We start from the raw sequence: 57,126 nt of genomic DNA on the forward strand, positions 1-57,126 counted from the left end.
CGGGAGGGTGTGGGAGAGTAGGACACCGCCGGACAACCATTAGGCAAGAGCCCCGACCACAGGTCGGGGCTCTTCCCCTTTAACCACCCAAACACACCCCCGAGCGACAACAAGACAGAGCCGCCTCGGGGGTGGCACAGGAGCATCCTTCAGCCCGGAAGATCCCGTGAACTCCAGAAATCGGCCAAGTGAGGCGCTAGCGCTTTGCCCTGCTGAAATCCTGCTCGGGCCGCTGACGGACGCAAGGACAGGTCCATCGCATTGACGCCGAACATATGCTCGGATTCACGGTTGGGAAAGATCGTTTCAACCTTACTGCCGTTGGCTTGCAGCGCGTCCACCTGTCCAGAGAGGTGCATGCCCCACTCCAACGGAGTCCTCGTACGGCCGCCGAAGGGGGCCAACACCAGCACGCGTGAATACCCGGCTGCCAGGCCTGCGTTCTCGGCGTTGGCGCGGTATCCGCCGTCGATGTATTGGTTGCTGCCGATGCTATAGGCGAAGCCGCTGGCGCAGCTGGCGGCAACCGCGTCTACGAGATCCACTCCGCTGTGGCGGTGGAATACCACCGGATCACCTGTCCGGGCATCCACCGCGGTCAAGAGCATTGCCCGTTCCGGCCACTGCGCTTGGGGCAAACGGCTTGCCACCGTGGCACGCCATCGTGCGCTGGAGCCTTCCATGGCTTCTGCCATGTCTATGGCTGCTGCCCCCAACCGCCGGCGCATATCTGCCATGTCCGTGGAAGCATTCATGATGTTGCCGGTTCGTTCCATCTGGTCCACTACCGGCCTGGCGCCAGACCCAGCCACGCCAGACTGCACGTGGTTGGCCGGTTCCGGCAGGGCTGCGCCAACGATGGCATCGAACAGCTCGGTTGGGGTCGCACCGGACAGTTGGGCTGCGGCGGTTGACCCTGCTGAGGTGCCAATGGTCAGGGCTGCGGTGGTCACGTCCAGCCCGGCGTCGAACAGGCCGGCGATGACTCCGATCAGCCACGCATTTCCGGTTGAGCCGCCGCCACCCAGGACCAAGGCTCGTTGGGGTGCCGCCGGTCCCGCTACGGCCCAATCGGCGTCGACGTGCGGCTGGGACTGGACGGGCGCCGGTAACCCGGGAACCGTCGTCGGGCTGGCGTTAGGTGATGAAGAAGTTGTTGTGTTCAAGGAAGTAGCCTTTCGCGAAGTGCGTGAAGGGCGCTCCCACTGGCGACTGGCTCAGTCGCGGGATCGTGGACTGCAGGGAGCGCCCACTATGGATACTGCATTCATGGGTCTCACCTCCTGCCAAAAGTTCACGATCACGCGAAAAGTTATCACTCCTTAGCCACCTGCGCAATTGTCGGGGCCGGCGCCGGTAGAGTCTGGGGATGAATCTCACACGGCAGGTGTCCCCAGGCGCGGGCAGAGCGGGCGGGGAACGGGTGAATCTGCGCCCTCTTGAGCTCTCAGACGCCTCAGACCTGGCTGACGCTTACCTGCGCAATAGAAGACATTTGGAGCCATGGGAGCCAACCCGTGGAGATGACTTTTTTACCGTGGCCGGGCAGGAGGCTTCGATACGAGCCAAGGTCGGCCACTATGCCGCTGGCAGCGAAGTGCCGTGGGTCGTCACCGACAGCCGGGGAATTCAGGGGATGATCACTCTGACCGGCATCGTCCGCGGCCCTTTCCAGAACGCCAACCTGGGCTATTGGATTGATGCGGAATGCACTGGCAGGGGTTTGGCGTCGGGCGCGGTCGCCACCGTCGTGAGTATGGCAACAGAGGAGCTCGGCCTCCATCGGGTCCAAGCCGCGACACTGCTCCACAACACAGCGTCCCAAGCTGTCCTCAACCGGTGCGGCTTCGAACGGATCGGCGTTGCGCCCGCCTACCTTCACATCGCGGGGGAATGGCAGGACCACGTTTTGTTCCAGCGCGTCCTGTTCTGACGGCGGACAGTAGGAGGTCTGATGGGGCAGCGAGGGCGGTCGGCCAACGCCGTAGGGTACGCCAAGGGCGTAAAGCACCCCTAAAAACCCCGAAAATCCGGTGATTTTGGTCAAAAAGGCGCGGAAACACGCGGAATTTGCTGGCCATGTCAGCCCAAGCTGGTAAGTTTTCGAACAGTGGCTTGCTCGCATTCCGCTTGAAAGCTCAAAAACGTATGAGTCCAGGAGGACGTAAATGGCTAAGAACCGTAGTGAACTCGTTGCAGAGGTAGCAGGCAAGGCTGGCACCAGCCAGGCAGCAGTCAACTCTGTGCTCGATGCACTGTTCGAAGTTTTCGAGACTTCTGTCGCCGCCGGCGAAAAGATCACCATCCCGGGCTGGCTCGCAGTTGAGCGCACCGACCGTGCAGCTCGCACCGGCCGCAACCCGCAGACCGGCGAGACCATCCAGATCGCGGCTGGCCACAGCGTCAAGCTGACCGCTGGCTCCAAGCTGAAGGCTGCTGTCGCAAAGAAGAAGTAACTACTCTTCGGCGAACGCCTGGAAGGGACGGCAACCTGATGGTTGCCGTCCCTTCTGCTTTCTACATATCCACATAGCACCCGTGATCCACATAGCACCGTCCCGATTCGCAGCCTTGCGACAGGTAGCGGACAATGGATGAGTGCCATCAGCAAGAAATTCCGCAACTGCCCCTTCGCCTCTTCCCACGCCGGGAGCGCGGGGAGGCACTACAGTCGCGGGGATTTCCGTGCCGTGGCAATTGGCCGGCCTGGCGGCGCTGTTCCTGACGCTTGCCGCGGCCCTCATCTTCTCAGGTGCTTCCGCAGCACGGCAGGTCTCCGACCCCGGCGAGTTGGTCCGGTGGGGCCTTCCGATCGCAAAGGCCATCCACAACGTCTCAGTTGCAACCGTGGTGGGCGGATTGATTTTTGCCGTCGGCATCTTGCCTAAGAACCTCGGTGGTTCGCGGTCCCGCGAGAAGGACGTTGACGCACCCGAACACCCCGCTTTTGCCCGGGCCCTCGCCGTAGCCGCAGCCGCGGGAGCGGCATGGACATTGTCCGCAGTGGCAGTCCTCGTCCTGACCTACGCAGACGTAGCGGGGCAAAGGCTCTCGGGCGACGCCGAGTTCACCCGTTCGCTGGTGTACTTCATGACGGACATCGAGACGGGCAAGGCCTGGCTCGCCGTCACCATCATCGCCGCAGTGGTCACTACCGCGCTGTTCGGGGTGAGATCTTTGACCGGGCTGGCGTTCACTCTCCTGCTGGCCTTGATCGGCCTCATTCCCACCGCCTTGATCGGACACTCGTCGAGTTCCAGCGACCACGAAGGTGCCATCAACTCGCTGGGACTCCACCTCGTAGGGGTCTCCACGTGGGTGGGCGGAATCATCATGCTCGCTGTCCTCTCCGGGATCCTCACGGGTTCCCGGAACAAAGGAACGCCGGACATCACCGAACAAACCCTCCGGCGTTTCTCGGCCCTGGCCGGCTTCGCCTTCGTGCTGGTGTTCGCCTCCGGCGTCATCAATGCCGCCATCCGCGTCACCAACCCCGCGGACCTGTTCGGCTCCCCGTACGGCCAACTCATCGTCGCGAAATCCTTGGCCACGCTGGTGCTGGGTGGCATCGGGTTCATGCACCGGCAGTGGGTCATTCCCCAGCTCGGCAAGAACGGATCCATGTCTGCCCGCCGCGTGCTGTGGCAACTGGTTCTGGTAGAGCTGCTGGTCATGGGCGCGACGTCGGGACTTGCCGTTGCGCTGGGACGCTCGGCTCCGCCTCAGCCCACCACCTACGCGCCTGATGCATCGCCGTCGTTCATCCTCTCCGGCTACGAGCTCCCACCGGAACTTACTCCGGAACGCTGGCTGACCGAATGGCGTTTCGACTGGCTGTGGGTTGGAGTGGCGCTGTTCGGTGCGGTCACCTACATCATGGGCATCATCAAGGTCCGCAAACGCGGAGACCAGTGGTCATGGTTCCGGTCAGTGAACTGGCTGATCGGCCTCGTGGTGCTCACGTACATCACCTCCGGTCCGCCTGCTGTTTATGGCCGAGTACTGTTCTCAGCGCACATGGTGGACCACATGGCGCTGACCATGGTTGCCCCGATCTTCCTGGTTCTGGGCGCACCCGTCACGCTTGCCCTGCGGGCACTGCCTTCCAGGGGAGAGGGAGCCCACGGCTCACGGGGACTTCGCGAATGGTTGCTGCTGTTTGTGCATTCCAGGTTCTCGCAGATCGTCACGCACCCGTTGTTCGCCGCGGCAAACTTTGCGGGCTCCATCGTCCTCTTCTACTACTCGGACCTTTTCGGCCTGGCGATGCGCGAACATGTGGGCCATGAGCTCATGAACCTGCACTTCCTCCTGACGGGCTACATCTTTGTACTGAGCATGATTGGCAGCGATCCTCTGCCACGCCGTGCTCCCTACCCGATGCGCCTGCTCCTCCTGTTGGCCACCATGGGCTTCCATGCGTTCTTCGGGGTGGCCATCATGGGTGGCACCGGGCTGTTGGCCGCCGACTACTTTGGAAACCTGGGCCGGGCCTGGGGTCCTTCAGCCATCGGGGACCAGCAGTTGGGCGGCGCCGTTGCATGGGGCATCGGCGAAGTACCCACGCTGCTGGTGGCGATCGGAGTGGCCGTGATGTGGTCCCGCTCGGATGAACGGGAGACCCGCCGCGTTGATCGTGCCGCGGACAGGAATAACGACGCCGACCTGAGCGCTTACAACGATATGTTTGCCCGGCTCGCTGACCGCGATGCCAAAATGGCAGGCCGCACTGCCCAGCCTTCCAGGACGGTCGAACCATCCCGGACCGCCCAGGCTGAACGCGGCGACGCCGAGAGCAGCAATGACGAGCGCGGCGACGTCGAACGCAACAATGTCGAACGCCCAGACTCTGCAGTGCAGACTGAACCGAACACCAAGCTGGAAGGACGCTGATGAGCGAAACCGTACGCACCCAACTCCGGGTCCGGGCCTCCGAACTGGAGGGCCGCGGCTGGCTCAACACGGGCGGCAAATCTTTGGACCTGGAGTCCTTGCGCGGCAAGATCGTGCTGCTGGACTTCTGGACCTTCTGCTGCATCAACTGCCTGCACGTTCTTGACGAACTGCGCCCCCTCGAGGAGAAGTACTCGGACGTCCTGGTAACGGTGGGCGTACATTCGCCCAAGTTTGAGCACGAAGCAGACCCCGTAGCGCTGGCATCGGCCGTTGAGCGCTACGAGATCCACCACCCGGTCCTGGACGACCCGGAACTCGCCACGTGGAAGGCCTACACGGCCCGTGCCTGGCCCACGCTGGTGGTCGTCGACCCCGAGGGATACATCGTGGCCCACCTCTCCGGTGAGGGCCACGCTGACGGACTGGCTGTCCTGCTGGAAGAACTCGTAGCCGAGCATGAAGCCAAGGGAACCCTTCATCGCGGCAACGGCCCCTACGTGGCTCCCGTGCCGACGTCGGGCACTTTACGTTTCCCGGGCAAAGCCACGCAGTTACCGAACGGCAACTACCTCGTGGTGGACTCAGGCCACCACCGCCTGGTGGAGCTTCGCCCGGACCTGGAAACCGTAGAGCGCGTCATCGGCTCCGGCACCAAAGGGTACCTGGACGGCCAAGCGGAGATCGCACAGTTCAACGAGCCCCAGGGCGTCGCGCTGCTCCCGTCGGAGCTCGCATGGAAACTGGGCTACGACGCCGTGGTGGCCGATACCGTCAACCACCGCCTCCGTGGAGTGACACTCAGCTCCGGTTACGTGCAGACAGTCGCCGGGAACGGTGTACAGCGGTTGCTCGACGCCGGACCCGCCCGAGTGACGGACACGGGCGCCGGTACGTGGTCCGAACATCACGACGCCGGCCCGGCTGATTTCGCGGCCGATGCCATCGATGTAGGGGCGCTGGGTCTGGGTACCGAGGTTTCCCTGTCCTCACCGTGGGACGTGGTGTGGAGCGAGAAGCTGCAGCGCGTTGTCATCGCCATGGCCGGCACACACCAGATCTTCGCCTTCGACCCCCTGGGCAATGAGGTTTCCATCCTGGCCGGCTCCGGTCTGGAGGGCCTGCTGGACGGCAAGGCTGAAGAAGCCTGGTTCGCCCAGTCCTCCGGATTGGCGATCGACGCCGACGGCAACATCTGGGTTGCGGACTCGGAAACGTCGTCCCTTCGCCGGCTGGTGCTGAACGACTCCGGCGTCACCGTGGAAACTGCGGTAGGCAAGGGGTTGTTCGATTTCGGCTTCCGTGATGGCGACGCCGCTGAAGCCCGGTTGCAGCACCCCTTGGGTGTCACCGTCTTGCCGGACGGTTCTGTAGCCATCGCAGATACTTACAACGGTGCCGTCCGCCGGTACGACCCCGCTACCAAGTCGGTGTCCACGTTGGCGAGAGGCCTCGCTGAGCCGAGTGACGTCGTGGTGGTTCAGGTGGAAGGCAGTGAGCCGCTCCTTGTGGTGGTGGAGTCCAACAAGCACCAACTGGTCCTGGTCCCGATCCCCAAGGAAGCCCAGCAAGTGGACGAGGGCGCCTCACAGACGCATCGTCCCAAGAGCCCGGTGACCCCCGGCCCGTTGGAACTGGCCGTCCGCTTCACGGCGCCGACCGGCCAGAAGCTGGACGACCGATGGGGCGACCCCACGCAGATGAAGATCTCCTCCACCCCGCCGGAACTGCTGGTCTCCGGGGGCGGAACATCGGTGGGCTTGCTGCGCACCCTGGAATTGTCCGCCGACGTTCCCGAAGGCATCCTTCACATCACCGCCCGCGCGGCTGCTTGTGATGGACCTGAAACCGAGGACGGCGAAATCCCGGACCACGCCGCCTGCCACCTCTACCAGCAGGACTGGGGCATTCCGGTAGTCCTGCAGGCCGACGGTGAGTCCGAGCTGGTGCTGGATCTGCGTGGCATGGACTGAGCGCAACTGACCGAAACGGCCCGGGCCCACTCCTCAAGGGGTTGGCCCGGGCCTTTTTCATGCCCTGAAACTGGTCAAAGGCCGGCGAGTGCGGCAGGTGAGTGCGGCGGACTTGGCTAACGGCAGGCCAGTGCGGCGAGCCAGGGAAACTCAGAAAGTCAGCATCGGGGTGACTGTCACAGTGTCGGCGTCGACATCCAGTTGGGTGGTGAAGCTGAAATCGTGCTCAACGCTGAGGTCGTTGACGTACCCGGTGAACAGGTTGATTTCCCGGGCGGTCAGGGTGGCCTTGCCGTTCAGGGGAGCCACCACCCATTTGCCGCCGAAAGGTTCGATGGTGATCTTGGGGTAATCCGTGATGGCCCACTTGATGGTTCCGTCCACCACACGGGCGTTGCTGGCGTGGTAGAACGGGCAATCGGGCTGGAGTCGCTGCTGTTCGGTGGCCTGCGCCGCGCAGCTGTCCAGGAATTCGCGGACCTTCCCGGCGACGGCCTCGTTCATGGACTTGGTGGAGCGCGTCTGCAGGTTCAGGGGAGCCTGGCCGCCGTCGCGCGTTGATACGAGGGCCGAGGTGGGCGGCGCCTCGAAGAAGGTCCCGTTGAGGCTGGCCTCGTACTTGCCGGGGAAGAAGACAGCAAAGGTGTTGCGGCCATTGGGCATATTCACGGGCACACCGTTGAGGGTGGCTTCGCTGGCATTGACCACCGTGACCTCAATGGTGGGCAACGTGGTGGGCACGAACGCCCACTTGGCGAAGAACAGCCACTGAGTCCCTGTGCGTTCCATCAGGAACTCTGTGTGGAGTTTGCTGCCGTCCAGGGTGTAGTCGACGGGGACTGCCACGCGGTTGCTGCCCCGCGATTCAGGGTTCCCCACTGTGACGTCGGACATCTTGGAAGCGGCCGTTTGCAGGGCCGTGCCGTCCAGCATGGCGGCGTTCGAGCTGGGCACTTTGGCCCGCAGGAGGCCCAGCGCTTCTTCGCCTTCGCCCTTTTGCAGCGCCGCCAAGTACTCCTTGACGGGCTGTTGTGGGCTGGCCACCGACGAGCTCACCAAATTGATGCAGACGATGGCCCCGGCGGCAGCAAGCATCAGACCGAGCAGCCATCCGGCTGCGGTCTTGACGAACGCTTGACTCAACTGCACGCCCTTTACGTTACCTGCCGCGGCAGCGATCACTGTGCAGGAAGGCCCCGATATGACGTATGTCCACCGATTGGAGAAGGCGCGGCGGCGGGCGGCAGCAGGCATTGCTGCCATCCGGCGTCGTACTTGTGGCAGTCAGGCTGGACTAGCGACGCCGCCGTGAGGAGGTGCCGAAGACGCCGCGCATGAGGTCACGGCCCAACTGCGTGCCCATGGACCGGACCATGCTTTTTAGCCCACCACCGAGCGCCCCACCGAGGGCTCCGGCGATGTCTCCGAACATGCCATCCTGCGGAACTGGAGCTGGAGCAGGAGCGGGGAATGACTGAGTCGACGAGGGCCTCGAACTGGGACGGCCGAGGATCTCTTCTTCGATGCGGCGCGCTTCGGCGTCGATGTCGGTCTGTGAGACACCGGAACTCCCAGGCGCCCCGGAACCCCCGGAAGATGAAGCAGGCACCGGCGGCAGCCCGGGGGCAGCATCGCCGGTGGATACGGCGGCTTGGCTATTCAACTTCTCGTACGCGGAGAGGTTGTCCACGGCGGTGCCGTATTTCACCAGCAAAGACGATGCGGCCACGGTGCTCTTGATGAGGTCGTCCGCGCTGGGACCCATGACGGACTCCGGTGCGCGGAGCCGGGTCAAAGCAACCGGTGTGGGCGCACCCTTCTCATTCATGACAGTGATGACGGCCTCGCCGATGCCCGCGGAGGTGAGCGTCTCTTCGAGGTCGTAGTCACTGACGGGGAACGTGGACACGGTGGCCTTCAACGCCTTGGCATCCTCGGGGGTGAAGGCGCGCAAGGCGTGCTGGACACGGTTGGCAAGCTGGCCCAGGACGTCAGCAGGAACATCCTTGGGTGTTTGGGTGACGAAGAAGATGCCCACGCCTTTGGAACGGATAAGCCGGACGGTGGTGGTGATGGCCTCAAGAAATGCCTTGGAGGCGCCGTTGAACAGCAGATGGGCCTCGTCCAGGAAGAAGACGAGTTTGGGCTTGTCCAGGTCGCCGGCTTCGGGGAGGTCTTCGAAAAGGTCGGCCAGGAGCCACATCAGGAACGTGGAGAACAGTAAGGGCTTGGTTTGCAGCGTAGGCAATTCAAGGCAGCTGATCACGCCCCGGCCATCGGGCGCTGTGCGGAGGAGCTCTGCGGTATCGAACTCGGGCTCGCCGAAGAACTTCTCCATGCCTTGGGCTTCCAAGCCCACAAGTTCGCGCAGGATCACGCCGGCTGTTGCTTTGGAGAGCCCGCCAAGGTTTGCGAGTTCGGCCTTGCCTTCGTCCGAGGTCAGGAACTGGATAACCGCTCGGAGGTCCTTGAGGTCGATCAACTCCAGGTTGTTCTTGTCCGCGAAGTGGAAAATCAGTTGGAGACTGGATTCCTGCGTGTCGTTCAAATCCATGATGCGCGAGAGCAGGATAGGCCCGAACGAGGTAATGGTGGCGCGGACGGGGATGCCGTTGCCATCCCCACCGAGGGAGAGGAATTCAACCGGAAAATTCTTGGCTTGCCAATCCTGCCCCAGCGCCGACGTGCGTGCGGTCAGCTTCTCACTGCCGGTGGCGGGCGTGGCCAGTCCTGACAGATCACCCTTGATGTCCGCGAGAAAAACCGGAACACCCGCCGTCGATAACTGCTCGGCAATCATGTGCAGCGTGACCGTCTTGCCGGTGCCCGTGGCGCCGGCCACCAGCCCGTGCCGGTTCATCATGGCGAGCGGGAGCCGGACCTGGGCCTCTTTGTGGATTTCACCGTCCACGATCGCGGCGCCCAGCTCGATGGTGGCACCTTCCAAGGTGTACCCCTGCTGGATAGTGGCGAGTTTTTCGGCAGTTGTTGCAGTGGATTTGTTGGCCATGCGCATAGCTTAGCTGTGCACGGCAAGATCCTTGCTGAACGCCAAATGCTTGATTTCCTCGGGGTCCGCGGCGAGGTCGAACAGTGCCTTATAGCCCGTGGCGAGGTAGAGGTTTTTCGCCTCCGGCTGGCGCGGGCCAGTGGTGAGATAGAGCTTCCGGTAGCCGCGTCGTCGAGCCTCATTTTCCAGTTCCGTCAGGACCAGCCGTGCCAAGCCGCGACGTCGGTGGGCCGAGTGGGTCCAGATCCGCTTGAGCTCGGCAGTGTGGTCGTCATAGCGGCGGAACGCGCCACCGGCCACTGACTCGCCGTTCTCCTGGATGATGATCAGTGCGCCGTGCGGAGCTTCGAATTCCTCTGCGGGGTACCGGTTCAGTTCCTCCGCGGCACCGCCGGTGCCGAACAGGTTCCCGTACCGGGTTTCGTATTCCACGGCGAGCTCGTCCAGGAGCGGACGGACACGGGGATCGCGCATGGGCAGGGTCAGGACGGTCAGGCCCGACGTCGGCAGGGTTGGCGTTGTGGTCATGTCAGGCCTTTCGTAGGGCGCCGGTAAGTTCACGGGTGGTGGTCAGGGTCTCCAGGATCCTCCGTGCCAGGGCGTCGTTCTCCCGGAAGGGTGCTGCGTTGGTGTTGGGCCGTGCAAATGCCCCAGCGCCCCAGCCGGACGTCCACGGACCCACCGCGAACAAACCCCTCTGAGGTGTACCAACAGGGGACAGGACCTGGTGATTCCCGCAGACCAGCAGCTTTCCGGTCGAGTGTGCACCCTCGGAGGTCAGGAGCCGTTGTTCGGTGCCCCATCCGGCGTCGTGGAGGTCCGCCAACGCGGGGTTAGCGGACCGTTCCACCGAAGCGGCAGGCAGCCGCGCCTCAATATACGCAGCGGCGTCCACCACCACGGGCGATTGGAACGAACCGGCCACGAACCTGCCCATGGCATCATCGGCGCGGACCCACATCCCGGGACCCAGGAACTTCAGGAATCCGGCCCGGTGCAATGCCAGCATCTCGCGGAGGCGGTGGGAGGGCGGCCCGGAGTCGACAAAGCTGAAGAAGCCGTGCCACCACCCGTGGATGGCCTGCTGGGAGCGGGCGTTGAGCCGTTCCTGAGGGACGAGACGCCCGAGGTCCATGTATACGAACAGCAAGGCGGTGAACAGGGCGAGCGTCTCGGAGTGGTCGGGACTGGTGCGCAGGTCAAGGTCGCGCTGGATATACGAGACTACCGAACGCTGCACGGTGTCATGATCGGCGAACGCGCAGCCGCTCAGGGGATGGTCGAGCTTTTCGAGATCAAGGCGCAGGGCGGGGTCCGGCACGGAGAATCCCACCAGCTCTTCCCGGGCAGCGCTGTACCAATCAAGGGCGTCGAAACGCGACTCAAAACTGGTCCAGGTCCCCAGCACCCGTGACGGGTAGCCGGTGAAGAGCTCTCGGTAGTACGCGTAGCCAGCGTCCTTGGCGATCAAGGGCCACAGGTGTTTGCGGAAATCCAGTTCTTGGTGCTCGGCCAAGAGCACATCGATGGCCTCGGCGGTGAAGTATCTGGGCCGGGCGATCGGCTTGCCGCGAAGGGCGGAGGAGATCTTGGAGTGGAACGGTACACCGCGCCGGGACCCCGCCCAGACCCGCGGTTCGGCGCCGGAGGCTACGTAGTCCAGGTGGCCGTCCGACGTTTCTTCGAAGCGGCCACCACGGCCCTCGAACAACAACACCAGCAGGTCCACGAACGCCAGGCCCATCCCGGAAACGATCACGTCTTGGCCGGGTTCAATCGCGGAGTAGTCCACGTCCGTGGTGTACGACGGCGGCGCATGGAACCCGCCGTGCCGGGCGGCGAACTCGCTGAGGCGGGCAGACTCGGGGTCGGGAACTGAATCGGTGTGGCCCAGTGCGTAGACCACGACGTCGGCAAGCACCTCGGCGCCGGAAGCCAGCCGCACGCGGTGAGGGGCGTCGTCGGACCCAGCCGAAATGCCGTCCGGGACGGCGGAAGCGGCGTCCGTAACATAACGCTCGACGGCGGTGGCCGTGTCGCGGTGCACGGTCACCGTCACCTCGGGGCCGAGGGAGCTGACGGCCCGGCCGAAGAACCATTCAAGGTACTTGCTCTGGAGTTGCCGGGTGGGAAAGGAAGCCGGCGTCAGGGAGCGGAGCTGAGCCAGCAGGTGCGGCTCCAGCGGAGGAACATCCCGGATGCTGCCGTCCAGCACGCCCGCCGCCCACGTGGACAGCCCGGGTCCGTCAATCGATGGCCCATCGCAGGCCACGGAGGCGTCCGTAAACATGGTGACGTCCGCAGCCGTGGAGTTCAGCAGCAGCCCGGGATCCTGGTCATAGCGCCAGATCCTCCCGGAACCGGGTTGGTGGGGTTCGATGACGTGGATGTGCAGAGGGCCGGGAAACAGCGCAGGACGGTTGGCGGCAAGCCGTTCCAGGACGCCGGCGGTACGCGGGCCGCCGCCAATGAAGGCGATGGCTGGAACTCGTGACGGCATGGGATCTCCTGAAAAGCAGTGGTGTGGTGATGCCCAATCTAGGGACGAAGCAGGCCGCTGGTCGAGGCGGTGGTCACGGCCGTTCACCACGCGTCACGTCACGTTAAGGCGCGCAAAGAAGGGACGCATATGGCGCCTGATGACGGCGATTGTGACGTTGTACGAACCCCTGCGAAGCCGCACGAAGTCCAGTGAAGAAGTGCAAAATCCCGCCTTGCTGCCGGGTTTCGCGCGGCCCTAGATTGGCAGCCATCCGATAGACAACAACCGATCTGAAATGAGGTGGCGCATGAGTGCAATCGCACCGCCTGCCACGGCGGAAACTGCACCGCCCACCCCGGACTACTCCGAGTACAAGGTGGTTCCGGCCCGGCACCCCTGGCGTTGGGTAGGCACCGTACTGGTGGCAGCCGGTGTCGCAGCCATTGCCTGGTCACTGGTCACCAACCCCCGGTGGGAGTGGGGAGTGGTGGCCGAATGGTTCACCGCGCAGTCGGTGGTCAACGGACTCATCGAGACCCTCAAGCTCACGGCTATCTCCGGGGTCCTCGGCTTCGTCCTCGGTTTCATTTTGGCCCTCATGCGCCTGTCCGCCTCACCGCTGCTGGTCTCGGTGTCCTGGACGTTCTCCTGGATCTTCCGCTCCACGCCGCTGCTGGTCCAGCTTCTGCTTTGGTACAACCTGGGCTACCTCTACGAGAAGATCAGTCTGGGCATTCCGTTCACGGACGTCCGCTTCTTCGAAGCCCAGACCACCACGCTCATCAGCCAGTTCGCTGCAGCCGTCCTGGGCCTCACCCTGAACCAGGCGGCCTACTCCGCCGAGATCATCCGCGGCGGCATCCTTTCCGTAGACCAGGGGCAGCTGGAGGCGGCCTCGGCCCTGGGCATCCCGGCATGGAAGCGTTCCACCAGGATCGTGCTTCCCCAGGCAATGCGGGCCATCCTGCCCAACGCGTTCAACGAGATCATCGGCCTGGTCAAGGGCACCTCGATTGTTTACGTCCTGGCCTACTCCGAACTGTTCTACACGGTCCAGGTCATCTACAACCGGACCCAGCAAGTGCTTCCCCTGCTGCTGGTGGCCACTCTCTGGTACGTGGTGATCACCTCGGTGCTGAGCGTTTTCCAGTACTACATTGAGCGCCACTTCTCCAAGGGCGCCCTGCGGACCCTGCCGCTCACCCCGCTGCAGAGGGCCAGGAAGTTCTTCACCACCCACGTTGCTGCCACTCCCACGAAGGACGCCCGATGAGCATCATTGCTGCACGCAAGGAACCCACCCGGGAAGAAGGCACGACGGCGGCACAGCCTGCCGCTGAAGCCCCGGCTCGCGATTCGGCCGGCACAGTTCCAGCCGGCACAGCCCCGGCTGCCACCCGTGGCCAGGTGGACATCACCAACGTCCGCAAGTCCTTCGGCGCCACGGAAGTCCTCAAGGGTGTTTCCTTGTCCGTCCCGCCGGGCGGCGTTGCCGTGATCGTCGGTCCTTCCGGTTCGGGCAAGTCCACCCTGTTGCGCACCATCAACCACCTGGAAAAGGTGGACGGCGGCTACATCACCATCGATGGCGAACTGGTGGGCTACGAAGTCCGCGGCAACAAGCTCCATGAGCTGCGCGAGAAGGACATCCTCAAGCAGCGCACCCACATTGGCATGGTGTTCCAGAGCTTCAACCTGTTCCCGCATCTCACTGCCCTGGAGAACGTCATCGAGGCGCCCATCGTGGCCCAGAAGCGCTCCAAAGCCGAAGCCCGGAAGCGGGGGTTGGAACTCCTGGACCGGGTGGGCTTGAAGGATCGTGCCGACGCCTACCCGCGCCAGCTTTCCGGCGGCCAACAGCAGCGTGTGGCGATTGCCCGGGCGCTGGCACTGGATCCGAAGATCCTGCTCTTCGACGAGCCCACGTCAGCTTTGGACCCGGAACTCGTCAACGAGGTCCTGGACGTCATCCGTGAACTGGCCAAGTCCGGCACCACGCTGATTGTGGTCACCCACGAGATGGGCTTTGCCCGGGACGTCGCGGACACCGTGGTTTTCATGGACCAAGGCCAGATCGTCGAGTCCGGCACCCCGCAGGACATCTTCGCGAACCCCCGCGAGGAACGTACACGCAGCTTCTTCTCCAAAGTCATCGAACCAGCTTTCAACATCTAGGACACGCCATGCTTCGCAAGACCCACGGCTTCGCCGTTAATGAAACAAGACTGCGCCCCATCAAAAGCAGGCTCCTGGCACTCGCTGTACTTCCCGCCGTCGTGCTTCCCGCACTGGCCGGGTGCTCCGATCCTGGAGCGTCGGCTGCCAAGCCGGAGTCCGCAGCTGCCAAGAACGGCGTTGTCTACAACACCTCTGTGGACCAGAACCGGATCCGCGCTGAGAAGGACACCGCCGCCGCCGGCGCGGTCCCCGCACCGATCGCCAAGGACGGCAAGCTGACAGTGGCCACCACTGCCGGCTCCATCCCGTTGTCCTTCCACGCCACCGATGACAAAACGCCGATCGGGGTGGAGGTGGACATCGCCCAGCTGGTGGCCGACAAGCTCGGGTTGGAGCTGGACCTTCAGGTGACGTCGTGGGAGAACTGGCCGCTCAAGACCCAGTCCGGTGACTTCGAAGCCGTATTCTCCAACGTGGGCATCAACGCAGCCCGCGTGAAGCTGTTCGACTTCTCCACCTACCGCGCCGCGTACATGGGATTTGAAGCGAAGAAGAGCTCCAGTTACAACATCAAGGGTTCGGACGACATTTCCGGGCTGAAGATCTCCGTGGGTTCCGGCACCAACCAGGAGAAGATCCTGCTTGCCTGGAACAAGGAACTCGAGGACAAGGGCAAGGCGCCGGCCACCCTGCAGTACTACTCTTCGGATGCCGACACCATCCTGGCGCTCTCTTCGGGCCGCACGGACTTGAACCTGGCACCGTTCCCGTCCGTCACGTACCGCGAAAACACCCGCGACGACCTCAAGGTAGTGGGCAAGGTCAACGCCGGATGGCCCGCGGAGACCCTGGTGGCCGCCACCACTCTCAAGGGCAATGGTTTGGCCCCGGCCATCACCGACGCCCTGAACTCCACCATCAAGGACGGCTCCTACGGCAAGGTCCTGGAACGCTGGGGCCTCTCCGAGGAAGCCCTGCCGGAATCCAAGACCGTCACCGAAGCGACGTTTGGGACCCCGGCCGGAACCACCAAATGAAGTTCCAGGTCCTTGACATCATTCCCCACCTGAAAAACCCCGTGACGGGGGAGATCGTCTCCACCGCCGACCGGCTGAACCAGGTAGTGGAGACGGCCCGCCATGCCGAGGAACTCGGTTTCGACAGCTTCTCCGTGGGGGAACGTCACGCCGGCGAGTTCGTCTCGTCTTCCCCGACGACGGTCCTCGCCGCGATTGCCGCCGTCACCAGCCGCATCCGCCTGCAGACCGGCGTCACCGTGCTCTCCGTGCTGGACCCGGTACGGGTGGCCGAGGACTACGCCACCATCGACCAGCTGAGCCGTGGCCGCCTGGAATTGGTGATCGGCAAAGGCAACGAAGTCCTGCAGTATCCGCTGTTTGGCCTCTCCCTGGACGACCAATGGGACCTGCTCGCCGAGAAATACGCGCTGCTGCGCACGCTTTGGCGGAAGGAAAGCGTCACGTGGTCGGGCAGCTTCAGGCCCGCGCTCACCGAACCAACCACGACGACGCCCCGCCCCTTTGCGGGGTCGCCCCGGATTTGGCACGGCTCAGCTACAACCCTGACGTCCGCTGCGCTCGCCGCAAAGTGGGGGGATCCGCTGTTCACGGCCAACGCCATCCAACCGCGGGAGAACTACAAGGTCCTGATCGACCACTACCGCGAAGAGTACGAGCGCCACGGCCACGATCCACGGCACCAGTACTTGGGCTCGGGCAGCGGTGCAGGGGGTGTGTTCATTGCGGACACCACGCAGGAAGCCATTCGCCAGTACGGGCCGGTGTACGAGGGGCTGACCGCCGGGCGCAACGTCCCTGGCAACAACTCACCGTTCCGGGACATCCAGCACGCCGTCGCCGAGGGGCCGGCACTGGTGGGCAGCCCAGAGCAGGTCATCGACAAGATCCTCAGCTACCACTCGCTCTACCACCACGACCTCCAGTCAATCTCCTTGCCCACCACACTGCCTTTCGAACAGCAGTTGGAGATCCTGGAACGTTTCGCGGTGGACGTCATTCCGGCCGTCCGTGCTGCCGCTCCCACCACCTTGTGGGAAGCCGAAGACCCTTTCGGTGGGCGACCCGAATTTGCCGGAGCCACCGAACCGGACGCCGCAGCAGCAGTCACCGCAGACCACGCCTTGAACAGGACGGATAACGCCCATGTCTTTGCACACTAATAGCGCCACGCAAACAGCCCTGGAATCCTTCGACGAGGAATGGCAGGAATGGCATGACGCCCATGAGCGCCACCGCGCCAACCCGCACGGCTTCCTTGCCGTGACCCACCTGCACTGGCTCACCAATGAAGCGACCCGGCTGGAAGGTGCGCCGGGCACATGGAGCGCGGATTCCGACGTCGTGCGTGTTGTCCTGGAGCCCGGCGAAAGCCTGCAGCAGGACGGCGTGGAACTTAGCAGCGGGGAGCCGCTGGAGTTCGGGCCCATCGAGGAACGCGGAGGCATCAACCTGGTCTCGGGCGACACCGTGATCGAGGTGGCCAAGCGCGGCGGCGAGTACATTGTTCGGCCGCGGAATCCGCAGAACCAACTGTTGCAGGAGTACCAGGGAACACCCGCCTACACCCCGAACGCTGCGTTCGCGGTGGCAGGTACCTTTGTTCCTTTCGAGACTCCCCGCCCCACCACGGTGGGTGCCGCCGTCGAGGGTATCCAGCATGTTTATGAAGCACCGGGTGAGATCCGCTTCAAGCTGGCCGGTGAAGAACTTGCTCTGACCGCGTTCAACGGCCACGCCCCGGGCTCGTTGTCTGTACTGTTCACCGACCAGACTTCCGGCAAGACCACGTACGCGGCCAACCGTTCGCTGTCCGTGGTTCCCGCGGCTGACGGCTCAGTGCAGCTCGACTTCAACCGCGCAGTGAACCTCCCGTGTGCCTACACCGACCTCGCCACCTGCCCGCTGCCGCCTGCCGAGAACCGGCTTCCGGTGGCCATAGAAGCCGGCGAAAAGATTCCCTACGAACGTCAGGACCAGAAGTGAGTTCCTCCGAAGAAACGAAGGCCGGATTCCTGGCCATTGAACTCGACGGCGCAGGGTATGAGAACCTTGCAACCGCCGTCCTCGCCGCCGAGTCCGCTGGCTTCCATGTAGCCACGTTCAAGGATGCGCCGGAAGCCGGCCGCACCAACGCCCTGCAGCGCGCAGCCTTCGCCGGTCCCATCACCCGGACCATTGCCGTGGTCCCCGAGGTGGACACCGTCTACACGGAGCCCTTCCACATTTCCACGCAGCTCGCGAGCCTGGACTACGTGTCCGGAGGCCGTGCCGGGTGGATCGTCACAGCAGCTGAGTCGCCCGAGGCCGCTGCCGCCGTCGGACGATCTTCGGTGGAAGGTGCCGCGCTGGCACAGGAGGCTGCAGCGTCCATCGAGGTGGGGCGTCGGTTGTGGGATTCGTGGGAAGACGACGTCGTGATCCGGGACGTCGCCACCGGCCGCTACATCGATGTGGACAAGCTGCACTATGTGGACTTTGAAACGCCCTCCGATTTCGCCGGTCCCGGCTATTCCGTGAAGGGCCCTTCCATCATTCCGAGGCCGCTGCAGGGCCAGCTGCCGGTGCTGGCCGCGGCGTCGCTGGTGGGCGAGGGCTTGGTGCCCGCTGATGCCGTTGATGCTGTGCTCGTGTCCGCGCCAACACCCGAACTGCTCGCCGCGGAGGTTCGCGACGTGCGGGCCCGGCTGGGTGCGTCCGTGGCGGTTCTTGCCGAGCTCGACGTCGTCCTGGACTCGCGTGGCGAAGCTGCGGTTTCGCGGGCCGGTACCCCGGCCGCAAACGGCCGGGCGGGCTTTGTTGGCTCGCCGGGAGATCTCACCGAGCTGCTCGACGCGCTGCTGAAGGAAGCCGACGGCGTTCGACTTCACCCGGCTGCCGTGGACGTGGAGCTGGACGAACTCTCACGGCTTGTCCTGCCGGAACTGCGCCGCCGCGGCTCGCTGCAGGCGCCGATCCAGGACGGTACGTTCCGTGAGCTGCTGGGCCTCGCCCCAGCGGAGAACCGCTATGCAACCACCGCTTCCGGCGCAGGAAAGTAGAGGAACACCATGACCCGCGATATTTTCCAGCCGAGCGGCCAGATCCAGTTCGGCATCTTCTTCCAGGGCGTCAACTCCGGCACCATCTGGAAGGCCCCGGAATCCGGCTCGCAGACTGACTTCGAGTCGTTCCGCCGGCTCGTCCAGACCGCAGAGCGCGGCAAGTTCGCTGCTTTCTTCCTGGGTGAGGGCCTGCGTCTCCGCGAGCACCTCGGACGTCCGCACGCCCTGGACGTGGTGGGCCGTCCGGACGCGCAGACCATGCTGGCCGCGCTCGCTGCCGTGACCACGAACATCGGCCTGGTGGCAACCCAGAACACCACGTACAACGATCCCGCGGACCTTGCGCACCGGTTGTCATCGCTGGACCTGATCTCCGGTGGCCGCGCTGCCTGGAACATCGTCACCACGGACAACGCCTGGACCGGAGCGAACTTCCGACGTGGCGGCTACCTGGACCATGCTGACCGTTACAAGCACGCAGAAGCCTTTGTCGAGACGGCCAAGCGCATCTGGGACTCGTGGGAAACCTCCACCGGCCCGGCGCGGAGAATCCTCCACGAAGGCCAGCACTACACAATTGACGTCACCCCGCGCCTGCCCCGCAGCGCCCAGTACCGTCCAGTTCTGTTCCAGGCCGGTGACTCACCTGAAGGCCGTGACTTCGCTGCCCGCCAAGCCGATGTGATCTTCTCCGCACATCCGAAGTTCGACAACGCCGTGGAATTCCGCCGCGACATTGTTGCCCGCTCGGTTGCAGCCGGGCGTGGGGCCAACGCCGTCCAGATCATGCCGGCCAGCGAATTCATCCTTGCCGCCACGGACCGGGAGGCCCAGGACAAGAAGGACTGGGTCCGCAGCCTGCAGATCGGACCGCAGCAGGCCATTGCCTACCTGGAGCAGTTCTGGGGCCGTGAGCTCTCTTCCTACGATCCCGATGGACCCCTTCCGGAGATCGATCCCGTTGTGGAGGAAACCTCCGAGACGCGCGGCAGTGGCTTCCATGGTGCCAAGGCCCGGCAGCTCGCCGATCAGTGGAGGGCCGAGGCCAAGGACAAGGGCCTGTCCATCCGCCAGTTCGTCACGTCCAAGACGGCACGCATCGACGCGACCTTCACCGGCTCCTACACGGCGGTAGCGGACCACCTGGCGGAATACGCCCGGGTTGGTGCCGTGGACGGCTTCAACATCTCTCCGTGGCTGGTCCCCACCGGCCTGGATGACATCGTGAACCACCTGGTGCCCGAACTCCAGGAACGCGGCGTCTACCCCACGGAATACCGCGGCACCACGCTGCGGGAAAATCTGGGGCTGGAGACGCCGGTGCGGTCCGAAGAGTCGGTCAAGGTCTGATGGGCACGCACCGCCTGCTGCAGCTCTGCCGGCGCTGGTTTGGTTTCACGCCGGGCCAGTGCGGCAGTGCGCCCGACCGCGACGGGTCGGGTGCCGCCGTCGTCGACGGTTCGCGCAACACCGTCAGCCTGCAGCTGACGGTGTTGGGGCAGCCGCTTTAGAGCAGTTCCTTGAAGACGTTCCAACCCCGGCCGATGGGCCCATACGGGCCATGCAGCCCTGTGCTTGATGCGCCGGTGATGTAACTGAGAAGGTTGCCGTTGGCGTCAACGGCAGAGAGCTCGTTGTATTTCGAGTGGCCGGAACTGCCGAGTCCGGCCACTTGGGAGAACGACTCCCACCCGACCCCGACCTGCGCAGGCTCCTCCCAGCCGCCTTCACCGTCGGAGCGGTACTGGTGCAGCTGGCCATACTGGTCGCGTCCGAAAATATCCACGGCACCATCGGCGTTCATATCGCCACCGGTGATGATCTTGTTCATGACCTGCCAGCCCCACCCCACCTGCTCGGGGTTGAGCCAGCCGCCGTCTCCATCGCCGGGGTAAAGGAAAAGGCCACCTGCTGCATCGCGTGCCAGCACATCGTTGGTGCCGTCGCCATTGAAGTCGCCCGGGCCCACTATGGCATTGAAGACGTTCCATCCTTGGCCTACCTGCTCGCGATCGAGCCAACCACCCTCACCATCGCCGGGGTAGAGGAAGAGTTTTCCTGCGGCATCCCGGCCGAGGAGATCGTTGAAGCCGTCGCCGTCGAAATCGCCGGGGGAGAAGACAATGTCAAAGACATTCCACCCTTGTCCCACCTGCTCGGGTTCGTCCCATGTACCCCAATAGGCAGGGCAGGGACCCTCGCACATGCCTTTGTAGTACGTGTAGGTCCGTGGATAGAGGATGAGCCTGCCGTCGTGCGTCCGGGCGAGGGGCTCAAAGTTGCCCCGGCCGGTCCACCCCATGGCCCGGCTGGAGGCCTTCACCGGCAAGGTTTCCGAACTCAGCTGCGTGCCGGTTGGGCAGCCCTGGTTTCCCGGGGTGAGGGGATGGACCCGCATGGATATCCGGCTGCCCTGGTCCTCGGGCAGGATCCGAAGGGTTTCCCCTTGCCGATCCTCCGGAAGCGGATCGCCGTCGCGCAACCACTCCAAGGTGATGCCGTCACCCGAGCCGTCCGGATTCCGGCAGCCCCAGTAGCTGTAGTCGTACTGGCGGCGCAGCTCGGCACCCACGTAGGCGGCGCCGTCGATGATTGGCGTCGGTTGGTTGTCCGCAGTGGCGGGCGGTGTCCCCGTGACCAAAAGTCCGGCTGCCAAAGCTATCGCTGAAAGCATTGAAAACCGTGTGGTGCGTGCTCGAACGTTCCCCATGATGTTCCCCCGGAAGCCTGCATTGACGTTTGTGCTGAGGCTACCGCATGGGCGGCCGGCGGTCAGGAGGCGTTGGGGTTTGGGGCCACCATGAAGACGTCGATCGGGTCCTCGGATTCCAGCATGAAACCATGCCGCTCATATAAGTGGCGGGCGGCGCTGCCCTGAAGCACGTTCAAACGGAAAGGGCGTTCGTCAACGGAGGCAGCCATGACATGCCGCAGCACGGCACCGCCCAAACCCCTGCCCTGATGGGTGGGAGCAACGTAGAAGTGCTCGATCCACCGCGCGTCGGGCTCGGGACGAACGGCAATGACGCCGGCATCCACGCCGTCGGTATGGATGATGTAGGTGTACTCCGGCTGGAAACCGTTCAGGAAGCGCTCGCGGACGCGGACGGGATCGAAACGCTCCAAGCGTTCAAGGTCCGGGCGCATCACCACAGCCCGGAGTTCCGCTATCCAGGCAGCGTCCGAGGCAACGGCCGGGCGGAGGGCGAAATCGGCAGACATGGATCAAGCCTATGCGGACCGGCGCTGAAGCTACCCACGCAAACCATAGGATGAAGCGGACGGAAAGGTGCAGCCACGATGGTCACACGCGAAGAAGTAGAAGCAGCGTACTCACGGACGGCGGGCTGGGTCCGCCATACGCCCCTTGCCGAGAGCGGCGACCAGGAGCCGTACCACCTGTGGTTCAAATGTGAATACATGCAGCACACAGGCTCCTTCAAAGCCCGCGGCGCGTTCAACCGCCTGCTCACAGCACAGGAAAACGGCGAACTGGACCCGGAAGCCGGCGTCGTGGTGGCCTCCGGCGGCAACGCAGGCCTGGCCAACGCTTACGCGGCAGCCAGACTCGGAGTCCCGGCAACGGTGTTTGTCCCGGAGTCCGCGCCGGCGAACAAAGTCCACAAGCTCTATGCCATTGGTGCCACCGTGGTCCAGGGCGGGGCTGAGTACGCCGAAGCCTATGCGGCTGCCGTGCGCTTCGCCGAGGAGAAGGGCGCGGTCTACTGCCATGCCTACGACCAGCCGGAGATCGTGGCCGGCGCCGGTGGGGTGGGTCTTGAACTGCTGGATGAACTGCCCGACGTCGACACCATCCTGGTCGCTGTTGGCGGCGGCGGGTTGATGGGCGGCATTGCGGCCGCGGCAGAAGGCAGGGCTCGCGTTGTGGGCGTCGAACCGGAAACAGTTCCCACGCTGCATACCGCGCTGGCCAAGGGCGAACCCGTAGATGTGGCGGTCTCCGGCATCGCCGCTGATTCCCTGGGCGCCCGCCGTATCGGGGAGATCGGCTTCGGAGTTGCCCGCCGCGCGGGTGTCCAGAGCGTCCTGGTCACGGACGAGGACATCATCTTGGCGCGTCGTACCCTCTGGGAGAAGCACAGAATAGTGGTGGAACACGGCGCTGCCGCAGCCTACGCGGCGTTGCTGTCCGGTGCCTACACTCCCCAGACGGGCGAAACCGTGGCAGTGATCCTCTGCGGGGCCAATACGGACCCCGCCCACTTCTAACCCAGGAAACGCAAAGAATCCCCGCCGGTGGCGTCCGGCGGGGATTCGGCGTCGGCAGGTCTGCCCTGCCACAGCGGTTCCTACTTCTTGGGCAGGCCTGCCGGGTTCAGTTCGGACGCGGGAATAGCCTCGGAGGACAGCCCCCAGCGGTCCAGGATCTTGCCGTAGTTACCGTCCTTGATAAGGGTGTTGAGTGCAGCCTGGGCTGCCACGGCCAAGCCGTTGCCCTTCTGGGTGGTGAACGCGATTTCGGCCTTCAGCGGCCAGCCACCCTCGAGTGTTCCCACTTCCTTGGTCTTGCCATCCTTGGCTGCCTTGTAGGCGGCGGAAGCGTTGGGTCCAAACGTAAGGTCCGCGCGGCCTGACTGGAGGGCGAGCTGGGAGGCGGAGTCGTCGTCGTAATACTGGAACTCAACCGGCTTTAAGCCGTTCTTCTTGTTCTCCTCATCCCAGCGGACCAGGATGGCTTCCTGGTTGGTGCCCGAGCCGACGATGATGCGCTTTCCCGCTACGTCCTTGGCTTCCTTGATGGAGCCGATGTCCGAGTCGGACTTGGCGTAGAAGCCCAGGAGGTCGTTGCGGTAGGTGGCGAAGTCGAACTTCTCCTTGCGGGCCTCGGTGACGGTTACGTTGGACAGCACAGCCTCGTACTTGCCTGACTCGACGCCCAGCGGCCAGTCAGCCCAAGCCACGGGAAGAACCTCAACCTGCAGCCCTAAGCTCTCGCCCACGGCATAAGCGATGTCCACTTCGCTGCCGATCAGGGTCTTGTTGTCAGTGGCGAAGGTGCTCAACGGGGGAGTGCCGCCGGTGGTCACCACGGTCAGCTTGCCGTCGGCTTTGATGGCGTCCGGAACCAGGGCAGCCGCGGCGGAGTCCACGGACACCTTGACGCGGTCCTGCTGCGGGGTCAGGTTGAACTCTTTGGTGGAAGAGTTCGACGCCGGGGCGGACGCCCCTGTCGCCGCCGTCGCACCCGGGTCCGAGCAGGCCGCGAGCCCGAGCAAAGCGGTGGCGGCCAGCGCCGCGGTGACGCCGGTCTTGGCTGCAAAACGTGCCATTGGTTCTCCTTGGGTTCGTCCTGGTCATCGCGACAGGGCGGTCTGATGCGTACTTGTGGCTGCAACTATCCGGCAGCCCACTGATACAGGTCAAAGTGCTCTGAAACGCTGGGATACAGGGGTTCATGGCGGTTAATCGGGCGTCGAACGGGGTCACAAAAGCCTCCCGACAGCGGGTGGAAACCACCGCGCGACGCAACTCACAGAAATAAGCCGGAGGCCGCCGTCGTTGTCGCTTAAGTGCCCGGCAACCAAAATGCCGGCACCGCGCAACGTACCGAAAGGCATCCCCGTGACTGTTCCTCTTTCCATCCTCGACCTGGCGACCATCGGGAAGGGCCAGACGGCGGCGGAAAGCCTCGCGGGCAGCGTGGCCATGGCGCAGAAGGCCGAAGAGCTGGGCTACCGGCGGGTCTGGTACGCCGAGCACCACAACATGTCCGCCATCGCTTCCTCGGCCACGAGCGTGCTGATCGCCCATGTCGCCGCCCACACCAAGACCATCCGCCTCGGTGCCGGTGGCGTCATGCTGCCCAACCACTCGCCGCTGACCATCGCTGAGCAGTTCGGCACCTTGGAGACGCTGCACCCCGGGCGGATCGACCTCGGACTGGGACGCGCGCCGGGCAGCGACCAGAACACCATGCGGGCACTGCGCCGCGACCACACATCCTCGGACAGGTTCCCGCAGGACGTCCTGGAACTTCAGGGCTACCTCACCGGACCCACCCGCATCCAAGGTGTCGAAGCGACGCCGGGCAAGGGCACCAACGTGCCGCTCTACATCCTGGGATCCTCGCTGTTCGGCGCCCAGTTGGCCGCTCAGTTGGGCCTTCCCTACGCGTTTGCTTCACACTTCGCGCCGGCTGCCCTGCAGGACGCAGTTGCCGTCTACCGACGCGAGTTCAAGCCTTCAGCGCAGTTGTCGGAGCCTTATGTCATCGCGGGCGTAAACGCTACTGCCGCGGATTCCAACGCCGAGGCCCAGGCCATCCACCTTGCTGTGAAGCGTGCCCGCGTTTCGTTGTTCTTTGGTGGGGGCCGCGAGTTCACGGACGACGAAGCGGACATGGTGCTCGACTCTCCGCAGGGCCAGCACATCGCCCAGATGATGAAGTTCTCTGCTGTGGGAACCAAGGACGTGGTGCGCGACTACCTTGATGAGTTTGCGGCGTTCGCTGACGCCGACGAGCTGATCGTGGCCCACCAGAGCATCGGCACCGAAGAGCGCCTGCGGTCCGTGGAACTGGTGGCCGAGGTCGCGGGCCTGGTTCCCGCATAAATCCAAGGAAAGACTTTACTCGTTGGTAATCAACGAGGTATGCAAGCGAAACCGTCCGGGCGGAGACTGTAGCTATCCGCCCCGGAAGGATCCGCCATGCCTACGCACTTGAATCAATCAGTTGCCGATTCCGCGCTGCTGATGAAATCGCTCCCGCTTGGCCTGCTCCGGACTGTGGTCCAATCCGACGCGGAGAACGGCATCAGCCCGCAGTTGTTCGCGGAGCTGAGGGTCCTTGCCCGGGTTCCTGGTTTGCTGGTGGCCTGCAACTACGGCGGCACCCTCTGCTCGGCGGAGGGCGTATCCACGGAGACCTTGCCCCTGGACAGCGCAGCCGTGGCGCTCCGTGCGCTGGCTGCGCTGCCGAACACCCACACGGCCATCATTTCCGGCCGGTCCCTCCGGGATCTGGCCGCGGTGTCCCGGCTGCCGGCGGAGGTCCACCTGGTGGGATCCCACGGGGTGGAGTTCGACATGGGCTATGCCTACACGCTCTCCCTCGCCACGGAACAGTTGCTTCAACAGGTAGCCACCGCGCTGACGGAAGCCGTCGGTTTCGAAAAGGGCATCAGCGTTGTACGCAAGCCGGTGGGGGTCGCGGTGCACACCCGTCCGGCAACACCCGAAGTGGTGGACAGGGTGGTCTTCGCTTCGCAGAAGATCGCCATCGAGTTCGGGCTCTACTTCATCGTTGACGGAACGGTGCTGGACCTGACCGTCGAAGAACCGGCCAAGGGCCAAGCCCTGGAACAGCTCCGCGCGAGGCTTGGGGTCAGCGCCGCGCTGTACGCAGGCGACGCAGAGAGCGATGAAAAGGCGCTGGCCACCCTGCGTGGACCGGACCTTGGCCTGCACGTCGGACCGGGAGATACGACGGCGGGACACACCATTCCGGACCCGGAAGCCTTTGCGCACGTGCTGGCTTTGTTGTTCGAACTGCGCCGGGCGTGGCTCTTTGGCGAAGACGCGGTAGGCCTGGAACGGCATTCGATGATCGGCAACGGAAGCTCCACAGCGCTGCTCACCCCGGATGCAAAGGTCTGCTGGATGAGCCACCCCCTGCCGGATTCCGGCTCGCTTTTTGCTCACATCCTGGGCGGTGATCCCGCCGGCCACTTCAGCATTGAGCCCGTGAAGCCATCGCCGGTACTGGCGCAACGTTACGTGGACAACACCATGATCGTGGAAACCCGCTGGGCCGATGTCACGGTGACTGACTACCTGGAGCCCGCACCCGAGGGCATCACCAGCCTGGTTCGTGTCCTGTCCGGGACGGGTAACGCGCGAGTGGTGTTCGCGCCAAGGCCTGACTACGCCAATGCGCCGTTCAACATGGAGATCCGCGGCGATGAGGTCCATATCATCGGGACATCGGATCCCATCATCCTCTCGGCGCCGGGCGTTGTTTTCACCATCACCAACGACGCCAAGTACGCCACGGCAACGGCAGAGGTCGCATTGGGTGATGGTCCCGTAGTGCTGAATATGCGCTGCGGTGACACTGAGCCGCCACCCGCAGACCCGGCGGGCGAACCTCACCGGCGTGCCGCCGTCGGGCTGGTGGCGCGTGAGTGGGTCAAGGCACTGCAGCTGCCCACCATCAAGACCACGCTGGTGCGGCGGTCCGCGCTGGTGCTGAAATCGCTGGTCCACGAGCCCACCGGTGCCGTCCTCGCTGCGCCCACCACGTCCCTGCCGGAAGGCATTGGCGGCACGCGTAACTGGGATTACCGGTATTGCTGGCTGCGGGACGGATCCATGACGGTGAACTCGTTGGTGTCGTTGGGATCCACGGAAGAAGCCGACGGTTTCCTGGGATGGCTGGGCCGAATTCTGGAGAACGCGCCGGGACCGGAATGGCTGCACCCCCTCTATTCGGTGACGGGCGCGCCGCTGTCCACGGAAGCCATTGTGGAGAGCCTTCCCGGTTATGCGGGATCGCGGCCGGTGCGGATCGGCAACGCCGCGGACCACCAGGTGCAACTGGATGTGTTCGGGCCCATCGCTGAGCTGATCCACGATCTTGCCGAGCGGCGCGGATTCCTTCCGGACCAGCACTGGTTCCTCATGGAGCAGATGGCGCATGCCGTGCTGGCCCGCTGGCACGAGCCGGACCATGGGATTTGGGAAGCCCGCCGGCCGCCGCGGCACCATGTGTACACCAAAGTCATGTGCTGGATGACGCTGGATCGGGCGCTCCGGGCTGCCGCTTTGCATGGCCGGGTTCCCCATGCGGACTGGTCGCCTACCGCGGACACCATTCGCGAGGAAGTCCTGCACGAAGGGTGGGATGAGTCCGCGGCTTCCTACACCGTGGCCTATGACAGCCCGGACCTCGATGCAGCCGTCCTGCACATCGGCTTGTCCGGCCTTCTTGACGCCCAGGACCAGCGTTTCCTGGATACGGTGACTGCCGTTGAACGCGAGCTTCGCGTGGGGCCCACCGTTTTCCGATACAGGTACGACGACGGCCTGCCGGGTTTGGAGGGTGGCTTCCATATCTGTACTACCTGGCTGATCGAGGCGTATCTGGCGGTGGGACGCCTGGACGATGCGCTGGAGTTGTTCAACCAATTGGTGGCGCTGTTTGGCCCCACGGGCCTGCTGCCGGAAGAGTACGATCCCGGCACCGAAACACACTTGGGCAACCATCCCCAGGCGTACTCGCATCTGGGTTTCATTCGCTGCGCGCAACTCCTGGACCACTATCTGGCCAGCGCGGACGTGGAGTAACCCACCTGTCCGAACCAGCCATTGGGGTGAGGCATCTCAGCTCCCTTGATTACCCGTGGCTCCTTCCGGGGAGCTCAGTCCGCCTCACGGCTACTTGAGCTTGACGAGGAACTGGTTGTAATCGGCGGCGTTGAAACTTGCGACGATCATGCTCGAGGTGTTCGCGTGCTCCACCGGCATCTGCAGGATCACCTTATCCGTAATGGAGAAGCCTTTCTCCGCAGGAGGTGCCTTCGACTCCCCCTTGGGCAGTGTTGACACGTTGTTAAATGTAGTCCCGTACTCGTCGTCAGTGCCGAAGGTCCCGTCCCAGTTCTTGTTTACGACGGAGAACCGGGTTCCACCTTTTGCAGGCTCTGCCCCGTTGTACTTCCACGTTGCCGTGAACGTTACCCAGGTTTTGCCGGCATCCGGCGCCACTTTTGAGATGATGCTGTCCATCGCCTTGATTTCTGCGTTCGCATCGAGATTTACGCTGTCGATGACCAAGGACCAGTCACCGTCGATCATCTCTTCACCGAGACTGTAGGGGTTGGCCAGCGTCCCCTCTTTTTCGCCCTTCGGCCATACCGGTTCCGGCGAGGGTGCTGACGCAGGTGCCGTAGCCGCGTCGGCTGCCGGCGCTTCCTTGGCGGGTGCTGCGCACGCAGAGAACGTGAGCAGTGCCGACAGGGCGAGGACGGCACCTGCAAATGTCCGGCCAACGGCAGTTGTGCGTGGTGCTTTTCTAAGTTCCATATTCTTACTCTATTCGATCTACAAACCTCGTTTGGGCAGTACAACTAGCTGGCAGTGTTGATGCCAGTCAGCGAGAACCTCGGCCGGATGAACCGCGTCGCCGATGCCGTCATATTTGGCGGTTAGGCGAGCAGCAACGCCACCGCGATCATGGCGGGAACGGCCACGATGGTGGTGATCAGCACGGTGTCCTTGGCTACAGCGATCCCTGCTTGGTATCGGTTGGCGGCGACGAATACGTTTTGGGCAGTGGGCAGCGCCGAAGTCACCACCACCGCGAACAGTGCGTGCCCGTCCATCCCCAGGGCGAAGCGGGCGAACAGGTATGCGATCAACGGGTGCACAATAAGTTTGAAGCCACTGGCCAGCAAGGTGTCCAGCCTCCGCCCGGCGTCCTTCTGTAGGGGTTTGGAGCCATTGAGGCTCATGCCGAACGCCATCAGCATGGCCGGTATCGCGGCTCCGCCGATCAGGTGGATGGGCTCCAGGATCAGCGTCGGTACTTGGAATCCGGTCCCCGCCACCAGCAGGCCGATCGCCGAGCCCACGATCATGGGGTTCTTGACGATCATCAGCAGGAAGCGCAGGGGAGTGGTGCGATGCGAACTGGTGCTGGCGTCCAGGGCCATCAGATACATCGGGGTGAAGAACGCGAGTTGGAAGATCAATAATGGCGCCACGTAGCTCGCATCGCCCAGGACAAACACCGCGATGGGGATGCCGAGGTTGGCGGAGTTGGCCAGAGAGGCGCTCATGGAGGACATCAGTGCTTCCGGCATGGCCCGTTTGAGCCAGAACTTCACGATCAGGAAGAACAGCAAACCGGTGAGGACGGCACCCACGGCGGTGACCAGGAGCGGCGCGGCGAAGACGTCATGCAGCTTGGCCTTGCTCAAGGTCTCGAAAAGGAGCGCCGGGCTTGCGACGAAGAACGTCAGTGAACTCAGGACCGACCGGGCGTTTTCCCCGAGGATGTTGCGCCGTCCAACGAACATGCCCACCAGGATGATGGCCCACACAACGAAGAACCCCTGCAGTACGCCAATCATGAGGCTGCGCTGGAGGGGAATCGTTGGATCACGAACACCAGCCTAGCCATAGACTGGTGTCGAGTAAGCGTTTTCTCGCGGATGTTCCGATATGCGGACGCCCGAACGCGCTCGACGCCGGCGCTGGGCCGGGTGCCCGGCGTCGGGCCCTAGTTTGTGGCTGGCTTTTTCGTCGTTCCAGTCGCCGCCTCCAGTGCGGATATCAAGCGCCCTACCTGAACGACGGCGGACCGGATCCGGACGGGGTCGCTGATGGTGAGGAATTGAAGCATGAGGCCGTCGAGGGCGGCGAAGATGGCAAGTGAGGCTTCGTTGCTTGTGTCCAGCCCACGGCGCGTCAGGGCGTCCTCCACTGTGCTGACGTAGTTGGCGTAAAGGCGCTCAACCATCGCGCGGATCTGCGGGTTGCGCCTGGATTCGAGGATCATTTCGAACTGAAACAGCTGAAGTTCCGGTTCGGCGGAAACGGTGGCGATAAGAGTATCGGCGAAGTTTCCGTCGAAGTCCGCGATCCCCGACAGTCCGGTCTCCTCAATGGACCGCTGGACGGACCATTCCATGGTGGCGGCCAGAAGGCCTTCCATGGAACCGAAGTGGTGCGTGACCAGTGCGTGATTGACGCCGGCACGGGCGGCAACTGATCTGTAGGTCGCTCCACGCAACCCCTTCTCTGCCACCACATCCAGCACGGCAGCCAGAAGGGCATCCCGACCGTCTCCGTAGGGCAACTTGCGTGCTTCCTGGCTCATATAGCGAGTTTAGCGGCGTTGAAATCCCGGGTAGGAACCCATTGACACCCCAAACTATACAAACGTATAGTTTGGGTGTGGCCCGCATCACCCGCCACCAAGAGCAGCTTCAGTCCAGCCCCGTGTCCCGCGGCCGCAGGACTCCCTATCCTCCGCAGTGGCGATGGCGCCAGTGCATTCCGGAAAGAACAGCCTCATGAACGAATTCAGTCAAACCTCGGCCCCGGCCGGTTCCCAAGTTGCCGGTTCCCCGGCCGGCACCGTGCGGCTCAGGGCGAACAAGCTCGGCGTCCTTGCCATAGCATTCTTCGCTATTGCCGCCGCCGCCCCTATGGCCGCCGTTGTTGGAGCGAGTCCCGTCATCTTCTCCGCGAGCGGGCCCGGCACTCCGGTGATCTATGTCATCGCGGCCCTGCTGGTAGCCCTGTTTTCGGTGGGATACCTCAGGATGAGCCAACACATCACCAACGCTGACGGGTTCGTTGCGTACATATCCAAAGGCTTAGGCAACAAGTGGGCCACGGGAGGCGCCGGAATAGCCATCCTTACCTATCTCAGCCTGCAGATAGGCCTGTGGTCCCAGTTCGGTGTCTTCGCCCAGCAGCTCATGGAGAGTCTTACGGGGGTTGGGTTGCCGGTCTATTTTTGGATCGTCGCAGTGCTGGCGCTGACCACATTCCTGACCATGAAGGGCGTGGACGCCAGCTTGAAAGTGTTGGGCGTGCTCATTCTCGGCGAAACGCTGGTGGTTGCAGCACTGGTGACCTCCCTCATCGTCCAGAAGGGGCTGGGGATATTCACGTTCGCAGGGTTTACGGGCGAGAACATTTTTGGGCCTGGCTTGGGAATCTCGTTGTTGTTCGCCTTTGCCTGCTTTACCAGCTTTGAAGCCACTGTTGTCTTCGCGGAAGAAGCCAAAAATCCGCGGCGCACCATCCCGCGGGCCGCCTACCTTGTCATCGCCTTCATCGGCCTCTTCTACATGGTGTCCACATGGGCCATCAGCGGCGCTGTGGGCATCGATGGGATTCAGGCCGTTGCCACGGAGAATCCCTCCGGGATGATCTTCGAGCTCGCCGAAGCCAGCGCGGGAGCCTGGCTGAGCGTCGCCATGCAGGTATTGGTGGTCACGAGTTTCGTCGCGATGCTCCTGGGCCTGTCCAACATGTTTTCCCGGTACTTGTTCGCTTTGGGACGGGCAGGCGCGCTCCCAGCCAAGTTGTCATCCGTGTCCGCCACCGGGGCGCCGTCGTTTGCAGGATTGGTCAATTCGCTGGTGGTCCTGGGCATCATCAGCGTCTTTCTCCTGGCCGGTGCTGACCCGATCGCTACGGTCTTTGCCTGGTTCGTGGCGTTGGGAACGGCAGGCTTCATTTCCATCCTGCTGCTGACGTCCGCCGCAATCCTGGTGTACTTCGCCAGATCCGGAACGAAGGACAACCCATGGGTCACGGTGATTGCTCCGGCACTTTCCTTCCTGGCATTCGCCGTGGTGGGTTACCTGACCTTGGACAACTACGACGTCCTGCTCGGAGGCGAAGGAGGGGTAGCCCGCTGGCTCCTCCTCGGCATCCCGCTCATCTTTGTGGCCGGCCTGGTGCGAGGAACGCATAAGCCCACCATCAACTACGCCGCCGAAATTCTCTGAATCCAAACTCCCTCACAACAAAAGGACCAAACTCATGACCTCAACTGAACTTCAGGACTACGTTCCCGAGGAAGAATGGCCCCCAGTCTCCACCATGCTCGATGGCTTTGGAGACCAGACCTTGCCTGCATCTCCTGCGCTTGTGGCCATGACTATTTTCCTTCAGGCAGCTGACGGTACCCCTATCGAGTACTACTTCCTCTCCCCGTCATCGCTGACGTGGAACGAGGGCACTGCCAGCGGGACCGCTATTTACAAGGCGATAGAAGCCCGTCCTGGGATCTTCATCATTGATTTCGTCCGTGGCCACGACTGCGGCAAAGATGCCGACGCCGAAAACGTCACCATCATCTTCGACCAGACCACAGGTGCCGTCACTACTGCCGTCTCCAGGTTTGTAACCTCGGACGGCAAGGTCCGGGGAACTACCGACTTCACGCATGCGAACGCCAGCGGCCGGCCGACGGTTCACCAACGGTCCTCCGACCTCGTGGGCAAGCGCGTCTTCTACCGCTACAGCGACGTCGAATCCTACGAGCACATCTACCTGAACCAAGGGACCTTCACGTGGCACTGTGTCCGGGGAGGAGAGGCGGGGCTCGCTGATACCGACCGTTGCATGACTTGGGCCGTCGCGGAGGACCTGTACATCTTCTTCTGGACCGAACAAGTGATGACCGTTGAAGCCGTGCTCCTGATCGACCTGCGCGAGCAGCGCTCCATCGGGCGGATGTTTGGCTGGGACAATCCCGCCGCGGAACCTGTCACCTTGCCGTTCAATTCCAGGCTCACTGTCCTGAACACCACGAGCTACCCCCAGGACACCCACAAGCACTGAGGTCCGCCTCCACTAATCCACCACCACAGAGGAGTTACACCATGTCCCAGGTCTTTCATGCCCACCTTGACCATGCAGCGTTTGAACCCTTTGCCCTCGGCACTGTCCAATGGCTTCGGCGCCCCGGTGACAACGGAAACGAGTTGTTGAGCGGCGGCATCTGGAAAGTCACACCGGAAGAAGCGCCTGAACCGTTCGACCTCCCCATTGACCAGGACGAAACCATTTGCATCGTCTCCGGCCACCTCCGCATCGAGGTCAAGGGCGGCGACACCCTTGAGTTGAAGGCCGGTTCCATGGCTTCCCTCTCCAAAGGGGCGATGACCCGCTGGAGTGTCCTGGAACCGACCATCGAGTTTTTCGTCTACAGCTAAGGCGTGGGCAAAGTGGAAACCGCCGACGTCATCATTATCGGGGCCGGCTTTGCCGGGCTCACGGCCGCAAGGGAATTGTCCCGCAGTGGCCACAACACCATGCTGCTGGAGGCGAGGGACCGGATCGCCGGACGAACCCATCTGGCAGAACGCCTTGGCCGGAACCTGGAACTCGGCGGCACATGGGTGCACTGGACCCAGCCCTATGTGTGGGCGGAAATGGGGCGGTATGGGATCAAGGCACTCCCTGGTCCGGAGTTCACCAAAGCGTCCTGGATTGTGGGCGGCACACGGCATGAGGGCACCGCGGAAAGCTTGATGGAACTGCTGGATGGGCCGAACCGGCTGCTGCTGGCTGACTCGCGGCGCTATTTCCCGATGCCGTGGTCACCCTTGGATAACCCCGCCGTGGCGGATATTGACGGTCTCACTCTTTCGGAAGCCATCGAACGCCTGGAGCTTCCCGATCATCAGCGACAGCTCCTGAGATCCTTCTGGGCGCTGAACTTCAACGGCAGGCTGGACCAAGCTGCCTACACCCAGGCATTGCGCTGGTGCGCCGTGGCCAGCGGTGATTGGCAGCTCATGTTTGAGGCGTGCGCCAGCTTCAAGATCGACGGCGGCACCCACCGGCTTGCCCAGGCGATCCTTGCGGACTCAACTGCAGAGCTGCGGCTGAACCAGAGGGTCGCGTCCATCCACCAGGATGACCAACGGGTCCTCGTGACCACTGAAGCGGGCAAGCAGTACGCGGCCCGCCAGCTCATCCTCGCGCTGCCGCTCAGCGTGCTCAACGACCTTGAGATCCAACCAGCGCTGTCGCTCGCTAAACGGGAGGCGGCAGTAAAAGGACAGGCGGGGCGCGGTGCAAAATTGTGGGTTCAGGTGGAAGGGCGGCAGGAAAGATTTGTCGCGTTTGGACCCGAGTCAGCAGCACTCAACTTCGTCCAAGCCGAGTACATCGATCGTGACACCACCACCCTGGTCTGCTTCGGTCCCGACGCCGGGGCCGTGGACGTCGACGACGTTGCCGCAGCTCAACGACACCTGGAGGCAATAGTCCCGGGGTTGAAAGTACTTGATGTTGCAGGGCATGACTGGGTTGCCGATGAGCACGCACGGTCCACCTGGCCCATGCATTACACCGGCTACCTGACCCGGTATCTGGCAGAACTCCAGCGGCCGGAGGGAAGAATCCGCCTTGCGGGATCCGACTTCGCCAACGGGTGGGGAGGGTTCATCGACGGTGCCATCGAGAGCGGCCTCGACGCCGCACGGCACGCAGCATCCGCACTGGGCAATGGTGCAACGTCACCCCTCCAGGCTCCTGCTGCCGTCGGCTAAGCAGCCCAAACGCGCTCGACGCCGGCACCCACTTGAGTGCCGGCGTCGAGCGTTGTTGTGGAACTCTAGCTGAGTTGCGCCGCGTTGTTCAGGGCGTGCGGCGGGCGCATCAGGCCGGGGGTGTGCCCCTCTGCGGGGTCATTGCCGAGCTGCAGGATCGTGTTGTCCTTGCCCACGTGGACTACCCGGGGCTCGTAAGCCCTGGCTTCCTCCGTGGTCATTTCGGCGTAGGTGATCAGGATGACGGTGTCCCCAACGTGGACCATGTGGGCCGCCGCGCCGTTGATGCCGATCACGCCGGAACCGCGCTCGCCGGCAATCGTGTACGTCTCCAGCCGGGCGCCGTTGGTGACGTCCACAATGGAGACGAGCTCGCCGGGGAGGATGTCGGCCGCGTCCAGGAGGTCCAGGTCGACAGTGACCGAACCGACGTAGTGGAGGTCGGCGTGGGTCACCGTTGCGCGGTGGATCTTGGACTTGAACATTGTGCGGATCATAATGCGATCAGTTTAGCGCGGCACCCTCATCCGGCGCTGTGACGTACCAGACTCGGAGGCCTGCGGAACTTGTGGCTTCCTGACCTTGTTTGACGGAATGATGGCCGCAAAGCAACCGGTGCAGGTTGTTTCGCGGCCACTCTCGCATCAAAGCGGGTCAGGACGAGACGCCACTGACAACGCGTGCACCGCTAAACTCGTAGCGTTCCAGGCTCGTTCCTGCCACCACCAGCGCACGCAGCTCGGCCAGCCCACCGGCTACCACCCCTGCCGCGCGTGCCTGCATCAGGACATTGCCCTGGGCAGTCGCCTCAACGGGTCCTGCGATCACAAGCTTGCCCGTGGCATCGGCAGTGAGCTGGCACAGGAGCCGGTTTTGCGAACCGCCGCCCACAATGTGCACCACGCTGGTGCTGCGGCCCGTAAGGCGCTCGGCGTCGGCCAACGTGCGCGCGTAACCGGCCGCGAGGCTGTCCATAATGCACCGCACGACGGCGGCAGGCCGGTCCGGGAGCACCGCACCGTTGTTGCCCACGGCTGCGCGGATACGGTCCGGCATGTTGTCCGGGGCCGTGAACGCAGGATCATCGGCATTGATCTGCGGACCGCCGGCCGGAAGTGCGGCTGCCGAGTCCAGCAGCGCCGGGAGTGCTTGGGTGTAGCCTTCCGCGGCCCAGGCACGCTGGCATTCGCTAAGGAGCCAAAGACCACCCACGTTGCGGAGGTACCGGATGGTGCCGTCCACGCCGCGTTCGTTGGTGAAGTTGGCTTGGCGGCTGGCTTCTGTGAGGACGGGTTTGTCCAGCTCCACGCCCACCAAGGACCAGGTACCGGAGGAAATGTAGGCAAAGTCTTTGAGCCCAGCTGGGACCGCTGCCACGGCCGAGGCGGTGTCATGCGAACCCACGGCAACCACTGTGGTGTCCGTGGGGAGACCCGTCTGCTCAAGGACCCAGGGCAACAGTGTGCCCACGGTTTCCCCCGGCTGGATGAGCTCAGGGAAGATGGTCCGGGGCAGTCCCAGAGCGTCCAGGAATTCGGTGGCCCACTCGCCGCCCACGGCATCGAACAGGCCGGTAGTGGAAGCATTCGTGGCTTCAGTCCGGCGCTCACCTGTCAGCAGGAAAGCGATCAGGTCCGGAATCAGCAGGGCCTGCACGCCGTCCAGATTTGGCTCCGCTGCGAGCTGGTACAAGGTGTTGAACTGCAGGAACTGCAGGCCCGTGGTGGCGTAGAGCGTTTCAGGAGAAATTGCTGAGTGCACCCGCTGGACGGTGGCCCGGCTGCGCTCGTCCCGGTAGCTGAACGGCACCGAGGTGAGGTCACCGGCGTCGTTCACCAAGCCATAGTCCACCGCCCACGTGTCGATGCCGATGCTCACGATGCGCTCGCCATTCCCGCGCGCCACCGCAGCGGCAGCTACCAGGCCCTTGAGAACCTGCGCGAACAGGGCATCGAAATCCCAGCGGAGGCCGCCGTCGAGCTCCATAACTCCGTTGGGAAAGCGATGAATCGTCTCGAGGGCCACGCCGGATGCTGCGGAAACGCGGCCCAGCATGACACGGCCGGAGGACGCTCCGATGTCGATGGCGGCGAACACTGCGTTGGGGCCGGACACCGTCCCGGCGAGTGCCGGGACGGTGCCTGCGGTGGTTCCGTTGCTCACTGCCAGTCCTAGCGGAGGAATGCCGCCGCGACGCCGGCGTCCACGGGGATGTGGAGGCCGGTAGTGTGCGACAGCTCGTTGCTGGTGAGCACGGAGGCGGCGTTGGCCACGTGTTCCGGGAGGACTTCACGCTTGAGCAGCGTGCGCTGGGCGTAGTACTTGCCCAGTTCCTGCTCGTCCACGCCGTACACCGCGGCACGCTTGGCGCCCCAGCCGCCGGCGAAGATGCCGGAGCCGCGGACCACGCCATCGGGGTTGATGCCGTTGACGCGGACACCGTATTCGCCCAATTCCGCGGCGAGGAGGCGGACCTGGTGGGCCTGGTCCGCCTTGGTGGCAGAGTAGGCGATGTTGTTCGGACCGGCAAAGACCGAGTTCTTGGAGGAGATGTAGATGATGTCTCCGCCCAGGCCCTGATCGATCATGACCTTGGCCGCGGCCTTGGACACCAGGAACGAGCCCTTGGCCATGACGTTGTGCTGGAGGTCCCAGTCCTTTTCCGTGGTCTCCAGCAGCGGCTTGGAGATGGACAGGCCGGCGTTGTTGACCACCAGGTCCAGGCCGCCGAACGCGAGCACGGCTTCCTGCATGGCGGCAGCAATCTGGGCTTCGTCGGTGACATCGGCCTGGACGCCGATGGCGACGTCGGAACCGCCCAGTTCCTCGGCGACCTTTTGCGCGTTCTCAAGGTTCAGGTCGGCAATCACTACGCACGCGCCGTCGGACGCCAGGCGGGTGGCGATCGCCTTGCCAATGCCCGACGCCGCTCCGGTCACCAGCGCGATGCGGGTGGCGTGGGACTTGGGCTTGGGCATGCGGGCGAGCTTGGCTTCTTCCAAGGCCCAGTACTCGATGCGGAATTTCTCGGATTCCTCGATGGGGGCGTAGGTGGAGATGGCCTCGGCGCCGCGCATCACGTTGATGGCGTTGATGTAGAACTCGCCGGCCACGCGGGCGGTCTGCTTGTCCTTCCCGAAGGAGAACATACCCACGCCCGGAATCAGCACGATTGCCGGGTCAGCGCCACGTAGCGCGGGCGAATCAGCGTCTGCATGGCGGTCGTAGTATGCCTGGTAATCCTCGCGGTAGGCCGCGTGCAGTTCCTTCAAACGGTTGATTGCCTGTTCCAGCGGGGCGTCGGCCGGCAGATCAAGGACCAGCGGCTTGACCTTGGTGCGCAGGAAGTGGTCCGGGCAGGAGGTGCCCAGCGCACCGAGGCGCGGGTGCTCTTCCGAAGCAAGGAATTCAAGAACGACGGCGTCATCACTGAAGTGTCCCAGCTGCGGCTTGTCCGTGGAGGCCAGGCCGCGGATCACGGGAGCGAGGGCGGCTGCCTTGGCTTTTCTTTCAGTTTCCGGGAGGGCGCCGTAGCCGGGGAGCTTGGCACCAAAGGGCTCGGCCTTGCCGTTGTCCTTGATGTAGTTCTCGGCCTGGTCAATGATCCAGAGCGAGTTGGCCTCTGCTTCTTCGCTGGTGGCGCCCCAGGCGGTGATGCCGTGGCCGCCCAGGATGGTGCCGATGGCCTGCGGGTTGGCTTCCTTTATCGCCGCGATGTCCAGGCCGAGCTGGAATCCGGGGCGGCGCCAGGGAACCCAGACAACTTTGCTGCCGAACACCTTGGAGGTCAGCGCTTCGCCGTCCACCGCGGTGGCGATGGCGATGCCGGAGTCCGGGTGCAGGTGGTCAACGTGCGCAGCATCAACGAGCCCGTGCATGGCGGTATCGATGGACGGCGCTGCGCCGCCCTTGCCGTGCAGGCAGTAATCGAACGCTGCCACCATTTCGTCTTCACGCTCGACGCCGGGGTAAACATCCTTGAGTGCCTGCAGCCGGTCCAGCCGGAGTACAGCCAGGTTCTCAGCCTTCAGGGTGCCGAGGTCGCCACCCGAGCCCTTGACCCATAGAAGCTCTACGTCCTGGCCCGTCACCGGGTCCTTCTCGGTGCCCTTGGCGGAGGTGTTGCCGCCCGCGAAGTTGGTGTTCCGCTTGTCCGCGCCCAGGCGGTTGGAACGGGAAATCAGGTCTTCAACAGTCTTAGCTGTGTTCTGCATGTTCATGCCTTACGCGCCCCATCCGGCTTGCTGGCCGCCTGCGCGGTCCTCATTGATCTTCTTCTGGTATCCGCTGGCCTTGTATGCGGCCATCGGGTCGGCGGGCAGGCCGCGGGATTCGCGCCACTCGGCCAGGACCGGGCGGACGTCGGTGTAGAAGGCATCGTTGAAGATGCCGTTGGCGGCCAGGACATCCCCGGCACGCTGAGCTTCGGAGAGTGCTGCGGTATCCACGAGCAACGCGCGGGCCGTCATTTCCTGGACGTTGAGCACCGAGCGGATCTGGCCCGGGATCTTCTCTTCAAGGTTGTGGCACTGGTCCAGCATCAGGGCTACGCCGGATTCTTTTCCGAAACCGCCGCCACGGATAACCTCGTGCATGATGCGGAACAGTTGGAACGGATCGGCGGCGCCAACAATCAGGTCGTCGTCCGCGTAGAAGCGGGAGTTGAAGTCGAAGGAACCCAGTTTGCCCAGGCGCAGCAGCTGCATCACGATGAACTCGATGTTGGTGCCCGGAGCGTGGTGGCCGGTGTCCAGGCAGACGAAGGCTTTCTCGCCAAGGGCCAGGGTCTGCGCGTAGGAGGTGCCCCAGTCCGGAACATCGGTGTGATAGAAAGCCGGCTCGAAGAATTTGTATTCCAGGACCAGGCGCTGCTCATCCCCGAGGCCCGCGTAGATTTCCTGGAGGCTCTCCGCGAGGCGGTCCTGGCGGCCGCGGATATCGTCCTGGCCCGGGTAGTTGGTGCCGTCAGCCAGCCAGATCTTCAGGTCCTTGGACCCGGTGGCGTGCATAATCTCAACGCACTCCAAGTGGTGATCGATGGCACGGCGGCGCACTGACTCGTTGCACGAGGTCAGGGAGCCGAACTTGTACTCGTCATCCTGGAAGGTGTTGGAGTTGATGGTGCCCAGCCCAACGCCCAGCCCCGCAGCGTACTCACGCAGTGCTGCGTAGTCATCCACTTTGTCCCACGGAATGTGCAGGGCCACAGTGGGGGCCAGCCCGGTGAGCTCGTGGACCTTGGCGGCGTCGGCGATCTTTTCCTGGACGGTGCGTGGAGTACCCGCGGTGCCGAAGACCTTGAATCGGGTCCCGGAATTACCGTAGGCCCAGGACGGCACTTCAATGGCCAGTTCCCCTAGACGGCCCAGGGCCGATTCTGTGGTGTTCATGCTTGTTCCTTTTGCTTGGCTGGGTCTTTGTCTATGTGTGTGGCACCGGGCGCATCTGTGACGACGTCCGCGGCGGCAAGCTGGTCCTCAAGGTTGAAAACTTCTTCGACGATTTCAAAGCCCTGGTCCGGCGGGACATCGCTGTTCGCAAAGAGGGTGGCCATCTCTGCCTGCCAGCGCGCATTGACCTCTGTCACGGCCATGCGGGCCTGGGCTGCCTCGTAGTCCTCACACTCCAAGTAGCCGATCAATTGGCCGTCGGGAGCCAGAAACAACGAGTAGTTGTTCCAGCCGGCGTCCTTCAGTGCTGCCAGCATGTCCGGCCAGACGGCGGCGTGGCGTTGCTTGTACTCGGCCATCAGTTCCGGTTGGACTGAGGAACGGAAACAAACCCTCATTTGCGTTTCTCCAGGGCTACTCGTCTTTGAATCGTTTCATTTGTTACGATTCAAATTACCCTCGGAAACGGGAGGGTGTCAAGGCGTTTCCAGCACATTGACGTCAGCCAACGGAGATCGGAAAGCATGTCCCAGACAGCCAGCATCAAAGACGTTGCAACCCATGCCCAAGTAGCAGTGGGAACTGTTTCCAATGTGCTCAACTATCCGGATCGTGTGTCGCAGCGGACCAAGGAACGCGTCCTCAAGTCCATCGCGGAACTGGGCTTCGTCCGCAATGACGCCGCCCGCCAGCTCCGCGCCGGGCAGAGCAGGACCATCGGCCTGATTGTGCTGGACGTGGGAAACCCCTTCTTCTCCTCGGTTGCCCGTGCAGCGGAAGATGCAGCTGCGGCGCTGGGGAGTGTGGTGCTGGTGGGCGACAGTGGGCAGGACTCCTCCCGCGAAGCGCACTACATGGACCTTTTCCAGGAGCAACGCGTCCAGGGGCTTCTCATCTCACCCGTGGGTGACGTCGGGGAGCGCATCGATACCCTGCGCGAACGCGGCGTGCCCACTGTGTTGGTTGATGAACTTGCAGACACCGATCGCTGCAGCTCAGTGTCCGTGGACGACCAGGAAGGCGGGTATCTGGCCGCCAAGCACCTGCTGGACCTGGGTCGCCGTCGTCTGGCTTTTGTTGGTACGCCCTCCATCCGCCAGGTAGCCAGCCGCCTCAAGGGCGCGCAGCGTGCTGTGGCCGAGGTGCCGGGCGCCAGCGTCGAGGTGCTGGACTCCGCCGGGCAGACCGTCCTTGCGGGCCGACAAGTTGGCAACAGTCTGGTGGAACGCGCCCCGGACCTTCGGCCTGAGGCGGTCTTCTGCTCCAACGACCTCTTGGCGCTCGGCGTCATGCAGTCCCTGACCATGCTGCGGACTGTCCGGATCCCGGAGGACATCGCGCTCATTGGCTATGACGACATCGACTTCGCCGTCTCCGCAGTGGTGCCGTTGTCCTCCATCCGGCAGCCCACCGAGGCCCTGGGCCGTACGGCGATCGAGCTTCTGGCGGAGGAGCAGGAGAGCGGCGGGACCAAGCACCGGTCCGTGGTTTTCACGCCCGAACTTGTGGTCCGCCAAAGCACGGCCGGTTCACCCAACTGAGGCGCAGTTAAGCGCGTTCTGACCGCTCAAAACGCGCTTACTGCGGCTTAGTTGGGTTGCTGCAGGGCGTAGATGGTCCAGGACGCGGTGTGCTCTGCGCCTGGTTCCAGCCGGATCAGGTCCGTCCCGCTGTTGAAGGCGTCCGGTGGGCACGTCATGGGTTCTACGGCAAGGCCGATCCGGTTAGGGATCGGCGCCGGCTTGTCAGCCGTGTGGATCTGCAGCCAGGGGCAGCTTTCGTCCCAGGACATTCCGACGCCGGTGCCCGCCGGGTCGCGCAGCGACAACCGCGCCAGCCCGCCGTCGAACGTTATGCCTGTGAAGGCGTGGTCGATCTCAGTGCTGCCGATAGCGCGCGGGGAACGGAAGTCGAAAGCGTGGCCTTCAAGTTCCGCCAAGCCAACAGGCAGGAGCCTGTCCGGGGTAACCTCAAGGAACGAATCGGCCGCAAATTCCAGGACCCACTCATCCAGCGGTGAAGAACCGGCCACCAGATAAGGGTGCGGGCACACGCCGTAGGGGGCGGCCACGTCTGCTGCGTTCCTGGCCGTCACCTGCGTGTTAAGTCCGGACCCGTCCAGCGTGAAGCGGGCCGAAAGTTCCAGCACAAACGGGTAGCCCGCCGTTGGTCCCACCGTGCACGTCAAGGTGAGCGAACCGGCGTCGGACTCTTTCAACGTCCAGTCGAGCGGGAAGGCGAGGCCGTGCAGCGCTGTTCCCCGTTCCGGTTCGTTGACTGGAAGTTGGAGCTTGTTGCCGTCGAAAACGTATACGCCGTCAGCAATCCTGTTGGGCCACGGTGCGGCGATGACGCCGCGGTAGTCCGGGATGGGACCACCCTCCGGAAACGGGACAACCATGTCCCTGCCCTCAAACTGCAGGACACGAAGGGCGGCCGCGCGGGCGGTGACAACTGCTGTGTAACCGCCCGCACTCAGCGTAAATTCAGTGCTCACAGGCCGCCGGCCAGTTTGTAGTAAGCGGCATTCCAGTTGAGTTCCTTCTTGAACTGTTTGATGGTGGTGCTTTCGTCGATGGTGAGGAGTTCGGTCTTTGCGATTTCGGCGAAGTCCTCGAATACCTCAAGGCCCACCTGCGTGGACAATACCGTGTGGTGGGCGGCACCGGCGGTGAGCCACGCGGCGGCTGAGGTGGCGAAATTGGGCTTCGGCTCCCAGAGCGCGCGGGCCACCGGCAGGTTGGGCAGCGGCTGGTCAAGGTCGACGACGTCCACCACGTTCGCGACCAGGCGGAACCGATCGCGCATATCCGACAAGGCGACGACGATGCCCGGGCCGGCATCGGTGTCGAACACCATGCGGACGGGGTCTTCCTTGCCGCCGATGCCCAGCGGGTGGATCTCAACGCGCGGCTTTGTGGCGGTCAATGAAGGGCAGACCTCCAGCATGTGCGCGCCCAGGATCTTCTCTGAGCCCGGCTCAAGGTGGTACGTGTAGTCCTCCATGAGCGACGCGCCGCCGGGCAGGTCGCCACCCATCACTTTGGCGGCACGGACCAGGATGGCGGTCTTCCAGTCGCCCTCGGCGCCGAAGCCGTAACCGTCCGCCATGAGGCGCTGTACAGCCATGCCGGGGAGTTGGCGCAGCTCACCCAGGTCTTCGAAGGACGTGGTGAACGCTGCGGATCCGTTGGCTTCCAGGAAGCTGCGGAGGCCCAGCTCGATCTTGGCGCTGTACCGCAGCGATTCGTGGCGGGCACCGCTGGCCTTCAACTCGTCAGCCACCTCATAAAGGCGCTCGTACTCGGCAACCAAGGCGTCGACGTCGGACTCTGCGGCCGCGTGGACAGCCTCGGCGAGCTCGTTGACGGACCAGGTGTTCACCGAGACGCCGAAGCGCAGCTCGGCTTCGGTCTTGTCGCCCTCGGTGACGGCGACGTTGCGCATGTTGTCGCCGAATCGGGTCAGCTTCAGCGTGCGGACGGCGGCCCAGCCGGCCGAGGCGCGCTGCCACGCACCCACTTGGCGGGCAACCTCAGGGTTGGAAACATGCCCGACGACGGTCTTCCGCGGCACGCCGAGCCGCGACTGGATGTACCCGAACTCCCGGTCGCCGTGGGCTGCCTGGTTCAGGTTCATGAAGTCGAAATCAATGTCAGCCCAGGGAAGGTCCCGGTTGGCCTGAGTGTGCAGGTGCAACAACGGCTTGCGGAGCGCGTCCAGGCCTTGGATCCACATCTTGGCCGGGCTGAACGTGTGCATCCAGGCGGTCACGCCGATCACGGAGTCGTTCGAGTTGGCTTCCAAGGCGGTGCGGCGGATGGCATCGGAATCGGTGAGGACCGGCTTCCACACGAGCTTGACCGGGACGTCGCTGCTGGCATTCAGGGCGTTGGCAATCTCCTGCGACTGCGCTGCGACCTGCTTGAGGACATCCTCGCCGTAAAGGTGCTGGCTGCCGGTGAGGAACCAGACCTCGTACTGACCCAGGGACGTGGTGTTGGCGGATGTGGTGTTGGCGCTGGGCATTGTGGTGGCTCCTGGATGCTCTTGGGTTTTCGAGGTGGTGTCTGGCTGACCGCGTTAGCGGCCGTAAACGTTCTGGTATCGGTCGTAGAGGGACTCGATCTTTGCTTGGTCGATGGGCAAGGGCTCACCGAGTTGCCGGGAGATATGGACTGTCCGGGCAACTTCCTCACACATCACCGCTGCCTTGACGGCCTCGCGGGCGGTCTTGCCGATGGTGAACGGCCCGTGGTTCTGCATCAGGACCGCGGGGGAGTTGGAGTTCTTGAGGGTTTCCACGATGCCTTGGCCGATGGAGTCGTCTCCGATCAACGCGAACGGTCCGATGGGGATGGGGCCGCCGAACTCGTCGCCCATCATGGTCAGCACGCAGGGGATTTCCTCGCCCCGCGCAGCCCAGGCCGTGGCGTAGGTGGAATGCGTGTGGACCACTCCGCCTACCTCGGGCATGTGCCTGTAGACGTAGGCGTGGGCGGCGGTGTCGGAAGACGGCGAGAGGTCCGGGTTGCCCCAGTCCACGGTTCCGGCGCTTCCGGTGTTCATGCCCCTGACCGGGGTTCCATAGAGGTCGGTGACCACCATGAGCTCCGGTGTGAGGTCGTCGTAGGAAACACCCGATGGCTTGATGACCATGAGGTCGTGCCCGGGAATCCGGCCCGAGACATTGCCGGCCGTCCAGACCACCAGTTCGTAGCGGGTCAGTTCTGCATGCAGCTCGCAGACCTCCGTGCGGACTCGCGCAATGGTTTCCAGGAGGGTGCTCATGCGGAAGCTCCTTCGAGGGCGCTGGACTGGGTGGCCGGGCCCTGTTGCCCCGATTGTTGCCCCGAGCCTTGGATCGCGGCACGTTGGATGGCTTTGAGGCGGTGCATGACGTTGTTGGTGCCGCGGCCGAAGTAGTCGTGCAGGGCTTTGTATTCCTGAAAGAGGACCTCGTAGGCCGCCACGTTTTCAGGGATGGGAGTGTAGACCGCGCCGGGAGCTGCTGCCATGGAGGCTGCAGCTTCGCGGATGTCCTTGTACTTCCCGGCAGCGACAGCTGCGTGGATGGCCGAGCCCAGCGCAGGCCCTTGCTCGGAACCGATGGTGGAGAGCTGCAGGCCAGTGATGTCGGCGTAGACCTGCATCAGGAATTTGTTCTTCAGGAGCCCGCCGGCCACGATGAATTCCCTGACCGGAACACCGGAATCGCGGAAGGCGTCCACAATGGTGCGGGTGCCGAAAGCCGTGGCTTCCAGCAACGCCCGGTACGTGTCCTCAGGCTTGGTGGCCAAGGTCTGGCCCACCACCACGCCGGAGAGCTCGTGGTCCACCAGCACTGAGCGGTTGCCCGAATGCCAGTCCAACGCGATCAGGCCGTGCTCGCCGATCGCCTGCTTCTCCGCGAGTTCGGTCAGGTACTCGTGGATACCCAGCCCCTTGTCTGTGGCGGCCTGGTGGTACTCCGGCGGGACGCCGTTCTTGGTGAACCAGCCGAAGATGTCGCCAACTCCGGACTGGCCTGCTTCGTAACCCCAGAGGCCGTCCACGATGCCGCCATCCACGACTCCGCACATGCCGGGGACTTCGCGCAACACGTCGCCGTTCATGACGTGGCACGTGGACGTTCCCATGATGGCTACGAGCTGTCCTGGTTCCACGGCGTTCGCGGCCGGGGCGCTGACGTGGGCGTCAACATTTCCCACGGCCACTGCGATCCCGGCCGGAAGCCCGGTCCAGCCAGCCGCTTCCTCGGTCAGATAACCTGCAGCGTCGCCCAAACGGCCGATGGTGTGTTCCAGCTTTTCGGACACGAACCCCTTGAACCCGGGGTTCAATGCTGCCAGGAAGTCCTCGGACGGGTACTTTCCATCCTGGTAGATGCCCTTGTAGCCGGCGGTGCAGGCGTTGCGGACATAGCTGCCGCAGAGCTGCCAGACGATCCAGTCCGCTGCCTCAACCCAGTGGTCCATGGCGCCGTAGACTTCGGGATCCTCTTCAAGGAGCTGCAGCCCCTTGGCAAACTCCCACTCCGAGGAGATCAGGCCGCCGTAGCGGGGAAGCCAGGACTCACCGCGTTCTTCGGCGAGCTTGTTGATGCGGTCAGCCTGCGGCTGGGCTGCGTGGTGGCGCCACAGCTTCACGAAAGCGTGCGGCCGGTCAGCGAAGCGGTCCAGTTCGTTCAGCGGCGTGCCGTCCGCCGTCGTCGGAACCATGGTGCAGGCGGTGAAGTCGGTGGCGATGCCCACCACCTTGGCCGGATTGATTCCGGCATCGGCGACGGCGGCCGGAACAGCATTGCGCAGGACGTCGCGGTAGTCGTTGGGGACCTGGAGCGCCCAGTCGGCGGGGAGTCGTTGGCTGCTGCCGGGGAGGGTTTCCGTCACGACGGCGTGCGGATATTCGAACACGCCACTGCCAAGTTCTGCCCCGTCCGATACGCGGACGACGACGGCGCGCCCGGACAAAGTGCCATAGTCCACGCCAATGACGAACTGCTCGTCCAGCGGGAGGAATTCAGAGGTATTCATGGGGTCTCCATCCGGCTGGCCAAGGCCTCATTGCCGGGGGTCGGGGTGGAAAAGTGAAGAAGGTCTGATGCAATTGTTAGCGCTCACAACTTTGATGTCAAGAGCGGGCATACGAAAGGACCGGATGGGTTCCTTGGTGTTATGAAAACACGGCAAGGAAGCCATCCGGTCAGCTCCGGTGTTGATGGATCTTCGAGGCAAGCCTTAGATCAAGGCAGTCATCACATTCCAGCCTTGGCCGACTTGAACGCGGGCCTTCCATCCGCCTTGGCCGTTGCCGGGGTAGAGCCAGAGGTAGCCAGCAGCGTCTCGACCCAGAACGTCGACGTTACCGTCGCCGTTGAAGTCTCCTGGGCTGGTGATTGAGTTCATGATGTTCCAGCCTGAGCCGACCTGCACGCGCGCCTTCCACCCACCGTTGTCATTGCCAGGGTAAAGCCACAGGACTCCGCTGCCATCCCGGGCAAGCACGTCCGCGTGGCTGTCACCGTTGAAGTCGCCTGTGCCGGTAATCGACGTCATGACGTTCCAGCCTTGACCGACCTGGGAGCGCGCCTTCCAAAAATGGTTGTTATCGCCGGGATAAAGCCACAGTCTTCCGTCTCCGTCACGAGCCAAAACATCGACCGAGCCGTCGCCGTCAAAATCTCCCGGGGTTACCAGTGCGGTCATGATGTTCCAGCCCGTGCCTGCAGGCCAAGGAGTGGCCAACCCACTACCCGTTCCTCCGTATTGCCAGAGGTTACCCATTGCATCGCGGGCCATAAGGTCAGGCCAGCCGTTTCCATTGAAGTCGCCCGGGCTGATGATGGCGTTCATCGAATTCCAGCCCTGACCGACCTGGCTCCTTTGTTCCCAGCCACCCGTGCCATTTCCGGCGTACAGCCAGAGCTGACCATCCGTATCCCGCGCCAAGACGTCAGACTTATCGTCTCCGTTGAAGTCTCTTGCTGGCGGCGTTGCCGCCACGGTAATCACGAACGGCGCTGATACGGCGTCGGGCCCTACCCCGTTGCTGGCGGTGACCCTGAAGGAATAAACGCCTTTTATGCTAAGAGTTCCCGAGAGTAAACCCGTGGATGCATCGAGGCTTAGGCCTGGCGGCAGCGAACCACTGGCGACCGCGAAGCGTGGAGCGGGTGAGCCGGTAGCCGCAAGCACATGTGAGTAGATTTCGTCAACCGAGCCGCTTGGTACAACCGCAGGCTGGGTGAATTTGGGGGCAACCGGTAAGCCTGCCTCACGGATGACCGAGACGCTGCCGCTCTGCACATTTGCGACGTAGGCGGTTCCGTTGCTGGAATCGATCGCTATACCCCGCGGCTCGGCACCGACTGCTAACTTCGATGTCACTTGGCTTCCATTGATGACGTAAACGCCGTTGATTGTCCCATTCGTGACGTAGACGGAATGCGTGTTGGTATCTACGTCAATGTCTCCCGGTGAAGTGCCAAGAGGAATCACATGGGAAACAGCTGTGCCGGATATGACGGAGACGTTGTTGCTTGACGGCCCAGCAACATACACGGAGTGTGTGGTTGGATCTACAGCGACCGAGTTGGGATTTCCGGGAACGGGGATGGTGGCCGTGACGGAGGAGCCATTGATCACAGAAACTGTTTCTTTGTTGAAACTCGTTACGTAGGCTGTGCCAACTGTTGGGTCGACAGCAACGCTTCCCGGATCGCCATCAATAGGGATGGTGTCCGTTACGGCCAATCCGGAAATTATGGAAACTGATCGGCCGATGTAGTTCGCCACATACACTGATTGCGTTTTTGCATTCACGGCTACAGACGTGGGTCTCGCGCCGACAGGGATCGTAGCAATGACCTTGTTGCCTCTGATGACAGTCAAGTCGTTGCTATCCATATTGGCCACGTAGGCGGTGTGCGTTGTTGAATCCACGGCCACGTCCCACGGCCGGTCTCCCACTGGGATGGTCGCTACCTCTGAGGTTCCGTCAATCACGGACACGGTGTTGGTCCAGCTGTTGGTGACGAAAAGCTGGTGGGTGGTCTGATCCACCGCAATAGCGTTCAAGCCTTGGTGGAGAAGGATGTTCTCACTCACTGCAGGCGCGGCAGCCGCGGAATTTGCCGGCATAGGAGAGGCCGCGAGAACTGCGGCAAGAGCGGCGGCAGCCGCGGCACGACTTAAGGTGAGGGTGCGCATAAGACCATACCCTACTGCCCGGCGTGTGATCTTCCTTACATTCCGCGACCGTTTCGACAGCAAGGGCGCGCCCAGCGCTTAGTCGGAGACGGGCGCCGTGGTGGAGCGGACCACCAGGCGTGGCAGGACCGTGGCAGCCTCGACGGTCCTGCCGCCGTCCAGCCGATCCAGGAGCAACCCGATGCAGCGCTGGCCAAGTTCCTCAAAGTCCTGCGCCACGGTAGTCAAGGGCGGAATGAAATAGGCGGCCTCCGGTTGGTCGTCAAAGCCCACGACGCTGATGTCCTCCGGAACCCGGACGCCAAGTTCATTGAAGGCGCGCAGGACGCCGAGGGCCATTTGGTCGTTGGCCACGAACAGTGCCGTCAGGGAGCGGTCGGCGGCGATTTTCAGGCCTTCGCGGTAACCGCACTCAGCGCTCCAATCGCCTTCGATCAGGGTTCCCGGTTCAAGCCCGGCCTCATCCAGCGCCTCGTGCCAGCCTTCAATACGGGCAGCGGCGTCAATCCAGTCAGCCGGGCCGGAAAGATGACCGATCCTCTGGTGGCCTAGTTCAAGGAGGTGCTCGACGGCGAGCTTGGCGCCCTGCCGTTGGTCGACGGTGGCGCCGCTCAAGTGTTCGTCGCCGACTGAGCCCACGGCGACCAAGGGCACTGGAACGGTGATGTCCCTCAGGACGTCGAATGTGCCGGGGTGGGGCACGGTCACCACAATGCCGTCAACGCCCTGATCCATGAAATGGGCGACTGCGTCCTTGATGGTCTCGGGCGTCACTTCGCGCAGGGCTGCGACGCTGACGAAGTAGCCCGCATCCCGTGCTGCCTGCTGGACGCCGAGGAGCGTGTGGGATGGACCGTATTGGGCCATCTCGCTGCCGAGGACTCCAATGGTTTGGGAGCGTCGGGTCACCAGGCTGCGTGCCGCCGTGTTCCGGCGATATCCCAGTTCCGTAATGGCCTCTTCAACGCGCTCGCGGGTCTTGGCACTCACGTTGGGGTGGTTGTTCAGCACCCGGGAAACGGTCTGGTGGGAAACCCCCGCCACGCGGGCCACATCCTCCATGACAGGAGGTCGCTGATGTGCAGATTGTTCAATGCTCACCCTGTCACGATAGAGCACCGGTGTGGGATCAGCCTTTCGCGACCCCCGCGGCGTAAAGCCGGTAGCGGGCCAGGAACCCGGGAACCCCGGAAGCACTCTGCGGTGTGAGCTCCCGCCCTTCAAGCTTCCAGCCCGGGAGCTGACCGGTGAGAACGCCTGCGGCCTGCCTGGCAGCGCCGTCGGCCACGTACTCGCCGGGCCTTGGAACGAAGACGGGCAAGCCGAATGTTGAGGCTGCAATCTGTTGGACGGCGTCTGATTGCGCTCCGCCGCCAACCAGAATGATGCGCTGGGCAGAGACACTCTGCGCCTGCAGAGCAGCCAGCCCGTCAGCCAAGGAGCACAGCACGCCCTCGATGGCTGCCCGGGCCATGTTGGCGGGAGTGTAGTTGGAGACCGTGATGCCGTGGAGCGACCCCGTGGCATCGGGCAGATTGGGTGTCCGCTCCCCTTCGAAGTACGGGACGAGGGTCAGCCCCTCCGCGCCTTCGGGGGCGGACAGGGCCAGATCGCCCAGTTCTACGAGGGTTACACCGAGCAGTGCAGCTGTCGCGTCGAAGATCCGGGTCGCATTGAGCGTGCAGGCCAGCGGAAGGTAGTTGCCGGTCGCGTCCGCGAAGCCTGCCACGAGTCCGCTGGCATCCTGAGCGGGAACGTCCGACACCGCGAACACGGTCCCGGAAGTTCCAATGGAGATAACAACGTCCCCGACGGCGGCGCTGACGCCCAGGCCTGCTGCGGCGTTGTCACCGGCTCCGGGTCCGATCAAAGCGCCGCCAGGCGTCTTGCCCGCAACGTCCAAAGGTCCGACCACTACAGGCAGGATGGGGACATGGCCGAGCGTGCTTTCAAGTACGTCGGGAAGATACTCGCCGTTGCTGGCCGAGAAGTAGCCCGTACCTGAAGCGTCGGACCTGTCGGTGCGCAGGAGTTCCAGCGATGCGGGTCCGTCTCCGGGACCGTGGCCGGCCAGCCGCCAGGACAGCCAATCGTGCGGCAGGCACACCGCGGCAGTACGCCGGGCGTTCTCTGGTTCGTTCCTGGCCAGCCAGCGGAGCTTGGTGGCAGTCAACGATGCCACCGGCACGGTTCCGGTGCTGGATGCCCAGTATTCTGCACCGGCAGTGGCATCGCCATGGCCGGCTTCGAGGACCAACTCCTCGGCGTCGGGCGCGGACCGGGTGTCGTTCCATAGGAGAGCTGGACGTACAACGTTTCCGGAGTCGTCGAGGCACACCATCCCGTGCTGCTGGCCGCCCACGGAAACGGCGTCCACGTCGTCCAGTCCGCCTGCCTCCCTGATGGCTTCCTGGAGGGCTGTCCACCAATGATCGGGGTGGACTTCCGTGCCCTCTGGATGGGGCGCCCGGCCTTGGCGAACCAAGGCGCCGGTGGCAGAGTCCCGGATCACCACTTTGCACGACTGGGTGGAGCTGTCGATCCCGGCTACGAGAGGCATGCGTTTGTTCCTTCGGCGACCCGGCGCCGGGCCCTGCAAGGAGACCTTGAGGAGCCCGGCGACGGGACTGTGGTGGGTGAGGGTGATTTAGCGCGCGCCGAGCAAGTGCTCGATGGCCAGCTGGTTGAGGCGGACGAAGGCGAACGAGCGCTCGGCGGCGTGATCGGCGTCGAACGTTTCGAACGCGCTGGCGTCAGCCAGCAGGTCAGCGGTGGTCTCGCCCGCGTTCAAGGTGGGCTCACCCAACTCGAACACACCCGAGGTGGCGAGGGCCTCCTGGACCGCCGGATCTGCCCGAAAGGCAAGGGCGCGTTCCTTCAGCAGGAGGTACATGGACATGTTGGACTTGGCCGACTCCCAGACGCCGTCATAACCGTCCGTGCGGGATGGCTTGTAGTCGAAGTGGCGGGGACCGTCGTACTTGGGCCCGCCGTTGGGGAAGCCGTTCTCCAGCAGGTCTACCGTGAAGAAGGCGCTGGTGAGGTCGCCGTGGCCGAAGACCAGGTCTTGGTCGTACTTGATGCCGCGCTGGCCGTTGAGGTCGATGTGGAAGAGCTTGCCTGCCCACAGTGCCTGGGCAATGCCGTGGGTGAAGTTGAGCCCGGCCATCTGCTCGTGGCCCGTCTCCGGGTTGAGGCCCACAATGTCGCCGTGTTCCAGCTGGGCAATGAATGCCAGGCCGTGTCCAACGGTTGGGAGGAAGATGTCACCGCGAGGTTCGTTCGGCTTCGGTTCCAGCGCAATCCGGAGGTCGTAGCCCTTTTCCTTGATATAGCCGGCGGCGGTGTCCACGCCTTCCTTCATGCGGTCCAGCGCTGCGGACAGGTCCTTGGAACCGTCATATTCGCTGCCTTCGCGGCCGCCCCACATCACGAACGTTTCGGCGCCAAGCTCGGCGGCGAGGTCGATGTTGCGCAGGATCTTGCTCAGGGCGAAGCGGCGGATCGAACGATCGTTGGAAGTAAAGCCGCCATCCTTGAAAACAGGGTGGCTGAACAGATTGGTGGTGACCATCGGCGTCTTCAGGCCGGTCTCGGCCAAAGCGGCCTTGAAGTTCTTGAGGATGAGGTCGCGCTCGGATGCGGTGGCATCAAAAGGAATCAGGTCATTGTCGTGGAAAGTGATGCCGTAAGCACCAAGTTCGCTGAGCTTGTGCACTGCTTCCACCGGGTCCAGGGCTGGGCGCGTGGCAACACCGAAGGGATCGGCACCGGTCCAGCCGACAGTCCAGAGGCCAAAGGTGAAGCGGTCCTGCGGGGTGGGCTGCGGGGTCATTTTGCTCCTTTGCAAAGCACTGGGGGAGGAGGCGAAGAAAAGCACTCCATTTAGTTTTCAATCTGAACTATATGGGGGATGATGGATCATGGTCAATGGAAGCCAGCAACAATTTTTCAAATCCGCAGGGAGTCCCACGCCAGTGAACGAGTCAGCAGCGCCCGGCCGCGTCGGCGATGTCCGCCGTCGAAATCTTTCGCTGGTCCTGAACTCCATTGCGCGCACGGGCGATGCGAAGCCCAGCCGCGCGCAGCTCGCGGCCGGCACGGGGCTCACCAAGGCGGCGGTTTCCAGCCTGGTGGCGGACTTGGTGGAATCGGGATTGGTCTCTGAGGTGGGCCTCTACCGCGACGGCGAGCGGGGAAGGCCCGGCCAAGGGCTGGAACTCAGCTCACGCCGTGGCGTGGTGGGGATGGAAATCAACGTCGACTACCTGGCCGTGGGACTGGTGGACCTGGGTGGCAATCTCCGCTTCCACTCCACCGTTGAGTCACGGAACCGGGGGATGGCCCCCGGGCAAGTCATGGAACGCCTGCGGGATCTGGTGTCCGAGGCAGTTGACGCAGCGGGGGCCGAAGGGGTCGCCATCCTGGGTGGCGGACTGGCCGTCCCGGGCCTGGTGGATGAGCAGCGGAACATTGTCCTTTCCGCCCCGAACCTGCACTGGGAGAACGAGCAACTGGACCCGGGCTCGTTACTCGAGGGTGCGCCGCTTGGCGTCCGGCTTTCCAATGAGGCCAACAGTGCCGCTCTCGGCGAGCTTTGGTACGGCAACGGCCCTGCTGACTTCCTCTTTGTCTCCGGTGAAGTGGGTGTTGGCGGCGGCGTCATCATCGGCTCTGACCTCTACCTGGGGCCTGGAGGATCGGCGGGCGAACTGGGCCACATTGTGGTCCACCCGGAGGGGCCTGCGTGTTCCTGCGGTGGCGCGGGGTGCCTTGAAACCTTCGCCGGCCAGGAGGCCATCTTCGAGGCGGCCAACATTCCCGAAGGCTCCCTGGCTGAACGTACGGAACAGCTTCTCGCCGCTTTGGCCGCCCAGGATCCGAACGCATTGAAGGCAGTTCACGACGCCGGGCGGTACTTGGGTGTCGCGCTCGCGTCCTCAGCCCGTTTGATGGATATTGACGCCGTAGTCCTCGGCGGACACTTTGCTTTGCTGGCGGAGTGGCTGAGGCCGGCATTGCTGGCCAGCTTGGAGCGTTATGCGCCTGGGCTGCTGGATCCGAAAAACCTGAGCGTGTCCGGCCTTGAACATTCCGGGACGCTCCTGGGTGCTGCGGGCCAAGTGATCCGGTCCGTGATTGAGTCCCCGTTCGAGTTCCTTTTGGCGAGCAAGCTGGCGTAGGGATGTTCGGCCGCCGGCGGTAATTCGGCGTGGGTTCTTCCGCTTGATTCATCAGCATGCTTACTATTGATGGGTCAGTTGTTCGCGAAAACCCAACCCCACGGACGAGTGCCCCATGACTACACAAGACTCAGCCCACACCAGCACCGCCAAGGCTCAGACCGCCCCTTCCCCGGAAGATTCGCGCAAGCCTGACAGTCCCAACGACCTCGCCAAACCCACGTGGATGTACATCGCCAAGCGGACGCTCCGGGAGTTCAGCAAAGACCAGTGTCCGGACGCTGCTGCGGGCTTGACGTATTACGCCGTGCTCTCACTCTTCCCCGCACTCCTGGCGCTGGTCTCGCTGCTGGGGATCTTCGGCGACGCCGGCAAGACGACGTCGTCATTGTTGGATATTGTCCAGCAGTTCGCGCCGGGGCCGGGCGTCGACGCCATGCGCCAGCCGATTGAGGAACTGACCAGCTCCAACGCCGCAGGCTTTGCGTTAATCCTGGGCATTGTGGTGGCGCTCTGGTCCGCTTCCGGCTACACCACAGCCTTCAGCCGGGCCATGAACCGGGTTTACGAAGTGGACGAAGGCCGTGGTTTCATCAAGCTCCGGGGGACCATGCTCGCCGTGACCATCGTTGCGGTGGTCGGTGCGGCACTCGCCGCCGCCATGCTGGTCTTGAGCGGCCCTGTTGCAGAAGCCATAGGCGGCGCCATCGGCTTGTCGGAGACTTTCCTGACCGTCTGGAACATTGCCAAATGGCCGGTCCTCATCATCGTCGTGGTGGCCATCATCGCGGTCCTCTACTACTTCACTCCCAACGTCAAGCAGCCCAAGTTCCGTTGGATGAGCATGGGCTCCCTGATCGCCTTGGTGATCTTCGCCCTCGCGTCACTGGGCTTCGGCTTCTACGTTGCCAACTTCAGCAACTACAACAAGACCTACGGCGCCCTGGCCGGCGTGATCATCATGTTGCTCTGGCTCTGGATCCTGAACATGTCCTTGCTGTTCGGAGCGGAGTTCGATGCCGAGATGGAACGCGGACGCCAGTTGCAAGGAGGCATTGAAGCCGAAGAAAGCATCCAGTTGCCGCCGCGCGATACCAAGAAGAGCGACAAGATGCAGGAAAAGGAAGACCAAGTCATCCGGGATGGCGAAGAAATCCGCGAAACCCATGGCGACGAACCGCAGAAGAAGTAGCGTATTGGAGAATCAACCGTGAATGCTGACGGCAGGAACAAGAAGCTCAAAGCCATCCGGCATGGAGACAGCGTCCGGATCAGCGGTGAGGTTTTCCGGGTGGGCTCCGTGCAACCCCTCGAAGGATCGCGGAACATCAGCCTTGAACTGCAAGGGCCCGACGGCGGTTCGGTCACCTTCATCGGCCTGCCGGGGGCCAGGGTTCAGCTTGCTGCGCGAGCTTCCTGAACCGGCCTTCTGAAACGGGTCAGGCTTCAGCGGGGAAGCCCTGATCGGCGTCATCCCACCAGCCCTCCCAAGCGCTGGAGGTCAGGCGCGCTGTAACAGCGGGGGAGTGCTGGGGGCTGGCCTCGCCGGACGGGCCGCTCTGGCTGCTGCTGGCATCGAGGAAAAAGCTGAGTGTCTTCAAGAGCATCATGGTGGTGTCCTTTCAGTGGTTTCGTGGACTTCTTTGTCCAGGTAAAACCAGCGTAGGTGGCCATTGTTTCCGCCCATCGACGCAATGTTTCAGCTGTGTACCTTTTATCTCACCTGCCCCTTCCAGGACTCACAGGGGACACAAAACGGAGGGCGCGGTAGCAGCAAAAAGCGGGCCCCTGCCGTGACCGTGGCAGGGACCCGCTGGTTTGTGGAGCGATCCTCCCGCGGCGCTTAGGGCATCCGCGGGAGGATCACGTCGTTACGCGAACGGGAGAACGAGCTCCGCGTAGCGCTGCTTCATGGTCTCCAGGACGGTGTCGCCGTCGGCGTCCCAGATCTCCTGGTTGAAGATTTCAACCTCGATATCGCCCGTGTACCCGGCGTCCCTGACCCAAGTGCCGATGGTGGCGAAGTCGATGACGCCGTCGCCCATCATGCCGCGGGACAGCAGCGCGTCGGCGGCGATCGGCAGGTTGAAGTCGCACACCTGGTAGGAGGCGATGCGGTTTTCGCGCCCGGCGCGGTCAATCTGCGCCTTCAGCTCGGGGTCCCACCACACGTGGAAAGTGTCGACGGCGACGCCAACAGCCTTTGCGTCGTACGGCGCGGCAAGATCGAGTGCCTGGCCAAGGGTGGAGATGAGTGCGCGGTCAGCGGCGTACATCGGGTGCAGTGGTTCCAGCACCAGGCGGACGCCGTTCTCGGAAGCGAAGGGCACAAGTTCCTCGAGTCGGTCGGCGACGCGCTGGCGGGCAGCCACCACGTCCTTCTCGCCGGGAGCGAGCCCGCCGACCACCAGGAAAAGTTCCTGGGTGTCCAGCGCAACGGCTTCACGGACAGCCTCGAAGTTGTCGGCCAGTGCTGCGGCCTGTCCCTCGGGATCTGCCGCGGTGAGGAATCCGCCGCGGCACAGCGAGGAAACCCGGAGCCCGGCGTCCTTGATGAGCTTGGCTGCTTTGTCCAAGCCAGCCTCGGCCACGCGGTCACGCCACGGGCCGATCGCGGGGATGCCCGCACGGGCACAGCCGTCAACGGCTTCGGCGAGCGTCCACTTTTTGGTGGTGGCGCTGTTCAGTGACAGCCGGGAAAGGTCGCTCATGCACCCACCCCGTTGATCCGCAGGAAGTCAGACATCCGGAACGCAGCCAGCGACGGATCCTTCAGCAGGCCGGCCTGGTCGGCCAGTTCGAAGGTCTTGGCCAGGTGCAGGACCGATCGGCCCGAGTGCAGGCCGCCCACCATCTGGAAACCGGGCTGCTTGCCGTTGAGCCAGGACATGAAGGCGATGCCGGTCTTGTAGTAGAACGTGGGTGCGCTGAAGATGTGCTTTCCCAGCTCACGGGTCGAGTCCAGGATGGCGCGCCCCTCGGCGCCTTGGCCGGCGTCGTACTTCTGCAACGCGGCCGAAGCGGCCGGGTAGATGGCAGCGAAGATGCCCAACAGGGCGTCCGAGTGGTGCGTCTCGTCGCCGTCGATCAGTTCCGGGTAGTTGAAGTCGTCACCGGTGTAGAGGCGGACGCCTTCCGGAAGGTCGGCGCGGAGGGCGACCTCATGGGAAGCATCCAGC

The 57,126-nt window shown here is 63.6% G+C and carries 50 protein-coding genes (1 of these 50 only partly in view); 23 read left to right on the forward strand and 27 right to left on the reverse strand.

Annotation, left to right across the window (positions count from 1 at the left end; genetic code table 11):
- Positions 1–149 precede the first annotated feature (149 nt).
- The gene (locus ABIE35_RS19100) at positions 150–1,166 is read right to left on the reverse strand and encodes a patatin-like phospholipase family protein (protein WP_502921396.1); all 1,017 of its coding nucleotides are present in this window, start codon (positions 1,164–1,166) and stop codon (positions 150–152) included.
- A 203-nt stretch (positions 1,167–1,369) separates the two neighbouring features.
- On the opposite strand from ABIE35_RS19100, the gene ABIE35_RS19105 reads away from it, so the two are divergent.
- The 4 genes from ABIE35_RS19105 (at position 1,370) to ABIE35_RS19120 (ending at position 6,866) form a co-directional block, all read left to right on the forward strand.
- Positions 1,370–1,933 (forward strand): GNAT family N-acetyltransferase, encoded by a 564-nt coding sequence (locus tag ABIE35_RS19105; RefSeq protein ID WP_354517389.1) that lies wholly within the window; start codon positions 1,370–1,372, stop codon positions 1,931–1,933.
- 235 nt (positions 1,934–2,168) lie between these two features.
- Positions 2,169–2,456, forward strand: a complete 288-nt coding sequence (locus ABIE35_RS19110) for an HU family DNA-binding protein (RefSeq protein WP_011776355.1) — start codon at positions 2,169–2,171, stop codon at positions 2,454–2,456.
- Between the two features lie 142 nt (positions 2,457–2,598).
- On the forward strand, positions 2,599–4,893 hold the full coding sequence (locus ABIE35_RS19115) for a bifunctional copper resistance protein CopD/cytochrome c oxidase assembly protein (protein WP_502921397.1): 2,295 nt from the start codon (positions 2,599–2,601) through the stop codon (positions 4,891–4,893).
- Complete coding sequence (locus tag ABIE35_RS19120) at positions 4,893–6,866, forward strand: NHL domain-containing thioredoxin family protein (protein ID WP_354517393.1); 1,974 nt, start codon at positions 4,893–4,895, stop codon at positions 6,864–6,866. The genes ABIE35_RS19115 and ABIE35_RS19120 overlap by 1 nt, the downstream gene beginning before the upstream one ends.
- A gap of 150 nt (positions 6,867–7,016) precedes the next feature.
- Here the strand turns inward: ABIE35_RS19120 and ABIE35_RS19125 are convergent, their stop codons facing one another.
- The 4 genes from ABIE35_RS19125 to ABIE35_RS19140 all read right to left on the reverse strand — a co-directional run bounded on the left by ABIE35_RS19125 (position 7,017) and on the right by ABIE35_RS19140 (position 12,376).
- Positions 7,017–8,045: a hypothetical protein gene (locus tag ABIE35_RS19125; protein WP_354517584.1), complete on the reverse strand. Its 1,029-nt coding sequence runs from the start codon at positions 8,043–8,045 to the stop codon at positions 7,017–7,019.
- A gap of 115 nt (positions 8,046–8,160) precedes the next feature.
- Positions 8,161–9,882, reverse strand: a complete 1,722-nt coding sequence (locus tag ABIE35_RS19130) for a helicase HerA-like domain-containing protein (protein WP_354517395.1) — start codon at positions 9,880–9,882, stop codon at positions 8,161–8,163.
- 3 nt (positions 9,883–9,885) lie between these two features.
- The gene (locus tag ABIE35_RS19135; RefSeq protein ID WP_354517396.1) at positions 9,886–10,404 is read right to left on the reverse strand and encodes a GNAT family N-acetyltransferase; all 519 of its coding nucleotides are present in this window, start codon (positions 10,402–10,404) and stop codon (positions 9,886–9,888) included.
- A 1-nt stretch (position 10,405) separates the two neighbouring features.
- Positions 10,406–12,376 carry an FAD/NAD(P)-binding protein gene (locus ABIE35_RS19140; RefSeq protein WP_354517398.1) on the reverse strand — a complete coding sequence of 657 codons (1,971 nt, stop codon included), beginning with the start codon at positions 12,374–12,376 and terminating at the stop codon, positions 10,406–10,408.
- A 289-nt stretch (positions 12,377–12,665) separates the two neighbouring features.
- Between ABIE35_RS19140 and ABIE35_RS19145 the strand changes: the two genes are divergently transcribed.
- Genes ABIE35_RS19145 through ABIE35_RS19180 form a run of 8 tightly spaced genes read left to right on the forward strand, consistent with a single transcriptional unit; the run spans position 12,666 to position 20,128 of the window.
- Complete coding sequence (locus ABIE35_RS19145; RefSeq protein ID WP_354517400.1) at positions 12,666–13,631, forward strand: amino acid ABC transporter permease; 966 nt, start codon at positions 12,666–12,668, stop codon at positions 13,629–13,631.
- Positions 13,628–14,533, forward strand: coding sequence for an amino acid ABC transporter ATP-binding protein (locus ABIE35_RS19150; RefSeq protein WP_354517403.1), 906 nt, complete (start codon positions 13,628–13,630; stop codon positions 14,531–14,533). The genes ABIE35_RS19145 and ABIE35_RS19150 overlap by 4 nt, the downstream gene beginning before the upstream one ends.
- A gap of 8 nt (positions 14,534–14,541) precedes the next feature.
- Positions 14,542–15,573: an ABC transporter substrate-binding protein gene (locus ABIE35_RS19155; protein ID WP_354517405.1), complete on the forward strand. Its 1,032-nt coding sequence runs from the start codon at positions 14,542–14,544 to the stop codon at positions 15,571–15,573.
- Positions 15,570–16,736, forward strand: coding sequence for an LLM class flavin-dependent oxidoreductase (locus ABIE35_RS19160; RefSeq protein WP_354517407.1), 1,167 nt, complete (start codon positions 15,570–15,572; stop codon positions 16,734–16,736). The genes ABIE35_RS19155 and ABIE35_RS19160 overlap by 4 nt, the downstream gene beginning before the upstream one ends.
- A complete protein-coding gene (locus ABIE35_RS19165) occupies positions 16,720–17,559 on the forward strand; it encodes a DUF1684 domain-containing protein (protein WP_354517408.1) in 840 nt (279 codons plus the stop codon). The genes ABIE35_RS19160 and ABIE35_RS19165 overlap by 17 nt, the downstream gene beginning before the upstream one ends.
- Positions 17,556–18,614, forward strand: coding sequence for an LLM class flavin-dependent oxidoreductase (locus tag ABIE35_RS19170; protein WP_354517410.1), 1,059 nt, complete (start codon positions 17,556–17,558; stop codon positions 18,612–18,614). The genes ABIE35_RS19165 and ABIE35_RS19170 overlap by 4 nt, the downstream gene beginning before the upstream one ends.
- A 9-nt stretch (positions 18,615–18,623) precedes the next feature.
- Entirely contained in the window at positions 18,624–19,967 is a 1,344-nt protein-coding gene (locus tag ABIE35_RS19175; RefSeq protein ID WP_354517412.1) for an NtaA/DmoA family FMN-dependent monooxygenase, read from the forward strand.
- Entirely contained in the window at positions 19,967–20,128 is a 162-nt protein-coding gene (locus ABIE35_RS19180; protein WP_354517414.1) for a hypothetical protein, read from the forward strand. Before ABIE35_RS19175 ends, ABIE35_RS19180 begins: the two co-directional genes overlap by 1 nt.
- Here ABIE35_RS19180 and ABIE35_RS19185 read toward each other — a convergent pair.
- Together ABIE35_RS19185 and ABIE35_RS19190 are read right to left on the reverse strand one after the other, a co-directional pair.
- A complete protein-coding gene (locus tag ABIE35_RS19185; RefSeq protein ID WP_502921398.1) occupies positions 20,125–21,327 on the reverse strand; it encodes an FG-GAP repeat domain-containing protein in 1,203 nt (400 codons plus the stop codon). The two genes, ABIE35_RS19180 and ABIE35_RS19185, sit on opposite strands and share 4 nt — an antisense overlap.
- A gap of 62 nt (positions 21,328–21,389) precedes the next feature.
- Positions 21,390–21,839, reverse strand: a complete 450-nt coding sequence (locus tag ABIE35_RS19190) for a GNAT family N-acetyltransferase (RefSeq protein ID WP_354517418.1) — start codon at positions 21,837–21,839, stop codon at positions 21,390–21,392.
- A 78-nt stretch (positions 21,840–21,917) separates the two neighbouring features.
- On the opposite strand from ABIE35_RS19190, the gene ABIE35_RS19195 reads away from it, so the two are divergent.
- On the forward strand, positions 21,918–22,847 hold the full coding sequence (locus ABIE35_RS19195) for a threonine/serine dehydratase (protein ID WP_354517421.1): 930 nt from the start codon (positions 21,918–21,920) through the stop codon (positions 22,845–22,847).
- An 80-nt stretch (positions 22,848–22,927) separates the two neighbouring features.
- Here the strand turns inward: ABIE35_RS19195 and ABIE35_RS19200 are convergent, their stop codons facing one another.
- Entirely contained in the window at positions 22,928–23,908 is a 981-nt protein-coding gene (locus ABIE35_RS19200; RefSeq protein WP_354517423.1) for an ABC transporter substrate-binding protein, read from the reverse strand.
- Between the two features lie 292 nt (positions 23,909–24,200).
- Between ABIE35_RS19200 and ABIE35_RS19205 the strand changes: the two genes are divergently transcribed.
- Positions 24,201–25,190, forward strand: a complete 990-nt coding sequence (locus ABIE35_RS19205; protein ID WP_354517425.1) for an LLM class flavin-dependent oxidoreductase — start codon at positions 24,201–24,203, stop codon at positions 25,188–25,190.
- 96 nt (positions 25,191–25,286) lie between these two features.
- Complete coding sequence (locus ABIE35_RS19210; protein ID WP_354517428.1) at positions 25,287–27,923, forward strand: trehalase-like domain-containing protein; 2,637 nt, start codon at positions 25,287–25,289, stop codon at positions 27,921–27,923.
- A 90-nt stretch (positions 27,924–28,013) separates the two neighbouring features.
- Here the strand turns inward: ABIE35_RS19210 and ABIE35_RS19215 are convergent, their stop codons facing one another.
- The 3 genes from ABIE35_RS19215 to ABIE35_RS19225 all read right to left on the reverse strand — a co-directional run bounded on the left by ABIE35_RS19215 (position 28,014) and on the right by ABIE35_RS19225 (position 30,459).
- Complete coding sequence (locus ABIE35_RS19215) at positions 28,014–28,661, reverse strand: hypothetical protein (protein ID WP_354517431.1); 648 nt, start codon at positions 28,659–28,661, stop codon at positions 28,014–28,016.
- A gap of 122 nt (positions 28,662–28,783) precedes the next feature.
- Positions 28,784–29,710, reverse strand: a complete 927-nt coding sequence (locus ABIE35_RS19220) for an AEC family transporter (protein ID WP_354517433.1) — start codon at positions 29,708–29,710, stop codon at positions 28,784–28,786.
- 149 nt (positions 29,711–29,859) lie between these two features.
- Positions 29,860–30,459, reverse strand: a complete 600-nt coding sequence (locus tag ABIE35_RS19225; protein WP_354517434.1) for a TetR/AcrR family transcriptional regulator — start codon at positions 30,457–30,459, stop codon at positions 29,860–29,862.
- A 196-nt stretch (positions 30,460–30,655) separates the two neighbouring features.
- Here ABIE35_RS19225 and ABIE35_RS19230 point away from each other — a divergent pair, with 196 nt between their 5' ends.
- Genes ABIE35_RS19230 through ABIE35_RS19245 form a run of 4 tightly spaced genes read left to right on the forward strand, consistent with a single transcriptional unit; the run spans position 30,656 to position 34,663 of the window.
- The gene (locus ABIE35_RS19230) at positions 30,656–32,107 is read left to right on the forward strand and encodes an APC family permease (protein WP_354517435.1); all 1,452 of its coding nucleotides are present in this window, start codon (positions 30,656–30,658) and stop codon (positions 32,105–32,107) included.
- Positions 32,108–32,141: 34 nt separating this feature from the next.
- Positions 32,142–32,945, forward strand: a complete 804-nt coding sequence (locus tag ABIE35_RS19235; protein WP_354517437.1) for a MoaF C-terminal domain-containing protein — start codon at positions 32,142–32,144, stop codon at positions 32,943–32,945.
- Positions 32,946–32,986: 41 nt separating this feature from the next.
- Entirely contained in the window at positions 32,987–33,319 is a 333-nt protein-coding gene (locus ABIE35_RS19240) for a cupin domain-containing protein (RefSeq protein WP_354517438.1), read from the forward strand.
- Positions 33,320–33,322: 3 nt separating this feature from the next.
- Positions 33,323–34,663: a flavin monoamine oxidase family protein gene (locus ABIE35_RS19245; protein ID WP_354517440.1), complete on the forward strand. Its 1,341-nt coding sequence runs from the start codon at positions 33,323–33,325 to the stop codon at positions 34,661–34,663.
- 65 nt (positions 34,664–34,728) lie between these two features.
- Here the strand turns inward: ABIE35_RS19245 and panD are convergent, their stop codons facing one another.
- The 5 genes from panD to ABIE35_RS19270 all read right to left on the reverse strand — a co-directional run bounded on the left by panD (position 34,729) and on the right by ABIE35_RS19270 (position 40,451).
- Positions 34,729–35,160, reverse strand: coding sequence for an aspartate 1-decarboxylase (gene panD, locus ABIE35_RS19250; RefSeq protein WP_354517441.1), 432 nt, complete (start codon positions 35,158–35,160; stop codon positions 34,729–34,731).
- A 157-nt stretch (positions 35,161–35,317) separates the two neighbouring features.
- Positions 35,318–36,826: a rhamnulokinase gene (locus tag ABIE35_RS19255; RefSeq protein ID WP_354517443.1), complete on the reverse strand. Its 1,509-nt coding sequence runs from the start codon at positions 36,824–36,826 to the stop codon at positions 35,318–35,320.
- A gap of 8 nt (positions 36,827–36,834) precedes the next feature.
- On the reverse strand, positions 36,835–38,877 hold the full coding sequence (locus ABIE35_RS19260; protein ID WP_354517444.1) for a bifunctional aldolase/short-chain dehydrogenase: 2,043 nt from the start codon (positions 38,875–38,877) through the stop codon (positions 36,835–36,837).
- A 9-nt stretch (positions 38,878–38,886) separates the two neighbouring features.
- Positions 38,887–40,053, reverse strand: coding sequence for an L-rhamnose isomerase (rhaI, locus tag ABIE35_RS19265; RefSeq protein WP_354517445.1), 1,167 nt, complete (start codon positions 40,051–40,053; stop codon positions 38,887–38,889).
- Positions 40,050–40,451 carry an L-rhamnose mutarotase gene (locus ABIE35_RS19270; RefSeq protein WP_354517447.1) on the reverse strand — a complete coding sequence of 134 codons (402 nt, stop codon included), beginning with the start codon at positions 40,449–40,451 and terminating at the stop codon, positions 40,050–40,052. The genes rhaI and ABIE35_RS19270 overlap by 4 nt, the downstream gene beginning before the upstream one ends.
- 126 nt (positions 40,452–40,577) lie before the next feature.
- Between ABIE35_RS19270 and ABIE35_RS19275 the strand changes: the two genes are divergently transcribed.
- Positions 40,578–41,594 carry a LacI family DNA-binding transcriptional regulator gene (locus ABIE35_RS19275; protein ID WP_354517448.1) on the forward strand — a complete coding sequence of 339 codons (1,017 nt, stop codon included), beginning with the start codon at positions 40,578–40,580 and terminating at the stop codon, positions 41,592–41,594.
- 47 nt (positions 41,595–41,641) lie between these two features.
- On the opposite strand, the gene ABIE35_RS19280 is transcribed toward ABIE35_RS19275, so the two are convergent.
- From ABIE35_RS19280 to xylA, 8 genes are all read right to left on the reverse strand, one after another.
- Entirely contained in the window at positions 41,642–42,550 is a 909-nt protein-coding gene (locus ABIE35_RS19280) for an aldose 1-epimerase family protein (protein WP_354517449.1), read from the reverse strand.
- Positions 42,547–44,082, reverse strand: coding sequence for an L-arabinose isomerase (gene araA / locus ABIE35_RS19285; RefSeq protein WP_354517451.1), 1,536 nt, complete (start codon positions 44,080–44,082; stop codon positions 42,547–42,549). Before araA ends, ABIE35_RS19280 begins: the two co-directional genes overlap by 4 nt.
- A gap of 54 nt (positions 44,083–44,136) precedes the next feature.
- On the reverse strand, positions 44,137–44,844 hold the full coding sequence (locus tag ABIE35_RS19290; RefSeq protein WP_354517453.1) for an L-ribulose-5-phosphate 4-epimerase: 708 nt from the start codon (positions 44,842–44,844) through the stop codon (positions 44,137–44,139).
- Positions 44,841–46,589 carry a ribulokinase gene (gene araB / locus ABIE35_RS19295; protein ID WP_354517456.1) on the reverse strand — a complete coding sequence of 583 codons (1,749 nt, stop codon included), beginning with the start codon at positions 46,587–46,589 and terminating at the stop codon, positions 44,841–44,843. Before araB ends, ABIE35_RS19290 begins: the two co-directional genes overlap by 4 nt.
- 204 nt (positions 46,590–46,793) lie before the next feature.
- Positions 46,794–48,764: an FG-GAP-like repeat-containing protein gene (locus tag ABIE35_RS19300; RefSeq protein ID WP_354517458.1), complete on the reverse strand. Its 1,971-nt coding sequence runs from the start codon at positions 48,762–48,764 to the stop codon at positions 46,794–46,796.
- Between the two features lie 78 nt (positions 48,765–48,842).
- A complete protein-coding gene (locus ABIE35_RS19305; RefSeq protein ID WP_354517585.1) occupies positions 48,843–49,826 on the reverse strand; it encodes a LacI family DNA-binding transcriptional regulator in 984 nt (327 codons plus the stop codon).
- 67 nt (positions 49,827–49,893) lie between these two features.
- On the reverse strand, positions 49,894–51,324 hold the full coding sequence (gene xylB, locus ABIE35_RS19310) for a xylulokinase (RefSeq protein ID WP_354517459.1): 1,431 nt from the start codon (positions 51,322–51,324) through the stop codon (positions 49,894–49,896).
- Positions 51,325–51,411: 87 nt separating this feature from the next.
- The gene (gene xylA, locus ABIE35_RS19315; protein ID WP_354517461.1) at positions 51,412–52,599 is read right to left on the reverse strand and encodes a xylose isomerase; all 1,188 of its coding nucleotides are present in this window, start codon (positions 52,597–52,599) and stop codon (positions 51,412–51,414) included.
- 142 nt (positions 52,600–52,741) lie between these two features.
- On the opposite strand from xylA, the gene ABIE35_RS19320 reads away from it, so the two are divergent.
- The 3 genes from ABIE35_RS19320 to ABIE35_RS19330 all read left to right on the forward strand — a co-directional run bounded on the left by ABIE35_RS19320 (position 52,742) and on the right by ABIE35_RS19330 (position 55,367).
- Complete coding sequence (locus ABIE35_RS19320; RefSeq protein WP_354517463.1) at positions 52,742–53,947, forward strand: ROK family transcriptional regulator; 1,206 nt, start codon at positions 52,742–52,744, stop codon at positions 53,945–53,947.
- A gap of 115 nt (positions 53,948–54,062) precedes the next feature.
- Positions 54,063–55,139 carry a YihY/virulence factor BrkB family protein gene (locus tag ABIE35_RS19325; protein WP_354517465.1) on the forward strand — a complete coding sequence of 359 codons (1,077 nt, stop codon included), beginning with the start codon at positions 54,063–54,065 and terminating at the stop codon, positions 55,137–55,139.
- Positions 55,140–55,157: 18 nt separating this feature from the next.
- Positions 55,158–55,367 (forward strand): hypothetical protein, encoded by a 210-nt coding sequence (locus ABIE35_RS19330; protein ID WP_354517466.1) that lies wholly within the window; start codon positions 55,158–55,160, stop codon positions 55,365–55,367.
- A gap of 19 nt (positions 55,368–55,386) precedes the next feature.
- Here ABIE35_RS19330 and ABIE35_RS19335 read toward each other — a convergent pair whose 3' ends face one another.
- The 3 genes from ABIE35_RS19335 to ABIE35_RS19345 all read right to left on the reverse strand — a co-directional run.
- Positions 55,387–55,557, reverse strand: coding sequence for a hypothetical protein (locus ABIE35_RS19335; protein ID WP_354517467.1), 171 nt, complete (start codon positions 55,555–55,557; stop codon positions 55,387–55,389).
- A 261-nt stretch (positions 55,558–55,818) separates the two neighbouring features.
- Entirely contained in the window at positions 55,819–56,658 is an 840-nt protein-coding gene (locus ABIE35_RS19340) for a sugar phosphate isomerase/epimerase family protein (RefSeq protein ID WP_354517468.1), read from the reverse strand.
- A protein-coding gene (locus ABIE35_RS19345; protein WP_354517470.1) for a dihydrodipicolinate synthase family protein crosses the window boundary here: on the reverse strand, positions 56,655–57,126 show its 3' end. Its footprint extends 743 nt past the window's final position; 472 of the gene's 1,215 nt are visible here — the last part of the coding sequence; the start codon falls outside the window, past its right edge; its stop codon occupies positions 56,655–56,657. The genes ABIE35_RS19340 and ABIE35_RS19345 overlap by 4 nt, the downstream gene beginning before the upstream one ends.

Origin of the sequence: Paenarthrobacter sp. 4246 (assembly GCF_040546855.1) — a bacterium.
Classification (GTDB): domain Bacteria; phylum Actinomycetota; class Actinomycetes; order Actinomycetales; family Micrococcaceae; genus Arthrobacter.

Excerpts from the sequence above, each read along its gene's own strand:
- ABIE35_RS19105 (WP_354517389.1), top strand. The coding sequence starts at position 1,370 with ATGAATCTCACACGGCAGGTGTCCCCAGGCGCGGGCAGAGCGGGCGGG.
- ABIE35_RS19290 (WP_354517453.1), bottom strand. The coding sequence starts at position 44,844 with ATGAGCACCCTCCTGGAAACCATTGCGCGAGTCCGCACGGAGGTCTGC.
- ABIE35_RS19235 (WP_354517437.1), top strand. The coding sequence starts at position 32,142 with ATGACCTCAACTGAACTTCAGGACTACGTTCCCGAGGAAGAATGGCCC.
- ABIE35_RS19325 (WP_354517465.1), top strand. The coding sequence starts at position 54,063 with ATGACTACACAAGACTCAGCCCACACCAGCACCGCCAAGGCTCAGACC.
- ABIE35_RS19305 (WP_354517585.1), bottom strand. The coding sequence starts at position 49,826 with ATGGAGGATGTGGCCCGCGTGGCGGGGGTTTCCCACCAGACCGTTTCC.
- ABIE35_RS19150 (WP_354517403.1), top strand. The coding sequence starts at position 13,628 with ATGAGCATCATTGCTGCACGCAAGGAACCCACCCGGGAAGAAGGCACG.
- panD (WP_354517441.1), bottom strand. The coding sequence starts at position 35,160 with ATGATCCGCACAATGTTCAAGTCCAAGATCCACCGCGCAACGGTGACC.
- ABIE35_RS19120 (WP_354517393.1), top strand. The coding sequence starts at position 4,893 with ATGAGCGAAACCGTACGCACCCAACTCCGGGTCCGGGCCTCCGAACTG.
- ABIE35_RS19175 (WP_354517412.1), top strand. The coding sequence starts at position 18,624 with ATGACCCGCGATATTTTCCAGCCGAGCGGCCAGATCCAGTTCGGCATC.
- ABIE35_RS19335 (WP_354517467.1), bottom strand. The coding sequence starts at position 55,557 with ATGATGCTCTTGAAGACACTCAGCTTTTTCCTCGATGCCAGCAGCAGC.
- ABIE35_RS19110 (WP_011776355.1), top strand. The coding sequence starts at position 2,169 with ATGGCTAAGAACCGTAGTGAACTCGTTGCAGAGGTAGCAGGCAAGGCT.
- ABIE35_RS19140 (WP_354517398.1), bottom strand. The coding sequence starts at position 12,376 with ATGCCGTCACGAGTTCCAGCCATCGCCTTCATTGGCGGCGGCCCGCGT.
- ABIE35_RS19210 (WP_354517428.1), top strand. The coding sequence starts at position 25,287 with ATGCCTACGCACTTGAATCAATCAGTTGCCGATTCCGCGCTGCTGATG.
- ABIE35_RS19240 (WP_354517438.1), top strand. The coding sequence starts at position 32,987 with ATGTCCCAGGTCTTTCATGCCCACCTTGACCATGCAGCGTTTGAACCC.
- araA (WP_354517451.1), bottom strand. The coding sequence starts at position 44,082 with ATGCCCAGCGCCAACACCACATCCGCCAACACCACGTCCCTGGGTCAG.
- ABIE35_RS19145 (WP_354517400.1), top strand. The coding sequence starts at position 12,666 with ATGAGTGCAATCGCACCGCCTGCCACGGCGGAAACTGCACCGCCCACC.
- ABIE35_RS19200 (WP_354517423.1), bottom strand. The coding sequence starts at position 23,908 with ATGGCACGTTTTGCAGCCAAGACCGGCGTCACCGCGGCGCTGGCCGCC.
- ABIE35_RS19275 (WP_354517448.1), top strand. The coding sequence starts at position 40,578 with ATGTCCCAGACAGCCAGCATCAAAGACGTTGCAACCCATGCCCAAGTA.
- rhaI (WP_354517445.1), bottom strand. The coding sequence starts at position 40,053 with ATGAACACCACAGAATCGGCCCTGGGCCGTCTAGGGGAACTGGCCATT.
- ABIE35_RS19185 (WP_502921398.1), bottom strand. The coding sequence starts at position 21,327 with ATGGGGAACGTTCGAGCACGCACCACACGGTTTTCAATGCTTTCAGCG.
- ABIE35_RS19190 (WP_354517418.1), bottom strand. The coding sequence starts at position 21,839 with ATGTCTGCCGATTTCGCCCTCCGCCCGGCCGTTGCCTCGGACGCTGCC.
- ABIE35_RS19340 (WP_354517468.1), bottom strand. The coding sequence starts at position 56,658 with ATGAGCGACCTTTCCCGGCTGTCACTGAACAGCGCCACCACCAAAAAG.
- ABIE35_RS19230 (WP_354517435.1), top strand. The coding sequence starts at position 30,656 with ATGAACGAATTCAGTCAAACCTCGGCCCCGGCCGGTTCCCAAGTTGCC.
- ABIE35_RS19195 (WP_354517421.1), top strand. The coding sequence starts at position 21,918 with ATGGTCACACGCGAAGAAGTAGAAGCAGCGTACTCACGGACGGCGGGC.
- xylB (WP_354517459.1), bottom strand. The coding sequence starts at position 51,324 with ATGCCTCTCGTAGCCGGGATCGACAGCTCCACCCAGTCGTGCAAAGTG.
- ABIE35_RS19135 (WP_354517396.1), bottom strand. The coding sequence starts at position 10,404 with ATGACCACAACGCCAACCCTGCCGACGTCGGGCCTGACCGTCCTGACC.
- ABIE35_RS19160 (WP_354517407.1), top strand. The coding sequence starts at position 15,570 with ATGAAGTTCCAGGTCCTTGACATCATTCCCCACCTGAAAAACCCCGTG.
- araB (WP_354517456.1), bottom strand. The coding sequence starts at position 46,589 with ATGAATACCTCTGAATTCCTCCCGCTGGACGAGCAGTTCGTCATTGGC.
- ABIE35_RS19300 (WP_354517458.1), bottom strand. The coding sequence starts at position 48,764 with ATGCGCACCCTCACCTTAAGTCGTGCCGCGGCTGCCGCCGCTCTTGCC.
- ABIE35_RS19220 (WP_354517433.1), bottom strand. The coding sequence starts at position 29,710 with ATGATTGGCGTACTGCAGGGGTTCTTCGTTGTGTGGGCCATCATCCTG.
- xylA (WP_354517461.1), bottom strand. The coding sequence starts at position 52,599 with ATGACCCCGCAGCCCACCCCGCAGGACCGCTTCACCTTTGGCCTCTGG.
- ABIE35_RS19155 (WP_354517405.1), top strand. The coding sequence starts at position 14,542 with ATGCTTCGCAAGACCCACGGCTTCGCCGTTAATGAAACAAGACTGCGC.
- ABIE35_RS19215 (WP_354517431.1), bottom strand. The coding sequence starts at position 28,661 with ATGGAACTTAGAAAAGCACCACGCACAACTGCCGTTGGCCGGACATTT.
- ABIE35_RS19130 (WP_354517395.1), bottom strand. The coding sequence starts at position 9,882 with ATGCGCATGGCCAACAAATCCACTGCAACAACTGCCGAAAAACTCGCC.
- ABIE35_RS19260 (WP_354517444.1), bottom strand. The coding sequence starts at position 38,877 with ATGCAGAACACAGCTAAGACTGTTGAAGACCTGATTTCCCGTTCCAAC.
- ABIE35_RS19225 (WP_354517434.1), bottom strand. The coding sequence starts at position 30,459 with ATGAGCCAGGAAGCACGCAAGTTGCCCTACGGAGACGGTCGGGATGCC.
- ABIE35_RS19180 (WP_354517414.1), top strand. The coding sequence starts at position 19,967 with ATGGGCACGCACCGCCTGCTGCAGCTCTGCCGGCGCTGGTTTGGTTTC.
- ABIE35_RS19165 (WP_354517408.1), top strand. The coding sequence starts at position 16,720 with ATGTCTTTGCACACTAATAGCGCCACGCAAACAGCCCTGGAATCCTTC.
- ABIE35_RS19270 (WP_354517447.1), bottom strand. The coding sequence starts at position 40,451 with ATGAGGGTTTGTTTCCGTTCCTCAGTCCAACCGGAACTGATGGCCGAG.